Here is a 56,980-nt window from a genome sequence, read left to right as displayed (position 1 = left end):
ACTCCTTTGACCCCCTCGCTCTTCGCTTGGGGGAGGGTCACATGGGTCAAATCTCAGTGGAAATTATGCGCCTACACGGGTCACTTCTCAGTGGAAATCAACACCAAGGCGTCTGAAAGTGCCTTCAGTGCATCCAGTTTCTCTTTTGGAACCTTGCTCCAGTCTCGATGGACGTAAATCATTTCTTACCAATTAGTGTTTCAACTATCATGCGCGTTTCTTCTTCACGTGCGCGCAGCTCTTCCGGCGTCAATGGTTCAACGTCGGCAAGCTCCACGTTCCCCAGTTGCCTCAAGAAGCGACTGTAGAGTTTGTCGCGCTCCTCGTAGAGGAACCCAAGATGGCGAAGCTCTGCATTGATCTTCTCGAACTCTTTCGCAAGCGCGGGCGAAAGCTCTTCCTGCGCAGCCAGAGTATTTCGACGATCGATCTTGATCTGTGTTGGCTTATCGAGCGTCGAGGGTAGCCCAAAGATGTCGGTGAGGACCCCACTAAATCCGAGGCCTCGAGGATCGATGATCGGTTCGGCAAGGGTCACAGCGGAATAATCACGTACTGCCATGACCTTCAGGGCAGCGATGGTGTTAACATTGGAACGGACAAAGGTGGCGAAAGCGTCCAGAAAGTCCTCAGGCCGATCTGCTGTGCCATAGCCGCGCGAAACGGTCGTCACCCGATCGGGATGTTCAGAGATCGGGATAAAGTTCGGCGTGCCATCCTCCGATGTCCAATCAAGAATCGGGCCTAGTGACGGTCGCTCAGCCGCCCATTCCGCAAGGGCGCTGGCATCGCCGGAGATGAAACGCTGCAGGCTTTCTTCTGGAGTTTCACCTGCAGCCTTCTCAAATCGGGCCCGCGCCTCTGGCGACAAGCGCCGCAGCCTGCGACGGAGGCGAACGACGATTTGCTCACGCACCCGCTCTTTATGGACCGCATCACCGCGTTGGCTGAGTTCTTCGAACAGCTTTGTAAGGGTGAAGCTTGGGTCCGCAGCCACCGGCCGCATGTCGGTGAGGTTTTGTAAATGAGCGTAAAGGTCCACCGCGTCGAAGATGCGAAAGCTCTCCTTGTCGATCTCAGGACATAGCCGGGTAGCGCGGCCAAGCATCTGTTCGTAAAGGATACGGCTGTTGACGCGTCGCATGAACACGAGATTGCTGATGCGAGGGACGTCGATACCAGTCGTCAGGAGGTCTACGGTCACCGCCACCTTGGGCAGCGGATCGTTGCGGAACGAGCGGATCAACTTTCCGACCTTGTCTACCTTCCCTGTGATCTTCTGCACGGTTGCATCAGGCAGCGCTCCAAATGCTGAACGGAATGCGACCCGCAGCTCGTTCACGAGGATACGCGGTTTCAGCGGCGGAGCTGAAGGCGGAAGAGATGATCAAGATGCCGATCCGCCTGACGACAGAAGCGGATTGGGAAAAGACCATCGGGGCGGCACTGGATTGCCGGGCGGCGCTGGAAGAAGCCGCAAAGGCCGAACAGGCAGAGACCGGCGAATATATCCGGCCCATCATTCTGTTTCAGGCGCAAAGCGCGTCAAAGGATGATCCCACGCGGCTGACATGGGACAAGATCAAAGCGCATTTGACCGGCAGGAACATTCCAGCCGAACAGATTGCGGTGCATACCGGGCCTGAGAAGGATCTGGACAAGATCAGCGATATTCGCAGCCCATCCTGCCCTGTGCGCTACATCATCACCGTCTCAAAGCTCAAGGAAGGTTGGGACTGCCCCTTTGCCTATGTCCTTTGCTCGGTTGCCGAACAGGTTTCGGCTACAGCGGTTGAACAAATCCTTGGCCGTGTTCTGCGCATGCCCCGCGCGAAGCGCAAACAACGGGATGCGCTGAATCAGTCTTACGCCTTTATCCTGTCCAAAGACTTCAACGCGACAGCTACTCAGTTGAAGGACGGGCTGGTAGAGGGCGCGGGCTTCAATCGCATGGAAGTTGCGCAACTGGTCGCGGCACAGGGCAGCATGGGTTTTGCGGATATGGCCGCCCCATTTGTATCGGACCCTATCCCCCTTGATGCCGCCCCGGTCGCCGTGGTGAGCGCGGCGCTTCAAAAGCTGCCGCCCTCGGTGCAGGCAAAAGTCAGCTTCGATCCGGCTGCGCGGACGCTGACCTTCAAGGGTGCGATGAACAAGGAAACGCGGAACCTGATGCATTTGGCCTTGGCGTCGGTGCCCAAGGTGGAACGGGTCATCAACCGGCTTTACGCGAAGAGCAACCATTTCCAGACTTCTGCGGCAGACGAGGACGACAAGCCTGCCTTCATGGTGCCCATGCTTGGCTTCCGTAAGCAGGGCGAGTTGCAGCTTTTCAGCGAAGAGCACTTTCTGGACCTGCCTTGGCGGCTGGATCAGTGCGACCCTGCGGCGATTGTCGGACGGTTCAAGCTGCCGGATTCCGCCAAGACCGGGCAGATTGACGTGACGACCGACGGCAAGGTGGTCATCGACTTTGCCAAACGCTTGCAGGGCGAACTTTCCGCCGTCATCCAAGAGCCTGCATTCGACACGGTGGCCCGGCTGTCCAACTGGATTGACCTTGGCCTTGTCCATCGTGACATAACGAAGCCAAGTGCCGTCCTGTTCATCGTCAAGGCCATCGAAGCCCTGATGGCGGCAGGCTTCGACCTGGCCGTGCTGGCGCGCAACAAATACGATCTGCGCAAGGCGATTGGGGCCTTGATAGACGACCTGCGCGGCGAACGGGAAACCGGGCAATACAACGCCCTGTTCTCAGTGAATGCAGAGCAGTTCGCCATGAATGCCGATCTGGCGATCCTGTTTGACGAACAAAGCTATGCGCCGAACAAACCCTACGCCGGGGCAACAAAGTTCAGCAAACACTACACGCCACTTGTAGGCGATCTTGAACCGAACGGGGAAGAATTTGACTGTGCTGTCTATCTCGATCAGCACCCGAAGGTGCGTTACTGGATCAGGAACTTGGAACGGAAGGCGGGTTCATTCTGGCTGCAACTGCCGCACCAGAAGTTTTATCCTGACTTCGTGGCCCTGCTGACAGATGGCCGGATACTCGCCGTCGAATACAAGGGCGCGCATCTTTACGACAGCGAAGGCGACAAGCGCCGGATAGGCGAGGTCTGGCAGGCTGCCAGTGAAGGCCGGTGTCTGTTCTGCATGCCGACCGCGCGGAACTTCTCTGTAATAGACGCGACGATTGGCTGAGTGCCGGACGGCAAGACTGCGCGAGGTTTTCGACTTCGCGCAGATTTCTTGTGCGTTGCGGCCGGGTCACAGGTGCAAAGCGCGTTCGAGTGCTTCCACATTGCTTCCACGGGTTTTTGGAACGCAGGAAGCCCCGCTGGTTGGCGGGGCGCATGTTATTGATAACATTCATATATTCTGGTTGCGGGGGCTGGATCTAATCTTCACTTGTTGCCCGAGCAAGTAAAGATGGTTGCGGGGACCGGCATCGATCACAACTTGCAATCGACGCCGGTAAAGATGGTTGCGGGAGGCTGCAACCACCATTACTTGCGACCTACTAATAGCCATTTTCCTATCAACGCCAAATCCAACGCTAGGAGAATGGTTGCTAAAAATAGCAGCTTTCATTCCGTCCTATTCCGAACAGCAGCGTGAGTATCGGTTACACTACAACTCAACCGCCACGTTCTCCCGGCGAAAAATCCGGCACTGCGCGCCGAACGCGGTCAGCGTAGGTTCGTTTGTCATCTATCACCTCTGACCGACCTGGAACGGGACGCAGGACATCGCCATGCAACTGCGCCCTCAGTTCCAGCCAACGCGCCTTGAGAACCTGCCAGTTGTGATCGTCGTATGTGCCACTGACGACAACAGGGTGAACCCGAATGCGGGGCGGGAGACCATCACCATGATCCCTCCATTTCCGCCATTCGCGAAGCCAAAGACTGTTCTTGCGATCCACACGCCCAATCTGCTGCTCGACAATGCCGGGATTCCACTCCGCGTGCAGTAGAATCACTGTGCGACAGGCCTCATGCAGATTCAGGCCCTCACGCCCGACGCGGGATTGCGCGAGGAGCACCATCGGCCAACTGGACGACCGGTTGAATGCAGATTGCAGCATACGCCGCGTTTGCGGTGCGGTTGCGCCTGACATCATCCTGGCGAAGTTGCCCTCGCGCCCGGAATAGTCGTTCAGCCAGGCATCCAGCCGGGCTTTCTGCGTATCGTTGTTCTCTGCTTCATCATCCCCGGCAAGCTCCAGGAGCAGTTTTTCGAACAGCCCGAGCATTTCCCGCCCCGTCCAGGAAGCGCCCGCAACTTCCCGCCTGCCACCAAGTGCCTCGAGCAAAGCCCCTAATTGAAGGTCTTGTTTGCCGTCCTCATGGCGCAGAATCTCTGACAGAAATGCAGCAGTTCCTCCCTCCAGCGCAAGGTCTTCCAACTCCCGATGAAGCCGTGCGAGTTCAGCCCGGCGCTCGCTCGCCCACTCCTGATAGCGGGTTTTCAACATCACATCGATTTCGTCGACCCCACCCGCCACCGCAAGATCAGGATCCCTCATCGCCGCAATGACAGCTGCTATATTGCTTTCCCCGATCCCGCTGGCAGGCCAGTGCTGTCCGTCTCGCAAACGACGCAGCATCTCACGCGCGTCCAGCAGTCTGGTCAGCACATTCATCGGCATCAGGAACCTGCCGAAGACGAGCACTTTCTCGCCGGCCCGTGTATAGGCCTCGATTTGTCTCACAGCCGCCAGGATCGCGGGGTGGCTATAGATGTCGTTGCTCTCAGCGGTGAAAGCTTCCGTCCAAAACCCCGCCGGACCAACGAGGTTTGCATCTGTCATGCCTGAAGGGCTGTCTTCCTCATCCTCTCCAAAGCCGAACCCATACCCCTGGGCAACGGCGAGCCTGACCCGTTTCACACGCGGATCATCCTGAGGGAGTAACGACAGCGCCTCAGCCGCACAAAAGCGGCGCAACCAGTCACGGGTAAAACCCTCTGCCTCCGGTGAAACCGGGATATCGATGACCTCACGATAATCACCATGACTGTCTTTGAAGACGCAGAATTCGGGGTCACTGCGTTTGTCCCGGCGCAGGACATATGGTCGCAATGCTGCATAGAACTGCCGGGCGGAGGTCTCGAATTCCCCGGTCAGCGTCTCGTCCAGTTCTTCGGTTTGAATCCGACGAACAACATCCACATAGCCGGTGATCCATTCCGTCAGCTCTGCGAGCGCAGTAATATCCTGATCGTCATCGCGACCATTGAGCCGCTCCAGCGTGTCGATCCACTGGCTGGAGTCCAGCTCGACCGGGGTTGCGGTCATGCCCAGACGAAAAGGATCATCCGCTTCCCAGCTTACCGGGCCGAGAATGCGCGAAAGGCTTGAATCTGCGCCGCGCGCCTTGTGGGCTTCGTCAACGACTATGAGATCAAACTGACCCAGGCCATAGCCGATCAGCGGCAGGATCCTGTTCTTGTAATCGTCCGCCGAAAGCCATTTCTGATCGCCGTTAATGGCATCGCGCGGCAGTTCGTGGTCCAGAATCGTTTGGGCAATGTGCCGCGCCGCACGGCGACTGGCATATACATAGCCCACCTCACCCGAATGGAAATTTTCGCGCATGAAGTTGCGCCGTCGGCCGTCAATCAGGCGGGCGACGTTGGGTAAGAGTTCCCGGCGCCAGCCTCCAGCGGGGCCTTCTCCACGATTGGGAAACTGCATGTTCGCGAAGGAATGAGAGATCATTATGATCTCTTCGGCGGCCCAGCCGTTCTCCGGCAACTCACGCTGCTTGCGGCGATCCGAAAGCCACTCCTTATGGCTGTGTAACCGTCTTGCGCTCCCCTCCGCATCGGTATCGTGCAAGAAACCGGAGATGAAACCATCATAGCTGCGCAGCGGCAGCAATGTCTTGTCGTCGGCGTTGAACCGTTTCAGTTCCTGTTGCCATTGTGCCCCAAGGCCCGCAGGCAGAACAATGGCGCTGCGTCCGCCCGCCTCCCGCACCGCTGCGATCAGCGCCGCCGCAATGCGGGTCTTGCCCATACCCACCTCATCAGCCAGCAGGGCCGAGCGTTGGCCCGCCCGGATACGGCACGCTAGTTCTGTGACACTCGCCTTCTGGCCATGATCTAGCAGGGTATCATCAGACGTCCCTGCGATACGATCCAGAATGCTCGCGGCCTCGTTCCAGTCCACCATCACGCGGCCTCCCGTTCCCAGAGCGATGGGTAAGCGCTGAGCTCCCACGCGACGGACACCGCCAAAAGCGCATCTCTCAATAGGTCTGGCGAAACCCCTTCCGGGCGCATACGCGGATCTCCCAGAGCAGGCAGTGGATTTGCCCTGGCGTTCCGGAAGAACTCGAGCATCGTTCTTTCGCGAGACGCGATAGCGCAAAGGTTCTGTTGCAACTCCCGACACCACCTTTGCCAATCCCGCGGGTCCAACCTTGCCTGTGTCTCACAAAGACGCACCAGAAGTTCCATCATCCTGCGAATGGGATAGGCAGCTGGCGGAGCTTCGGTGGTATCTGAGGCGTCGGTGAGCGGCTCTTCGCCTTCCTCACCCTCATCTTCGCTGTCAGCATCACCTGGCTCGGGAAATGAGCCAAGGCTGGCAAGGATATCTTCGACCGACATATCGGAGGGGCGAGCGACAACAAGTGCTTCGGAAGAAATGACAGGCAGCCGCCAGCCGCCCTCCGCGAGTGTCACAATCGCTGGAGCCGGTGCAGGCCATGGACAAGGTGTCTGGGCCTGAGCCGCATCGACACCAATCACCATCACCGATTTGTCTTCGGGGGCCGAGAGCACCCCGTCTTGCCATATAAGCCACGCAACTGGCGGCTGGGTTTCTGGCTCATCGGGGCGCACAAAGCCTTCCCCTTGCTGCAGGGCCTCGGGCGTCACCACATCAGTGAACTGGATCGGCAAAACAGCGGCGATACCGTTCCGCGTGTCTCTGCGTCGCGGCCATTTCAGTCCTTCCGGCAGATCGACGATCACACCTGCCTCAAGGTTTCCCCCGGCGCTTGCGGCACGCTCAAACCCGTTCATGCTCAGATTGCCGGATCCAAGATAAGCCCGTCCCGAGGCCTCGGCCTCGCCCGACGCCAGCACCACAAATTTTGCATGCAGGCACCCATCAGTTCCATGCAAGACAGAGCGCGGAGGGCGCAAGTTCCAGCCTGCGTCAATCAAGGCACCGGCCCGGGCAGCAAGCCCCTGACAGGAGGACGGGTTAAGAAACAGGTCGAGAGCCGCTGTTTTCGTCAGGGATTTCTCCTGCACCAATGCGCGGCGCAGTCGCTCTGGCAGGCCAGCAGCACCATCGCCGTCGCTCTCGAAATAGCCAGACCCGAGGATGAGACGGTCGGCCTTCTTTTTGGTACCCAGGCGCTCGATCACCTGAGGAAACAGCGCCTGATTGCGGCTGTCGATGAAGCGGGGACGCGCGGATGACCTAGGCAAGGCTGTGATCGCGGCCTCCAGCAGGGCGTCTGGCCGGTGCCCGTCAAAACTGCGTTCGATCAGGGCGCAATCTGCCCGCTCGCGCAGCCATCCAAACATCTCATGCGCAGCGCGGATATCGGCAATGTCCTGTGCGTCAGGCACAGCAGAGTCCAGATCGATCAACCAGAACAGGTCGATGCTGCGAGTAAGCGGATCCTGTGTCCAGTTCCCCGTGCTGACAGCGAGACGAATGACATAGCCATCTCCGCCGCGCTTGCGAAAACCCAGAAGCGCCACCTTGGCATGGAGAAGGTTGTAGCCGCGTCCCACGAGGCGCATCCACATCCAGGCAAGTCCCGGAACGTCCGAGATCGCATTCACTGTTGGATGGATGAAGGCGGCCAGCACCGGGCGCGCCATCTCGCCTGTGAATGTTCGGCGGATCTGCCCCAGGACCTGCCGCGTCGCGGTGAAGCCGCACATAAGGCCAAAGTCGCCATAACAATCTTCGGGCGGCATGAAGAGGGAGTAGAGCGTCGTGTTCTGCATCAGACGGCCTCCGATCCCGCGTCACGGCTGCCCGGGTTCACCTTTCCGGACAGCTCCGTCACCAGACAATGAAGATTGTGCAGCCGGAAAAGCTGCGGCGCGAAGGCCTCGTCCTGAGGGGGCCGATTCTCGTCCTGGGTCTCCGAGCTGCCCCGCAACTCGCCCGCAGCCGGCCCGAGAACAATGTGGCCTTCGCGCTGACAAATCACGGTAGAATCGCGCTCGGCCAGCCTCTGAATCAGCTGCTGATCGGACAGATTTCGGATTTCCGCGATAAATCTGCGGCTAGTCTCCTCATTGCCCTGATTGACAAGCGCGCCTTTTGCCGAGGCCAGATCTCGCAATTGTTTCAGCGGCTCGGTGGCGACTTCGGCTGCGTCCGCTTCTGACAGGCGCACAGGCTGATTATCGTCGCGAAGCTTCAGCAGATGCTGTTCCAACTGGTCCAACACCGACAACGCAGCATCGCGCAGATCCATAAAAGCCGCTCCTGCGCGCAAATCCGACCAATGATCCGGCGCCAGCCCCGCCAATGCGGTTTCCTGGTCCAAATGCGCGGAGCTGGGGCCAGTGCCGAGGCGCGCCAGGGCCCGGCGCCGGGTCGAGCCGGGATCATTTCCGTCGAGCAATCGGGCAAGGATCAGTTTACGCACCGCTTCCGGGACAGCCCCAACAGGGGAAAGCACTGCCAGGGCCTCCTTCAGGCCATGTGGCTGTCTGCCATGCGCCCAGGCACCAAGCAAACGGCGCGGTTCTTTCATCGCATTTAGCTCCAACAGCTCTCTGCCAGCGCTATGTATGCGGAACGCGCCGTAGCGGCTGCCCTGCACGAATCCCAGTGCGACCAGAGGTTGCACCATCGCCATGCGGATCGGCTGAACCACATAAGTTCCGCGACGCCTGAGATTGTGGAAACTGCTATCCTTCAAGCCCTGCATCTTCCTCGCCCCTCGCACGCGGCGATCCTGCGGGCCCGCGATGACTTCAAGCATGACGCGCGCTTCGACCGCGTTGCCGACAGGTAGTGCCGGCACACCAAGTTCCTCGGCGATAGAGATCGCCAGAACCGACCAAAGGATGGGCATGGGAAACCACATGCCGCCGATTCCGGGGACCGCCCGATCATTGAAATGACGAACCGCCGCCGCAAGCCCGAGGTTCTGCTGGCGCCGTTGCGAAACCACGGTATCGGGCGCAAGTATTCCCCAGGGCATCAGTTAACTCTGGCCTGTGCGAAAGCTCCCGCTGACGCGCCCTCATCTGCCAGTTCCAGCCAACCGTGATCGACCCAGAACACCGCCACGCCCTGCAGCGGATGCTGCGGGTATAGTCCGGCCAACAGTCCGGCATAGCTGGAAAGCTGTGGCCAATAGGGGCCGAACCCGACACCGCCGCCGCCGGATTTATGGTCGATCAGCATCGCGCCTGCCGGGCCGATGGCGAGAAGGTCGAGGGCACCGGGGATCTCTGCACCCTCGGGCGTGTGGCCAAGCACCGGAATCTCGGCGCGCAGATCCGTATAGCCCTGATCGACAAGCCAGGCTTTCAGCGCCGTGGCGCGCTCGGCCACTAGCGCAAGAGTGGCGTCGTCAAGCCCGGTCGCGAGAGCCAAAGCCGGGGCCAGATCGGGCCGGGTCAGGTATGTGCGCAGCGCCAGATGCAGTGCTGTGCCGCGGTAGGCATCGTTCAGTGCCTTTGGCCAGGGTGCTCCGATGTTGATACGGCGGGACACGGGCGGCACCCCCGCACTACGGGTTTGCGAGGGCTGCAGCCGCCAGGGCGTCAGCGGTGTCACGGGCAACGGCGCAGCGGCACCAAGGCGCAGCGCCGGGGCCGCCCCACCGCCAACATATTCGGTAAATCCCGCCTGTTCAGGCAGCTGCGTGATGACCGCCGGGCAAACCACGCCATTGATGCGCAGGCTGCCCGCCCCGATCTGCGGCGCGCAAGTATCGGACAGGATATGAAACAGGTTCGTAGCCTCGGGCGCGTCTTCTTCGCGGTCCTTCAGAAAACCCGGCCATTCCAGCACCAGCCGGTCACGGGCACGGGTCAGGGCGACATAGAGAAGGTTTTTCGCATTGGCTTCAAAATCGGCGCGACGGTCTTCGATGAAACGGCGGGTCGCCTCGGGCGCGGCAAAGCCGGGCGTGTGGATCAGGCTCGCGGACCCCAGCACCACCGCCATATCGTCGATGCGGTCCAAGGCATCGAAACGGGTCGCAGTGGCCCCCGCACGTTCCTCGATACCATAGTCGAACTCTGCGACGACAGTGATCGGCCATTCCCGCCCTTTGGAGGCATGCCAAGTGACGATCTCCACGGCCTCGGCGCTGTTGGCGGAAGGATCGGGATGACGGTCGAAATCGCGCTCGCCTCCACGGGCGTCGAGCCAGCCGAGAAAGACCTTGGCAGTCTCGCCGTGGAACCCCGAGGCGGATTTGAGATCGCGATGCGCGGCTTCGAACTCACCCGCCTCAGCCTCTAGCCGCATAAGATCGGCGCGGGATTGGGCGGCGTCAGGCTGACGTTCGGCCCAGAGGCGCAGGCCGGCGGCATCCAACACCAGATCAAGGGCCGCACCCACCGGCAGGCGGGCCAAAAGGTTCGACAGAGCGGCGAGCCGCATCAGCACCGGGTCATCCACCAGCCGCCCTTCCATTTGGGCGGATAGCGTCTCCTGCAAGGACAGCGGGTCCGGGCCAAGCGTGCGCAAGAGCAGCCCGGCATGGATATCCGCCGGATTGGCGGCAAAGGCCAGCGCGGCGCGGGCGGCAACAATCACCGGACTTTTCGCCCAGCCATCCTCGGCGATCCGCACCGGAACGCCGCGCGCGCGCAGTTCCTCGGCATAGCGGGCGGCGGTGGTGTGGCGACAGACCAACAGCGCGATATCCGAGGGCCGAGCCGGTCGGGCGGCCTTCGTGTGGCGGTCGGTGATAGTCTCAGTATCAGTCAGGATACGGGCGATGCGCTCGGCGATGTGTTCTGGGGGCTGCGAATACTTTTGTGAGCGCCGTCCCTGCGTAGCGTTCAGCACCTCGATCGCGGGACCTGCGACCGGATCACGGGTCGGTGCCAGTGGGTTATAGCCCGCGCCAAAGAGGCCCGCCCCCATCGCATTGACGAATTGCATGACGGCCGGCGTCGAGCGCCAGTTGCGGTCGAGTGGCTGGGTCGCATCGGGGTTAGCCGCCGCAAGCGCCTGCGACAGGCGCGGATCGGCCCCCTGAAAGCCCATGATCGACTGTTTCACATCGCCCACAAGCAGGGTGCGCGGTGCGTGCTGGCCAAGCTGCCACAGCAGCGCGAATTGCACCGGGTTGGTGTCCTGGAATTCGTCAATGATGACGCAGTCGATCTCGTCCAGCACCGCCTGACGCACGGCGGGGTCGGTGCGCAAGAGCCGCTCGGCCCCCGTGATCATATCGGCGAAGTCGATCAGGCCGAGCGCCTTTTTGCGGGCCTCATAGGCCGCCATCACCTCTTGCGCGCAGGCGATCAGGCAGGACAGGTGCAGCTTGGCATCCTCAAGCGGGCCGGGATGCGAGGGCAGGACATCCGCCGCCGCCATGATGGCCGTGGCGAGGTCGTCATACCCGTCGGGCGTTTTCGTGCGGCTGTTTGAGGTGAAAAGCCCGCGCAAGTTCTGCCAGATACCCCAGTCAAGGGCCAAAAGCCCCGGATCACGCGCCACCCGCCGGAAAAGCGCGAGGTTCTTTTCCAGCGTTTCCTTCGGACCTTTGGCCGCAACGGTAGCCATGCCGCCCTCGGGGAAGGCAGTGATCATGGCTTGAACGGCGGTCTCGAGTGAGGCGCCAGCCGCCGCAGGGTCCTCCAGCACCGGGCCATAAACCGCATCCAGCCGCGCCAGCGCCGGGGCGATCAGGCCGGGGTCACGCCCCTTGTCGCCAAGGCTGCGCAGAAGGTCGATTATCGACAGCACCCGGCCGCGCAACGAATCTTCGACCGTCTCGCCCTTCACGAAGTTCGGGGCATAGCCAAACCGCTCGGGTTCGGCCTTGATCGGGTCCAGCGCCTTGGCATGGGCCAGCGCCTGCCGGATCAAGAGATCACGCTCGGCATCGCCCAAATGACGCGGCTGCGGCGAGGCGCCCGCCGCCAGTGCATGTTCGGTCAGAAGGCGCAGGCCCAAGCCGTGGATGGTCGAGACATAGGCGCGTTCCACCGCCATCGCCTCGGCCACCAGCCCATCGGCCAAAAGGCCGGCGCGGATCCTCTCGCGAAGCTCGCCCGCCGCAGCCTCGGTGAAGGTCACGGCAAAAATGCGCTCGGGCCGGACGATGCCACGTTTCACCCAGTCCGAGAGCTGGGTCTTGATGCGGTGGGTCTTGCCGGCGCCGGCGCCTGCAGGGACGATGACCAGACCATGATCTGCGTTGGGGGCCATGGTCATTCCTCCTCGACCGGGCGGATGAAGGCGGTGACAAGGGCGGAGCCATCGGTCAGCGCATATGGGGTGAAGCCGGCTTCTTTCTTGAAGAAGGCCGCATCCTCAGAGGTGTTCAGCACGACCCGTCCTGCACCAAGTTCGGCCAAGCGCTCCGCCAGCTTGGCTACCGCCCCGGCATTCACCGCATCGCCCATGTCGCGGGCGGGCGAGCCCTCGGGCAAGACCAAACCCGAAGTCAGCAGCCCGCCATCATTCATCAGGTGATAGGCGACCGCCACCTTGCGGCCGATCAGCGGGTCCATGCCGTCACCCTCGCGCCGCATGGGCCGCGCTATCATATCGGCGTAAAGCCCTGCCTGCAGATCCCAGCCCGCCTCCATCCGCTGCCGTCGGCCCTTGGTGCCGCTTTTCTTGTGATCGATGATCAAGAGCGCACCATCAGGCAGTTCAAGGATCGCGTCGGCCTTGCCATGCAGATTGATGCCATGCGCCTCACCGGCCAGCCAGATTTCATTGCCGATGATCCTCGCTTTCAGCGCAAGCAGATGGTCGCGCCAGCGCAGGGCCGCCGCCATGATCTCACGCTCCAGCCCGCGACGCTCCATCTCCCATGAGGGGCTGCGCAGATAACCCGCGTGCCGGGTCAGCGCCCGGCCATAGGCCTCGGGGATGGCAGTTGCCAGCGCCTCCGGTTCGGGGATCGGTTGGTCTTTGAGAAAGACATTTTCAAAGACATCATGGGCGATATTGCCCTTGGCCATCACGTCGAGTTCCTCGGCAGACCAGGACATATCCTCGGCCCCGACCTCGGCCAGAAGCCAGGCGAGAGGGCTGACCAGCAGCGTCTCGAGCCGCGAAGGCGATTGCGGTTTGGCGGTGCCGTCAACGCGCCGCCGCAGGGACAGAAGGTCATGCCCCGGGAAATCGAGAGCCTCGGGCAAGTTCGCAGGTTCCGGCACCGGAATCAGTGTGTGATATGCGACCGGCCAGTCCGCCGGGTTCAGCCGCGACAGATCGATGATCAGATCGCTGGCATCCTCGACGCCCGCCACCGCCCGCGCGACGAGCGACAGCCCCGCCGAGGGTTGCAAGCGCCCGCCTGCCAGATCGCGCCAGGGGATCAGGAATGTGACGCTTTCGGATACGGCCTGAAGCTGCTGGTCAAAGATCTGAAGGCCCTGCGCCAACCCTTCGGCCCTGCCACGGAGTTGAAGGCCGGTGGCATCGCGGATCGCCGCAATCTCGCTGTCGAGAAACAGCGGATTGGCGCGCGGACGGGTAGGATAGAGCCCGTCGGTGAAATCGCTGACGATCAAATGGCGGCACGGGCGCCAGGGCGTCTCGAAGGCAGACCAAAGGCTGGCGCCTTCAAGATTGCGGTCGGGGTCCGCAACCGTGGGCGGCATGACCTGAATGCCACGCAGGATCGCCTCCCAATCGGGGCTTCCCTCGCCGGGCGGCACGGTCAGCCGCGCGCGCACCTGATCGCCCTGCCCGATCCGCTCGCAGATCCGGTCCAGCAGGAAGCGCAGTTGCTGCAGGCTGCCGGCCGAAGCGCGGATATCGTCCCACAGTTCCTTATGCGCGGGCGTGCCAGTGAGGATGGTCCCTCGGAAATCGCCATTCATCAGACCTTCTGCGAGATCGCGCCCGGTCTGGACGGACCAGGGCATCAGGGGAGAAAGCGCGAGGCTCGCCAGAACCATAGCCGGGGTCGGCGGGCGTTTCGCGAGGGCCAGATGCAGCGCGGTCTCGCCAATGACATCTCGCTCGGGTAATTGGCCCGGAAGACCCGAGAGCGGCACTCCCTGGGCTGAGAAAGCGCGCGCGATCTGGCGCAGATCATCGCCCGACAGCACGGCGATTTCACGGGCCGAAACGCCGGACTCAATCAGCGCCCGGGCTTTGGCGGCGGCGAAATCGGCGCAGGCGGCGGGATCGCGCAGACCATAGAACGCGAGGCTGTCATCCAGAACCCCGGCCTCGATATCCTGCGCTGAAACACCGCCTTGCAACGCGTGCAGGCGGCTGCCGATTGCGGCCCGGGGCGTATAGGCGCTTGCGGGAACAGTGCCGAACTCGTCCCGCAACCGGGCAAAAAGCGCCTGCAGCGCCGCAGGAGCTAGAGGATCCAGCGAACCTTCAACCACCGGCAACGAGCCCAGGAACGACCCATGCGGCAGGGCCAGCACATGGGAAATCGGTGCCAGCCCCTCTGGCAGCGCATCCCCCAACCTTTGCCACAACGCGACCAGCGCCAAGAGATGCCGCTTTGCGCGGCTGTCTGGCAGGTGATCGACGTTCGGCACCTTCAGATCCGGCGTGGCCAGCACAAGATCCGTCAGCGCGGCGGTCACCGCCGAGATCGTCTCGACAGGCGCATTGGCAAGACTTTCGGCCCAGACCGGGTCAGGCGCTTCGGCAATGGCACGCCCCGGCGCCCATTCGGCAGAAATGGGGGCAAGGGACAATTCGGCAAGACCGGTATCGGTCAGGCGGTATTGCAGGCCGGAGCGCGGATCAGTGACGAGGAAGGGGTAGTGCATGAATGGCCTGCAATCTGCGGATCAGGAAAACTGTAACGAGGATGAGGGCTTGGGCATCGAGGTCTACTTCTTGCTTCCGGCCGAGCGCGTAGCCGAACCTGCACCGCCAACACGGTCGACCAAGCTAAAGGTTCTCGACATAAGTCACGTAGAAGCCACGGACCATCCGGTGCTCCTGCATCCGTTCTCCCAGCGAGAAACCGTTCATCTTGCGAGGCGTTGGCTGGAAAATATCCAATCCGCGATCCAGAACCATCTTCCAGCCAGTATCCGTCGTGATGTCGCGTGCATGGAGAGTGCCGCTCCCATCGAAGGCCCATGTGAAATCGACGCCCGTGCCTGTGCAGGCTTCAGCAATCCCGTCCAGGCACTCTCGCTGCTCCTGAATGTTCCCATCGTCCGGAGCCGTGACAAGATGCACAGCGATCTGATCTTCAGGCTGTTTGCGCCTGATCAGCATCTCGATCAGTTCCATTACGTTGCGCGCCTGATGGAACTTCCGGATATAGGGGTCTGTGATGATGATCCGCGTCGCGCCATCCGTCCAAGGACCAAAGATCTTGTCGAAACTGATGCCCTTGCGGTTTTCTGTGAAAACGACATGTCCGGGAGTTGGGGGGGAGTGCGGGGCAGCGGTAACGGTAGGCGCTGCGGAAGCAGCCGCCGTTGAGACCGGCTCTGCCGGTACCGACCCAATCTCTTGTTGATTCACACCGTCACTTCCATCGTCGGTTGATCGACGGTGGTAGAACTGGGGGAACTCCTCTTCCTCGAGCGTGGTTACGGCGCGTTTTGCGCCATCAGAGGCGATGTAATGGAAATCTGCTGCCTCAAAGGTGCTGTCGATCCGCAGGAGCTGGTCCTTCACCCGCTTGCGGCATTCAATCGCAAACCGCAGCAGCTCTTCAACTTCGGCTTCTGTCTCGCCTCCATTCGGGAAGATCAGCTTCAGCAGGCCTGACATGGTCTTGTTGATCGCGGCGCGGTCCCGGATATGGGTCTGAACCGGAATGGTGAAATAGCGATCTGGCCGGTGCGAGAAGTCCTCCGCACGCAGATGGCGCAGGATTTCGGCGAGATAGTCGACAATGAACCCATAGCCAGATGTGAACATCTCACCCCGGATGATGTCGACCTCCCATCCAGGCAGATAGGCGTGCAATCGATCGATAAAGGCGCTGTCGTGGAACTGCGGCGGCAGAGCTTCGAACAGGTCCGTATTTTTCAGCATCCAAGGCACGTTATGGTCCGTGTTGCCGACGAAGGCGAAGCTGGCCTCGGCGCCCATCGGATTTACACCACGAGAGAACTGCTTGTTTGCCATGTAGTTCTTCATGATATCGACAAGCGCCTTGTTCGCCGTCTTCTCGCGGCCGGCAAATTCGTCAAAGGCCACGACATCCCAAAAGCCGACCAATCCGATCCGCCCATTGGAATTGTTCACGAAAAGCTTGGGAACCGTGATTTCACCGCCCGAGATCAGCTGACCATGTGGTGAAAACTCGGAATAGATATGAGATTTTCCCGTCCCCTTGGGGCCAAGCTCGATGAGGTTGTAGTTACGCTCAACAAATGGCACCAGGCGCAACAGTTGCAAAAGCTTTGACCTGCGCCCGAACAGTGACGGGTCAAAGCCGATGCTCTGCATTAGCAGATCGATCCATTCCTCCGTGGTGAACTTGTCACGCGTCTCGCGATAGCCGTCATAGTCCACGCGGGCGATCTGGATCGGCTTCAACGTGTCGATGATCCAGGGAGATATCCTGCTGTCTTCCGAGAATTCGTACTGCACATCGGCGATGCACCAAATACCCGTAACCAGCAGTTTCGGATGTGCCTTGACCGTGGCACTGTCGATGGCAACCCGCTTGATTCCGAGGTTTTCGAAAACCGCTTCATAGGCATCAGTCTTTTCATTCAGCGCCACGCTAACCTGATCGATGACCTTGTAGCGGCCTCGCTCCTTGATCGTCGACTGAACCAGCCCCGCTTCGGAACGATGGACGTAGTGCTTGCGCAGGATGTCCTTGACCGTTTCAATGCCTGTCGCAATCGAGGCTTCGTCATCGGTCGCGCAATACTGGCCGAGAAGGTATTCGAGCACATAAGTGGGGACAATGGCGTTCCCCTTCACGGCCTTCACCAGGTCCTTACGGACCACGAAACCGGCAAAATGCTCATTGATCTTGTCATCAAGGGTCGACATCGGCACCTCAGAAATCGAAATCTGTACTGATCCCGCGTTTCAGCAGCAGCGGCTGCGAAGCGTGATCTTCGAAATGGCTGGTCTTGCCGATGCGCGTTCGCAGCTTCAGGAAGACTGTCTGATTGTTATAGGCGTCTGCCGCCTTGGACAGCAGGAAGCTCCGCGACAGCTCGCGCTCGCGCGGGTTCTCAGACGTGAAATCGAATTCCAACTCGGCTTCGTCTGAGATGAGTGTTTTATCGTCGGCAAAGATGGCTGCATGCACCTGCCGGGGCTGCTGCTTGTCGGTCACTGGCTCCGCCTGATAGAAGGTGACCTGGATCTGGCCCGTGGTGATCTGAGCACGGGGTGGCGGAATGATCTGCACCGAAACCTGTCCGACATCCTCCTTGCGCTGCTTGCCGACACGCAGGACCGGCAGGACGATCTCCTGCAGGCTCGCCCCGCCATGGACAAAGCGGCTGCCCGATCCTTTGACGCGCAGGCGGTTGATCGAGTTCGGGATCAGAATGTCCTGCTCACCTTCCAGCCCAAGCTGTGCAGCAGAGAACTTCTTCATGCCGCCACTGCTGTTAAGGCTCCGGCCGATCACGAAGCGCCGGTTTCGTGTAACGATCTCGCCCTCCGGCTCGCTCAGCGCGAAGCCGCTTTCTTCCAGAGCCTTGTGCTGCCACAGGAAGCCGTGATCGGCGGTGATCAGGATGTTCGAGAAATTGGCCGAAGTCAGCTTCCGCACCAGCTTCACCAGATCCTCGATGGCAGCCTCTGCCGCAGCTGGGACATTTTCCTCCGTGGCGAGCTTGTCGCCAATCGCGTCGATCTGGTTGTGATACAGATAGAGGACATCATGATCCCGGAAGAGGTCTTTGCCCTCCGATGATCCCAGATTCATGAAATCCTTAGCCGCGAGAACCTTTACCCGGTCTCCAGCCCGGCCCGCAGCAAGCGCCTTTTCACGCGCAGCGGCCCCCATGGTGCTTTCACCGTCCAGCAGCACCAGATCATTGTCGTCGCGGATCGCCAGTTGTCGGTGCGGCAACAGCGCCGCCATACCAAGCTGCGTGTAGCTCGGCAAAACCCCGATCATCGGCTTCAGTTCAGCATCGAACCGATTGAGCTTGCGTATCTCGCGCAGTGCCTCTTCGGCCACCTCATAGCGCAGCGCATCCGAGATAATGACAACGACCTTCTGATCCTTGCGCCGGTATTCAGCAGCCTGCCCCCGGTAAAAATCCACCTGACGTGGAAAGCCCGGGACCGCCCAGTCCGTGAGGCGAGCCACCTGATCCTGCCAGGCATCGTTCAACTTGAGCACGAAATTCGTGGTGTAGCGGTTCTCAACCGCCTCATAGAGCGCCGACAGCAGCCCCGACTGACCGCTTTTCTGCATGTGATAGATGAACTTGCGATAGAGCTGGTCCAGTCGAAACCAGCTTGCGGAATAGCGCTTCACACCATCGGACAGGCTGGTCATCGTCAGATCAGCCTCGGCCAGCGCCTGCTGAAACTCGGTCGCATAGCCAATGGCCTGATAGACATCCGCGTAACGGCTATACCAATGGCTCTGGCGGCGATCGCGCACCCATTTCAGAACATCTGTCGCGGGCAGGCTCTGCTGGGCCAGCCCCTCAACGATGGCGACGACGATCCGCCGATCCACTTCCTCGAAATGATCATGCGGCATCAGGGTGCGGAAATCGCGGGAGGCCAGATCGTCCCTGATCTTCAGCACGTCCTGATAATCGCCCGACAGCTTCTCGAACGCTTCACCCCACCGGCGCGAGGCGCTCCAGCGGCGGAACATCAGAGCGGCATCGGTATTCAGGGGCGCAGCCTCCCCCATGGCCCGCGCCCAGGTGCTGGAAAACAGCGTGATGGCGAAATCCTGAAAATCCGGGGTATCCGTCCTATAGCCGTAGCGCGCCGAAACCTCTTTCCAGAAAAACTCCGCCAGCCCAACCCGGTCGATGAGCCGCAGTGAATCATCCTGTCCATCAGCCAGTTCAGCCAGCAACGCCTCGATCACCGTATCGAGATCGCCATCCGCACCGGCGCAGACCGCCAGCATCTTGCGGCGAACATCGTTGGCGCTCTGCGACGGGCGCTCGCGCTCGATGGCGCGCAGGGCTTCCAGCCGCTTGCCGGAACGGTAGAATTCGGCGTGATCGCGCACGGCGGCTTCATATTTCGCCGAAATGCCCAAATCCGCCACCCAGATAGCCGCCTGATCGGCGCGAAAGACGGCGCTCGCCAGTTGCACATCCAGCAGCCAGTTCTCGGGCATCGGCGGCTCGGGGCCATCCTTGTAGAGCAGGAACCGCGCCTTCGGCTGCTGCCGCAGCACGCGGTATTTCAGGCCGAACTCGTTGTTGGCGATCTCCAGCTTGGTCACGCCGGGCAGATCAACCGCATCGAATGCCGTGCGCAGATCGCGGGCGGCGTCATACCAGAAAACGATGCGATGGCCCTGATCCTCATAGAGCCGCATCAGGCCGGCGGTGATGCGGTCAGTCATCCGCAGCCTCCAGCCCCTTGATCGGCTTCAGCGCACCGGCGAACAGCGGATAGTTGCGCTTCACACCGTCATCGAGATCGATGGCGATCTTCTGCTGCGCCATCGGATAGACGACATCGCGTTCCCATTCGGTCAGCTCGGCGATCTGCTTGATGACCGTGGCCGTTTCCTTCTGCGCCTTTGTTTGCTGGGCGGGTGTAGCGGCAGGATCGTCGGCCAGCTTCTCCAGCCGGGCGCGCTCCACCTCCAGCTTATGGATGAATTCGCGCACATACTGATTCAGCACGACGGAGACGGTGTCGGGCCGGTAGCGGTGCATATAGATCAGTGCATTGAAGCTGCCCTTGGGGCTGGAGAACATCCAGTAGATCGGGCGCTTCTTGTAGCGGCGCACGTGATAATCGAAGAAATCCTTCGTGAACCAACGGCGCAGATCCTTGCCAAGTGCCGTCTCAACGAAGGCGAGGTTTTCGCGGAACTTCGCCTCGCCAAAGGTGATGCGCAGGAAGTCACGGGCGCGCGTGACGATGTCATCGGCGAACCAGTCGGCATCCAGCACCGGGATGACATTGTCGCGGTCTGGCGCGAAGCTGGGTTCCGGCACACGGGCCAGATACTCCTCCATCCCTTCGCCCTGATTGGCGAGGATCAGGCCGGGCGCGTCGAGACTGTAGCGCCCGAACATGCAGCCCACGGCATAGTGGAGGAATTCGGCCACAGTATCCTCACGCAGCCGCGCCTCACGCTCCTCTTCCGTGCCCTTCACGCCATAGCGATAGGCCGGGTTGCACGTGAGGGTGATTTCCTCAATCGGCACCTCGGGGGTCAGCTCGTCCTGCAGACCATAGGCGTCGATGAAGATGCGGTTGTTCTCCTCCTCCAGCCGCTGCATCTCATCGGTCATGCCTTGCCAATGGGCGCGAAGCCGGGCGAAAGAGCCGGCCAGCGTCTGATCCCGATGCTCGGGCGAGAGGAGCGGCAGAGTGGTGAAATCCCAAGAGGTTTCGTAGGCATCCCAGTCGGATTTACTAAGATCGATGCAGGCTTCGGTGACACTCTTAAGCGCATCACCGTTAGCCTTTATCTTGGCTGGCAATATCGGGAGCGACTTAAGGTTCCCGACTTGAAAGTTGAGGGTCGGATTGAGTGCTCGCAAAATATTGTAGCAGAGATTGCTACAAAGAAATCCGGTAACCAACTTGGGCGTATCTACAAACAGTGAAGAGCCGCTTACATCAAAAACAAATCCGGGATACGTGTAACGCGCTGCAAAGCTCGAACTCGAAATGAAGGTCCAAGTAACGCCTTCAAGAAAATAATGACTTTTCCCGTCATGGCGATGGCCCGAGAAAGTGGCCATCAGACTGTTGCCGAATTCGTCATATCTCAGGACATACTCACAATTGCCGAACCACTTTCGAAATTCTCCACCTTTGTTATACGGAAACCATTTATCTCCGCTCGCAAGTGCGGCGTCTCTGGACTGGTGACGCGACCCAAATTCTTGAGCGTTGACTTCCGACCAAAGACGCACAACTTCTTCATTCTTTCCAGTTGACAGGCCGTGTTTGACCTCAGCGCTCTCCTTAAGGGTTTCCGCCTCTTCGAAGATCTTAAAATATCTTTCGCTTAGCCAATATGCGATTGGGCTACCCGGTATTTTCTCGAAATCTTCCGCCGAGGCGCGGTGAAACCAGCCGCAGTTCGGATTTTGAATTGCTTCTTTAAGCTGCGCTTCTTTTTCAGCCTCGGAACTTCCATCTACAAGGCGGATGAATGTGCCTTCGTGATCCAAGCTATGAGCATTCTCGATCACGAATGCAGTGGTGGAAACCACCGCTCCACCGATGCTGTCAAAAGCCCGCTCTCCCAAATGTGCCATGGACAAGATCATGGCATCCGACAGCAACTTCACGCGTAGTTTTTCATAGGACGACAGGAACATCCAAGACTGCATGTTTATCATCGCCATCAGGCCGCGCTTAGCGCAAAGCCCAAGCGCTCGCTCCATGAACACAGCGAAAAGATCGGACTTGCTTTCTGGATAGCTGGCCTTGACGAAATCGCCCAGTTTTCCGTTCATACCTTTGCCGCCCATATAGGGTGGGTTGGCGACGGCGACGTGATACTTCGGCCCCAGCGCCTCGGCCATGCGCAGCACGGCCACAACGCGTTCCTGCACCTCCTTCAGCAGCAAATCGGCCCCGAAATCACGCGCCTCCACCACGCGCAGCGCCTCGGCCGGATCGCGCAGCTTAGGCACGATCAGAGAGCCAAAGTTCTTGGCCCGCTCGAACTGCCCCAGCGTCTCGCGCAATTCATCGGTGAACAGATCCTTGCCCACCACGGCGGCCACGTCTTGCATCTCGGCAGGCGTGAAGCGCACATCCTGCAACACGACGATGTCGGGCTTTTCCTCCATCCGCAGGAATCGCCGCCGCCCCAGCCTTGCCGCCGCCTTCATCGACATGGCAAAGGCTGCCAGCGCGCCGGCGCGGTCGTCAATCTCGATTCCGGTCAGGTTATGCTTCAGGATCAGGCCGGGAATCTCGGCCGCATCATGGCCTTCCTCGGCATAGATTTCATAGAGCAGGTCGAAGGCATAGGTCAGCATATGGCCCGAGCCACAGGCCGGATCGCAGATGCGGATATCCTCGGGCCGGGTGATGCGCAGGAAATCCGTCTCCGGCTCTTCCGGCGCGATGTAATAATCCATCTTCGCCGCCAGCTTCGATTGCGGGCGGTTCAGCAGCCACAGCCGCCCCAGCGAGTTTTCCACCAGGTAGCGGACGATCCAGTGCGGGGTGAACAGCTGTGTTGCGGCGGGGATATTCTCCGCAGTGATCTTCTGGTTCTTCTTCAGGCCAGCAAAGACCTGATCCTTCTTTTCGCTGATGTAGAACTGGTAAAGCCAGCCGATGATCTCGACATCCTGGCAGGCATCTTCGGTCATCACCTCCCGCAGGCGGGCAAGGATGCTGTCCGGCGACAGAAGATCGTCGGGCATCAGCAGTTCGGTATAATCCTCGGCCCGGTCGAGCATGTCGGCACGCTCGAACATATAGGGCATGGCGCCATGCCATTCGTTGCAGGCATGGATCAGTAGCAGCCGATAGGCCTCGGCCTGCCCATCATGGGCGGGGCGTGTACCGTTCAGATATTCGGCAATCTCAGGCCGGGCGCGATCCGGCAGGTTGCCTGCCATCGCCTCGGCCAGAATCTCGGGCCGGGTAGCACCATCGGCAGGCGATACGACGCGCGGGTTGGTCAGGCCCGTCACATCCATGAAGCGCAGCGCGGTGAAACGGTTGAACCAGGTGTAAGCGGCCTGTTCGATCACATGGGCACGGTTGCTTTTGGCGGCCGCTTCCAGCCTGGCAATTGCCTTGGGATGTTCGCGGCGGGCCGCTGCGCTCTCGGCCAGCACCATGTCCAGCCGGGCGGTGACCTGATCGATCAGCAGGTTGCGCGCGTTTTGCGCAAATTTCTTCAGGGCGTTGGTATCCATCAGACAATCACTTTCTTGCCCGCGCCGATCTCGGCCAGCAGGGTCTTTTTCATCTCGTCGAGGTAGCGGGTCACATCGTCTGCATCTTCGAGATAGGCTTTCCCGATAGAGACGGTGATCGACTGGGCGTTGACATATTGGGGCTTTGCCGGCTTCGGCGGCACATATGGCTTGGCCTGGGCTTCGGCCACGCCGCCCGCAGGTTCGGGTTGAGGCGTGGGAGTTGGCGCCGGTGCAGGCGTCAGTTCGGCGATCCGCGTCAGCGTGTCGGCCAGAAGGTTGGAACGCACTTCTGTCGCCCGATGGCGCAAGGCCGGGATCAGAGTTTGCGAGGCCACGCTGGCTTTCTGCGCGGCAAGCTCATCGCGAATTCGCGTCTGCTGCTCTGGCGGTAGCGCACGGAATTCCGAGGTCTGGGTGGTTTTCTCGGCCACCTCTTCAATCGCCGCTATGACGGCGTTGCGCTCTGCCAGAACAGTTTGTTCGATACGCTCCTTCAGGGCGTAGAAATCCGCTTTCAGTTCCTGAACCGCGGTGCCCTTGAAGCACTGCGGATCGGCCAGCGCCTGACGCAGCGCATCGGCGGCAGAATCTTCGGCAAAGGTAACGTTCTGGTCCTGCGCCGTCAGGAAAGCGCGCACCTCGTCGTAGATGCCCTTCTGCGGTCCGGACATGAAGTTGCGGACCTTGTCGAGGATATCCTCCTTGGCATCCAGCAGCTGATCTTCCTGCCCAACCGGGCCGGTAATGAACCAGGTCGCCGACTGGTCGCACATGCTGTCGAGCATGGTTCGCAGGGGGTCGAGGGCGGCGGCGAAGGGGTAACCTGCTATTGCCCGGCTCTCTTTCTCAAGATCACTGGCCATTTTGCGTAGTTGCGTCTGCCACTCCGCACCCAAGCTGCGCGCGTCATTCCCCGAAGCGGGCAGGTCGAACAGTGCTTGGAACAGTTCGCGCGATTTGCGGATCTGGGCCGCGGTAAACTCGATCTGCGGAGAGAGCAGAATATTGCCAAGGGCATGGCTGTTGCGCAGCCCCTGCACCAGCAAATCCCCTTCCAGCAAAGCACTGTCGGCCCGTGCCTCAAGCTTGCCGCGCGCAACAAGGCTTGCAGTCAGGCACAGCACCGCAATGGACGGCCAGCCATAAGGTTTGGCGCCGAACTTCTCGACAAGTGCCTTGACGGAGACCCGCGTCCCAAGACGCATCTGGGCCTGAGCGTGATTCAACACGTCCTGCTCGGCTTCGGTCAAACCGCTGCCTTCGCCGCCGAAAAGCCCGCCATCGACGCGTCCGGCACGCCCAAGATCGGCTTCGGTGTAGGTGGCGCCGCGCAGCACAGGCAGGCTGGTATAGACCTTGTCGACCAGGACCTGGAAACCTTTGACCAGCCGTTCCTGCGGATCTTCGCCGCCGATCTCCAGCTCGGCACCGCGCACGAAAAGGCGAGCATCCGCGATCAGGCCGCGCAGCCGCTGCACCAGTTCCTTTTCACGCCGTGTATTCTGGTCACGCTTTTCCGCAATGATACGATCACGACCGGGTTGGGCATCCCCGCTGGTGACCTGACGCGCAAATTTCACGGTCTGGAGCCAGAGGACGAGATCGCGCGTGAAGCGCACATCACGTCCCAGCAGGACAACCATCTCATCGCTTGCCATGCTGTTCGAGCGAACCACATCCGGCGCGTCGGAATCGTCGCTGAAGGGTGAGATGATATTGACGGAAAGCTCATGTTCCCGGTTCAGGCTGTGGCCGTCAAGCTTGCGGGTGAAAGCGTAATCGACACCCGTGCCAGCATGCTTGATCTTGCTGTGACGGAGGATCGCTCCAAACGCCAGTTCATCGAGCTGCCGTTCTATCTCGGCAGGGTCGACGGCAATCGCCTTGATCTCGGCCTCGACGTCCTTTTCTTCATTGGTGAGGAATTCATAGACCTCGCCGTTGCGCTGGATCAGCGTCTGACGCTCCAGAAGCGACAAAGCCTCCTCGATATTGCGGCGCTGCTCGGTCTGGTCCGCCTCGAACCGGGACAACAGGAGGATCGATATGTTGCGGGCAGTCGGTTTGAATTCCTTGACGTATTTGACAAGGAACAACACCTTCAGCACCCGCACGGCAAAATCATCGCCAAGGTTCTTTTCAGCCAGTTGGATTGACTGCTGAACCGATGACTTCAGGGCGGTGCGAATCCCCTCGAACATCAGGTCAAAGGTCGCCAGCTCCCCAACCGGCGTGTCGGCCAGCTTTTTGGCCACCTCCTGAAACACCCCCAGCATAGAGCGTTCGCCGACCGAGCTGTGCTTACCCTCAAACGCGTTATGCTGCGAGAGGCCCATGATCGCGCGCTGGAACAGGTCATACTGGTAGTTCGGGAACGGGTAGCTCGCGACGAACTGGTCTTTTCCGGAGAAGTTCCTGAACTTGAAGGAATTATCGCCGAAATCGAACAGGGTGCGCAGGTTGTTCTCCTCAGCATCGTAAAGATTGCCAAGGGTGATCTGACCGGCCTCGGTCTTAGCCAGAAGGCGGCGCTGGATGACTTCGGCCACATCCTGGGAATTCAGAGGCATCCGGTTGGCGAAGCGTGCCTGGATTTTCGAAAAGTCATTTTCTTGCTGCGCGGTCAGATCCCCGATAACCGAACCCATGTCCTGCTGGGCAGTGACAACAATCCAGGCCTGCCCCTTGCACTTAGTGTTCAGGCTTTCGGCAATGGTTTGCAGGTTCGTCATGAGCTTGACGTTGTCAGCGATATACTGCCCCACCTCATCGACGAAGAAATTCAGCCGGAACTTCGGTCCCTGCGCATCGATCCATGACTTCACCATATTGGCAAAATCTTCGATCGAGACCTTCGTATCCTTGCGATACTGACCAAGAATATCCTTGACCTCATCGCCCGTGACCTCGGCAAAGGCGGCGGCAATGTGCTTGCCTTCCATCAGAGCCTGTTCGCGCCCGCGCTCCCAAGGCTTTCCGGAAGACTGCGCAAAGGCCGCTTTGAAGGCATCGAGCTTGCCGCGGCTGTCGAGATCACGCTCGAACTGCGCGATATGCGGGAGCTTGCCATAATAGCCGCACATCTCGTCAAAGACCTTCTGGAAGACGGCCAGAAGTGCATCGACATCCGTCTTCGAGATCACATCCGCCTTCTGGTCTATATTGAACAAGACCGACCGGGACGGGATCGACACTGCCTTGCGCAAGGCCCCCGCCAGCATCGGGTTGCCCGCGAGCTTGCGCTCAAATATCTCGATGGCGTGCTGCCCCTCGACCTCGTCGTTCTCCAGCAGAAGAGCGAGCATCTTCAGCAGGTGAGACTTACCTGATCCGAAGAAGCCCGAAATCCACACGCCGTTCGCGGTATCGTAATTGTTGTAGGCGTCGAGGAATTGCTCCAGTCGGGCGCCGATCTCGTTGGTGATGACATATTCATCAAGCTCGGTCAGGAGGCTGGCCTTGTCGTCAGCCTTGATCACCCCATCGATCGAACGGTCGACCGGCTTGGCAAAGATATCACGCAGAAAAGTAGCCATCGGTCAGACCTCGTAATTCATGATATTGAACGCGCGGTAGTATTTGTCGTCATGGAGCAAGCCGAACAATTCCAGCGATGCTCCTGTCGCCAGCGCGTGTGTGTATTTTCCCGGAAAGAACATGACCGTCGGGCGATCTTTCGCGGTGCTTTGCAGGTTGTTGAGTACGTTGTGCGACCTCAGGTAAGGGTAAACCTCACCTACGCCTGACAGGAAGATCACGTCGTGCGGGACTTCTTCGATGCGCCGCGCAATCTCTGGAATGAGGTGCGCCTGCGGGTCCAGAACGCCCTGCAACAGCTCCTTGAGCTCCGCCTTTTCCGTTTCGACTTCAACCTCAAGGATTTGCTCGAAGATACCCCGGTCTTCGAGGATCCTGATCGAAAGGTCATAGAGATCGATATCAAGTACGCGCACACCGGCGTGGCTCAGCCGGGCGATCAGATCCTCACGATCCTCGCCCAGGCTCAGTCCGTCTTCGGCATCAAAAGCGCAGATGAAAAAGGGAACCTCGTTTCCCAGCCCTTGCTTTTGCAAGAACCGATCGCTGGAAACTACCCTGAATAGGTGCTCGGCGCGGGCGCGCCGATCAGTTTTCGTGCCCACCATTACCCCCCATTTCCGGGAAAGACCTGCAAGTCCGCCGGATTACTCTCCTCAATCAGCCGCTTCATGCGCCCCGATAACCAAATCGGCTGAATTCTACCCTCGACGCTTATCAAACCAACTTCACGCAATATCCGAAACAAGACCTGACGCAATTTTGCGCAGGTTGAAGCTGAAAGAGCGGCGAGGCCGGGATCGCTTTCAGCCTTCTCCGCGAGAAAGCGGTCAAAAACCTCATGGCCCAGGTCGAGCCGCCATGATTGGTAGCGTTCGCTGATCACCTCGACGGCGAATTCGTGGACAAAACGATAGGTCCGGCAGACCGCCAGCCACATCATCGCCTGCTGCTCGGCGCGGTCAGCCTCTACCGACAGGTAATGACGTTCGGCATCGGAGAGATGGCCTATCCGGTCGTACACTTCACGAAGCGCGCGGGTTTGCGAGGCCAGTTTGGGTAAGGATGACGCGCCCTGGGCCAGCAACCGCTCACGAGCAGATGCCCAGTTCTCACCGGGTTGATAAGCTTGAGCAATCACGATGCTCTCATTGAGCATCAGCCCGCCCACACTGAAGGACATGCGGTATTTCGATACGGTAGCCATCATCGAGGCGCCGCCCCGCTTGCTACGTCAGCCTCATCGAATTCCTGCTGCGCACGCTCAAGGGCGGCCGCAACCTCGTCTTCGTCAGCGGCAACGATATGCTGGGTCCGGGGATCACGCAGCCTAGCCCCATCAAGGAGTCCTAGCCGCTTGAGCACATAGAACAGCATGGCGTAGCGAACTGTCAGCACAGCGCGCCCGTCCGCCATGTTGTAATCCTTTGCGACCACCGCCTGCTGACCGACCGACAGATCAGGATGCGGCACAAGGGTGATATCGTAGGTTTCCTGCCACAGCCGGTCCTGTGCCGCAGCAGCACCTGGCTCGCCGAACTCGCCGAATCCAAGGACACGCGAGAGCAGGAAATCCTTGAAGCGCTCCGTCTCATGGCACCAGGCCCGCACATGCCAGCGCAGGCCATCAAAGCCGAAGGCATGCGGGGTAATCCGCCGCCATGCCGGATCGGGCCGATCGCGGTTCATGGATTGGTAGTGAAGATCCAGCGATCTTTCCTCCCGCACTGCCGCCAGAACTGAACGCAGAACTTCAGTATCGACCTTACGGCGCAAAGTCAGAGCGATATCCATGTCAGGCGGGGCAGCGAGCCAGTTCGCCCCCGCGTCGGCGAAACCTTCCGCCATCGATCGGAGCCGCATGAGATAGGCGTCCGGGTCAGGGTCTAGAAACACCGGCTGAAATTCCGGGCCGGCTACGTAGCGGCGAGCGCTTTTGTCATAGACCGCATTCTGCGGCGCACGCTCCTGATAATGGGTCAAGTCCTTTGACGCCTGCGGAACGGAGACGCCAAACGTATCGATCAGGTCAGAGCGATTGACACCCCCCTCCCAGAACAGGCGGAATTCGATGAACTCCAACCGCCTCTCGACACCCCATTTCAGCATTGCTCGTCCCGCCGCACTTGAAAGGATAAAAAGTATATGGGACACCTTGCGATGTCCGTATACTTTCTATTCTAACAAACCTCAAACTGTCAAGCCCGAGGAAGGCCGGATGCGCACCGTGTCACCGTGCACAAACACGGCGGGGCAAAAGCGCTATCGAAGTCGGTCAGCCTGGAGGTGGGCAGGGCCACGACATCTTCGATGCCGACACGGTCGATGTCGATTGCAGCCAATGCTACGGCGTGATCGTACAGTGCCGTCAAACCCTATTTTCGCCGGGCCAGCCCTGTCAGCGATCGTGCCAGGCTCAACAACCGCCGAGACGCCGGATTGTCGTTTTGCGCGGACCAGACCATGCTGAACGGCAGCACCTCATCCGCAAGTTCCCGGTAGGTAATCCCTGGAAACTGGGCCACGGTTGTTGCTTCGCTCGTCAGAGTGAGGCCGCGACCGAGAGCGACCAGCGATAGGATATTGTCGCGGCCGACCTGCTGAGACTGAATATCGAGGTGGCGGCCGAGACCCGCAAGGTGAGCAACCAAATAGTCGTGGATCTCCTGACCCGGCGCAACGTCACTCACAATGAACCGCTCGGAGACCAAATCGCCCCATCCAAGTTCCGGCTTGCCCGTCAAAGGGTGGTTATCGGGCAGCACCACGAAAACCTTCTCGCACCATAAATGCTCCGCCTCACAGCCATCCCATGCCGCGGTTCCCGTGATGAATGCGACGTCCAGACAAAGTTTCCGGACAGCCGCGATGTGCTCGGGCGGATTGCCGTCAATAAGGTCGACCTGCACGTTCGGGTGGCGCGTGCCGAAGGCACGCAACAGATCGAACAGAAATCCTGACGCAAGGGACGAAAATATCCCGACCTTGATCAGCCCTTGCTCTGCCCGGCCAACCGCCGCCACCTTGGTCACCCCAATGTCGATCTGGCGGAGAGCATGGCGAGCGTTGCGCAGGAATTCCCGCCCGGCAACGGTCAACCGCACCCCGCCAGCATGACGCATGAAAAGCGACGCCCCGAGTTCATCTTCGAGATCACGGATTCGTCGGCTGATGGAGGATTCCTGCACAGAAAGCGCGGCAGCAGCCTTGCGAAAACTCCCATAGTCGACGGCGGCAACAAAATATCGCAACTGGTTCAGCCGGACCGCAGATGTACCGGGTTTCCCCTCAACGACGTTTGTGAGGCTATCATCAGGCGAGGTCTGATTGTTCCCGATCACAGCCATGGTGCATCATCCGAAACAGCGTTCGGCTTCTGACGGGCACCCCGCCATCATCAACGCGAAAATCGATCTGTGTGCGTTCATCAGCTCTCCGCACATCCTCAAACTAAACGACGTTCAGTTACCGAATGCTGCTTCTTGACTTCCGTCCCGTCAACGAAAAAAGTAAATGTCGTTTAGTTTTCACGACAAGTTGCAACAGGCACCGGAATGGCCCGTCCCCGGAAAGAGCAAGAACTTGATATTGCTCGTCGTGCGATCGACGAAACGATCCGGCTGCTGTCAGAGCGTGGCGACCTCGACGTACCGTTGACTGCGGTCGCGCATGCCATCGGTTGCACAGCACCAGCGCTTTACGGCCATTTCCGCAACAAAAGCGCCTTGCTGCGCGCCGTTCGGGAAGAAGGGTTCAACCGCCTATACAGGGAAAAGCTGGCCATCTTCGAACAGATGCGCGGCAATCCATTCGGCTATTTGCGTGATGGCAGCTATGCCTATGTCCGCTTTGCCCTGGAAAACCCCACGCTATATCGGCTGATGTTCACACCGCCGCCGAAGCTCGGGGTCAGCGATGACCCGTGGTCGAGCGAAACCGGGAGCCAGATATTCAATCTGTTTCTGACGGGGCTTCGCTGCTCTCAGGAGGAAGGTTTTTTGCGCGGCATGGATCTGAGTCGCTACAGCTTCATGTTCTGGTCAACGGTACATGGTGCGGTAAGCCTCACCCTTCAGAACCGGGAAATGGATCAGCCCGCCAAATGGGACGCGACACGAAAGGCCGTCGATACGTTGATGGAAATCATCGCCGCGACGCGCAATGGCACGCGCGGCACCTCATGAGCGAGATCTTCGGGCGCTGGCAAAGCCCCGATCTGTCGCAATGAACCGCTCCAGCATCGGCACAATCAGCCTGACAGGATCGGCAGCGGGCTGGCCGGTTTCGCGAGCCAGCACTTCGGCATAGGCGGCAAGATCGCGGTGCAGCGGCCCCGGCAGTTCCACCGCCACCTTCACGGGTTTGTCTTCGATGAGAGGCCCGAGCTTCAGCTTCGTCATGGTCAGTTCCTATAAGGTTCGAGTACGAGATCGCGGGTAACGATGACCCTGACCGGGTAGCCCGGCCGGATCGTCAGGGTCGGCGCGACCTGCAACTGGCGCTGGACGATCTGTTGCCCTGCCTGATTGATGGTATCCTGCGCTCCGTCGCGGATGGCCCGGATCAGACGATCCTCGTCGTCGGTCGCCAGTTCCGTGCCGATGCCGAGCAGCGTGGACAGCCCCGCCGCCTTCATGAGATCCCACCAGTGGTAATCAACGCCATCTTCCAGCCCGGCATAGCCGGAAGCGTCCGCACCGGGCTGGCGCTCCAGCACGATAGAGCGGCCGTTGGGCAGGATCAGGCGGTTCCAGACCAGCAGCACGCGGCGCTGACCGAACTGCACACCGGCGTCATACTGACCGATGATGCGCGTTCCCTGCGGGATTAGCAGCAGGCTGCCGGTCGGGCTGTCATAGACATTTTCCGTGACCTGCGCGGTGATCTGGCCGGGAAGGTCCGAGCGGATGCCGGTAATCATCGCCGCCGGGATTACGGCCCCTGCCTGAAGGATGTAGGGCGAGGCTGGCGCCATGATCCGATCCATGGCAACGGTCTGCCGTTCCACCGGCCCATTCAGAAATGCCGTGTGGCGGTCCTGTGTTGCGGGCTGGCCACCAAGGTCAAGGCCAGCAAGGCCCGGCATATTGGAGCCAGGCGTCGTCGCCACTCTTGGCCCGGACTGGAAGAACACTGTACTGAGACGCGCAGCTTCTTCTTCGGCAAGCCGGCGCTCTTCGGCAGGATCGCGGGCAGGCGTCGCCATGGCGGGCGGCGTGACGGGCTGACCCCGGTTCTGGGCATCCAGGATCGGGCCACCGAGATCGCCCGGCAATGCCGGCCCCAGGACCGGCCCGGTATAATCCTTCGGCAGACCCGCCAGTCCATCTGCCGTGGCGCGATTCTCGGTCGAATAGAGTTCTTCACCGTTTCCGCTCATGTCGCGCGTCTGGAGCGCATAGATCAGCGCCCCGCCGATGCCGAGGAGCGCAACAGCCCCGGCACCGGCCAGCATCTTGCGCGACAGGCGCGTGACGCGCGGCGGCTCGGCACGCAGACGCATCGGCGTTGGGTTGGTGGTGGCCTCTTCACTCATGACGGTTGCTCCCCGGTTTTGGCGGGCTGGGCAGCTTGCCTTTGCTCGATGCGAACGATCCTGACCGTCTGCTGCTGCTTGCCGCTACCAAGACGCAACTCAGCCGCGCCGAACAGGCGATCCACAATCAGGATGTTCTGGTGAACACGGGAATTGACGATCTGGGTCTCGCCCTTGGAACCGATGACGAAGATCGGCGGCATCTCTCCCTGCACGATGCCGCGCGGGAAAACGACATAGACACGGCGGCCATCGTCGAAGACGGAAATCGGCCGCCATGGCGGCGTATCTCCGGTCAGGCCGTAACGATAGTTGCGTGCCGCCTCGACCGGGATGATGGGTGCTGCGGGAACGGTCTGGCGCTGACCGGCAGGCAGCGCCGGATAAGACCAAGATACGGACGGCATATAGAGCGCCTCGCGGGCGCGCAGCTCGATCATATAGGTGCGTCGATCGGTCGTCACCACGAGATTGGTTGAGATGTCGGATCGGGATGGTTTGACGAGAATATGGACCCGGCGCGACGTACCGCTCCCGCTCTCGGTATCGCCAATGATCCAGCGGGCGGTGTCTCCCGCCGCGATCGGTCCCGCGCCGGTCAGGCTTTCGCCCGGCTCCAGCGCGATATTGGTGATCTGTCCTGGTGCTGCATAGACCTGATAGAGCGCGCCTTCCGACCAGGGATAGATCTGGATGGCGTTATAGTAACCCTCGCGGCGCGGTTCGACGCGGGCGGCGGCATTGGCGTTCTCGACCCGGCCTGCCGGTGTTCCCGCTGCGGTCCCACCACGCGCAACCGTCCAGGCTGGCGGCGTGTGAAGCGGTCGGGGCCGATCATCCGTAACGGTGGCCTGCACGGTCGGTAGAGCCGGAACATTGGCATCATAGCTGAACTGCGGCGTCTTGTTGGTGGCGCAGCCTGCCAGCATGGTGGCCGAGAGCATCAAAGCCGCGAGGGCGGGCTTACGGAAAACCGGCAAGGCGGAATTGCGGGGAAACGCGATGGTCATTGGCTCATCTCCCGCGACCATGAAATTGCATTGACGTAGATGCCGAGCGGATTGGTGCGCAGACGCTCGGCATCGCGCGGCGTCTGGATCACGATGGTCAGGATCGCGGTCCAGCGCTCGGTCCTGGAAAGCTGCCCGTTCTCATAGTGACGCTCGGTCCAGGCGACGCGGAAGCTGTCGTTCGAGGCGCGTATGACGCTGGAAACCTCGACTGCGATCTGCTGGCGGCCGACACGGGTGAACGGATCGTTGGCGCGGGCATAGTCGTTGAGCGCGGCCGCTCCCCTATCAGTGGCGAACTCATAGGCGCGCAGCCAGTTCTGGCGCACGATGATGGCATCCGCCGGGATCGAGCGCGTCTGCTCGATGAAACGGCCAAGATGGAAGGCGATCTGCGGATCGGTCGGACGGTAATCGGCGGTGGCTGCGGCGACGGTCTGGGCTTGGCCGAGATTATCGACCTGCACCACCCAGGGCACGACGGTCCCTCGCGCCGATTGCAGAACCAGCGCGGCAGCGAAGCCCGCCGAGAGGATCAGCGAGCCGAAGGCCATATAGCGCCAGTTCTTGGCCTGCACGCGAGCCGAGCCGATGCGCTCGTCCCAGACTTGTGCGGCTTTCTGGTAAGGCGTCTCGGGTTCGGGCGATTTGCCGTAATGGGTCGCTGGACGTCTGAAGATGTTCATGAGCGGTCACTTTCGGAAATGTTGACGGAAGAGCCGCCGCCGTGGCTGTCACCGGAGCGGACGGCATGGGCGGCCATGGTCGTGCCGTGATTGAGCGCCTGGCGGCGGTGCATCTGCTGCGCCCATGCAGGCGGTCCGCCCGCCGGTGCGGAGGCGGGTGCGGCACCGGCCACGCTCGCACCACCAATGGTTCCCTGCGAGGACGATCCACCGGTGACGCCGAGCCCGGCGCGCGCGCCATCGGAGAAGCTGGATTTGGCGCTTTCCGCTGCTTTCGATGCCGTCCGCTTCAGGGGCGATGCTGCGGCTGAGCCTGCCGCGCGGGCAACACCGCCGAGGCCGGAGGCAACACCGGCAGCCCCTGACTGGCCGAGCGATCCGACACTATAGGCGGCGCTCGCCGCACCTGCGGCAGCAGCACCGCCACGGACGGCAGCAGCTCCACCCGACAGCGCCGCTGCCCCTCCCTTCGCGGCCATGCCTGCGGCAGCGCCGCCAGCAAGCATCATGCCGCCAGCGGCGAGACCGGTTCCAACTGCTGCACCTGCGCCAAGCTGCGGGCCGCCAGAAACCAGACCGGAAGCGATGCCGGGACCGAAGATGCCGAGGCCGAGAAGGGAAAGTGCGGCCAGCACGATCGCCATGGCGTCGTCGATGGTCGGCGTCACGCCGCCGAAACCGGCCGTAAACTGCGAGAACAATGTCGAGCCGATGCCGATGATGACGGCGAGCACCAGCACCTTGATGCCGGAGGAGACGACATTGCCAAGAACGCGCTCGGCCATGAAGGCGGTCTTGCCGAAGAGGCCGAAGGGAATGAGGACAAAGCCCGCCAGCGTGGTCAGCTTGAACTCGATCAGCGTGACGAAGAGCTGCACGGCGAGAATGAAGAAGGCCAGCAGTACCAGCGCCCAGGCGAACATCAGGCAAGCGATCTGGATGAAGTTCTCGAAAAACGACCAATAACCCATCATGTCCGAGATGGATTCGAGCAGCGGGCGACCGGCATCGAGGCCAGTCTGCGCCACCTTGCCGGGCCGCAGCAGATCAGCGGCGGAAAAGCTGGTGCCCGAACCTTTCAGGCCAAGACCGGCGAAGCTGTCGAAGATGATCTGGGCGAGATTGTTCCAGTTGCCGATCAGGTATGCGAAGACCCCGACGAAGAGCGTCTTCTTGACCAGCCGGGCGATGATGTCGTCATCCGCACCCCAGGACCAGAAGAGTGCGGCCAGCGTCACGTCGATGACGATTAGCGTGGTGGCGATGAAGGCGACCTCGCCGCCAAGCAGGCCGAAGCCGCTGTCGATGTAACTGGTGAAAACACCCAGAAAGTTGTCGATGACGCCGGTGCCGCCCATGGTTCACTGTCCCCCGTTCTGATGCGGGGCGGCGGGCACCGGCGTCCGGCCGAGGAACCGGTCGCGGCTCTCGGCCCAGGTGGCGAGGCAGCCGGGATCGTTCACGGCGGCCTCGCCTAACTGCTGGCAGTGGCGCAGGCTCTGGCGCAGCGGATCGGCAGGCGCCTGAAGCGCCGGCGCCGCGCGGGGCTGTGCTGGTTCGTCCTCGCGTGTCATTTCGATCACCGTCGCGGTGATGGCGATGGCCACGAATATGATCGCGCCCAGCCGGGCCAGCATCTTGCCGTCCATGTCGCGCCCCTCTTGTCCGGTCAGTTGTTGCCGTTGCCGAACATCCGGGCATTGCCGGGCTGATAGCCCGATCCCGGCGTCAGAAAGCGCTCGCGCTGGATGCGGCCTTGTTCGGCGGCGGTGGCACGCTCGGCTTCGATCAGGGCTTCGGAGCGACCATTGGCGGACATCAGCGCGATCAGGTCGGAAAGCTGCTGCGACTGGAGCGCGAGAAGCTGATTGCCCGCCTGTGTCGCCTGTAACGCGCCGGTGGCGTTCTGGCTCTGCCCGACAAGGGCGGACATTTCAGCGCGGTTGGTGTCGATATTTCCGACGACACCAGCCTGCACGCGCATGGCGTCCTGCAAACCGCCGACCGTATTCTGCCAGCGGGACCGCGCATCGGCGACGAGCTGGGCGTCGGTCGCGGACAGCGAAACCTTGCCGTATTTCTGTTGGAACATTTGATCGACGTTCTGCACGTCGAAGGCAATGTTCTGCGCCTGGGCCAGAAGCTGCTGCGTGCGCTGGACATTCTGCTGCAAAGTCTGGAGCGAGGAATATGGCAGACTGGCGAGATTCTTCGCCTGATTGATGAGCATCTGCGCTTCATTCTGAAGCGAGGTGATCTGGTGGTTGATCTGCTCCAGCGTACGTGCGGCAGTCAGAAGGTTCTGCGCATAGTTGGTCGGATCATAGACGATGCGGCCGAAGCCAAAAGCGTGAGCGGGGCTTGCCAGCATGGGCGACAGTGCAACAGGCATGGCGAGCGTCAGCGCCAGCACGGATGCACTGACATATCGGGAAACGGGGATACGGATCATGGCAGGGTCTCCTTTTCTTGGCTGTCATCTGGATGGATTTGGTCTGGCGCGACCGGCCGAGCGGGCTCTGTCCGTTCGACAAGATTTGTGAGGTTCGGGATCAGATCGACGGCCCATTCGACGCCGCGATGGCGCAGCCAGGCCGCGAGAAAACCGTCCTGCCCATGCTCGGCGACGAGTTCGGCGATACGGGTCTGATCGGATTTGGATGATGCGGCGCAGAGCGCGAGGCCGACTTCGCTGAGGCCAAGCTCGAACAGGCGATTGCCGCGCCGCGATTGGCAGTAATAGTCCCGCTTTGGCGTGGCCCGCGCGAGTATCTCGATTTGCCGGTCATTGAGGCCGAAGCGGCGGTAGATTGCCGTGATCTGCGGCTCGATGGCGCGTTCATTCGGGAGAAGCAGCCGCGTCGGGCAGCTTTCGATGATGGCGGGCGCGATATTGCTGCCGTCAATGTCCGAGAGCGATTGCGTGGCGAAGATGACGGAAGCGTTCTTCTTCCTGAGTGTCTTCAGCCATTCGCGCAGCTGGTTGGCGAACCCCTCGTCATCGAGCGCCAGCCAGCCTTCGTCGATGATGAGCAGGGTTGGCCGACCGTCGAGCCGGTCGCCGATCCGATGAAACAGATAGGACAGGACGGCAGGCGCAGCCCCAGTGCCGACCAGCCCCTCGATCTCGAAGGCCTGTACATCGGCTGATCCGAGATGTTCGGCCTCGGCGTCGAGCAACCGGCCATAGGCGCCGCCAATGCAGTAAGGGCGCAACGCCTGTTTCAGATCGTTGGATTGCAGCAGCACGGCAAGGCCGGTGATGGTCCGTTCCCCCGCCGGGGCGGATGCCAGCGATGTCAGCGCCGTCCAGATGTGCTCCTTCACCTCCGGCGTGATGATCATGCCTTCACGCATCAGGATCGCGGCGATCCAGTCAGCGGCCCATGACCGTTCATAGGCATCATCGATCCGCGCCAGCGGTTGCAGGGAAACGGAAACCTCCGATCCCTCGGTCAATCCACCGCCGAGATCATGCCAGTCGCCACCCATGGCGAGCGCGGATGCCCGGATCGATCCCCCGAAATCGAAAGCGAAAATCTGGCTGCGATCATAGCGGCGAAATTGCAGCGCCATCAGCGCCAGCAGCACGGACTTGCCCGCGCCGGTCGGGCCGACGACGAGGGTATGGCCCACGTCGCCGACATGAAGGGAAAGCCGGAACGGAGTCGAACCTTCGGTCTTGCCGTACAGCAAGGGGGGCGCTCCGAGATGTTCGTTCCGTTCCGGCCCCGCCCACACGGCCGATAGAGGGATCATGTGGGCGAGGTTGAGCGTCGAGATCGGCGGCTGCCGGACATTGGCGTAGGCATGTCCGGGGATCGAGCCTAGCCAGGCATCGACGGCATTGACAGTTTCCGGCATGGCCGTGAAGTCACGGCCCTGAATGATCTTCTCGACCAGACGCAGCTTCTCGTCGGCGATACGGGGGTCGGCGTCCCAGACGGTGACGGTTGCTGTGACATAGGCCATGCCGGCGACGTCAGCGCCCAGTTCCTGCAAGGCCATGTCGGCATCGAGCGCCTTGTTGGACGCATCGGTGTCCACCAGCGCCGATTGCTCGTTGGTCATCACCTCCTTGAGGATCGCGGCGATGGATTTTCTCTTGGCGAACCATTGACGGCGGATTTTGGTGAGGAGTTTCGTCGCGTCCGTCTTGTCCATCAGGATGGCGCGGGTGGACCAGCGATACGGGAACGCGAGCCGGTTCATCTCGTCGAGCAGGCCGGGCGTGGTCGCTGTCGGAAAGCCGATAATGGTCAGGACGCGCAGATGCTTGTCACCAAGGCGCGGTTCCAACCCGCCAGTCAGCGGCTGATCGGCCAGCAGCGCATCGAGGTGCATGGGCACTTCGGGCACGCGAACACGATGGCGGTTCGTGGAAATCGTGGAATGGAGATAGGTCAGCGTGCCCGCGTCATCGATCCAGTGGCATTCGGGCATGAAGCCGTCGAGCAGCGCCAGCACGCGGTCGGTGCGGTCGATGAAGCCGCGCATCAGCTCCCATGGATTGACGCCGGATTGCTCACGGCCCTCGTAGAGCCAGGTCTCGGCGCGAGCCGCATCTTCGGCGGGTGGCAGCCAGAGGAAGGTCAGGAAGTAGCCTGACACGAAATGCGTGCCCGCTTCCTCGAAGGCAGCTTTGCGCTCGGCATCGAGAAGAGCGGAGGCCGGATCAGGAAATTGGCTGCCGGGATAGGTCGCGGCTTCGCTTCGTTGTGCCTCAACAAAGATCGACCAGCCGGAGCCGAGGCGGCGCACGGCGTTGTTGATACGCCCGGCGACCGCGACCAGTTCGGCGGCAACAGCGGAATCCAGATCCGGCCCGCGAAACTTCGCAGTCCTCTGGAAACTGCCGTCCTTGTTCAGCACGACGCCCGAGCCAACCAGCGCGGCCCAGGGCAGGAAATCCGCGAGGCGGGTAGCGGTACGGCGATATTCGGTGAGGTTCATCATGGCCGCGCCCTCACACTGACAGATGACCGGGTATGCGCAGGTGCCTGCGGCCCACCTCGACAAAAAGCGGATCGCGTTTGGCAGCCCATACCGCGAGGAAATGACCGACCGCCCAGATGGCGATGCCAACCAGCCAGAGACGAAGGCCGAGGCCGACGGCGCCGGCCAGCGTGCCGTTGACGATGGCAATCGAACGCGGTGCGCCGCCGAGCAGGATATGCTCGGTCAGCGCCCGGTGAACCGGGATGGAGAAGCCCGGCACCGCGTCGAGCTGTTCGAGGCCACCCGCCATCAGATGAGCGCCCCGCCGCCGAACGAGAAGAACGACAGGAAGAAGCTCGACGCGGCGAAGGCGATGGACAGGCCGAAGACGATCTGGATCAGGCGGCGGAAGCCGCCGGAGGTATCACCGAAGGCCAGCGCCAGGCCGGTGGCGATGATGACGATGACGGCGATGATCTTGGCGACAGGACCCTCGATCGACTGGAGGATCGACTGAAGCGGGGCCTCCCAGGGCATGGAGGAGCCGGAGGCGTGTGCGGCAGGCGCCAGCATCAGACTGATGGAAACAGTGGCAGCGGCGGTTGCCATGATGCGGCAGCCGCGTGAAATCGTGCGGATCATGAAGGGTTTCCTTTCGGGGTGGTTGCCAAAGTGATGGGATGCGTGATGGCGTAATCGCCGTCCGGCCCCAGCCCATCGACGCGGGCGAGTTCGACCAGCCGGCGGGAAGAGCCGCGTCCGGCAAGAACGGCGACGAGGTCGATTGTCTCGGCAATCAGGGCGCGCGGGACGGTGATGACGGCTTCCTGGATGAGCTGTTCGAGGCGTCGCAGCGCGCCAATGCCGGAACCGGCATGGATGGTGCCGATCCCGCCCGGATGGCCGGTGCCCCAGGCTTTAAGGAGGTCGAGAGCTTCGGACCCGCGCACCTCGCCGACCGGGATGCGATCCGGGCGCAGGCGTAGCGACGAACGCACCAGATCGGAGAGCGTCGCCACGCCATCTTTGGTGCGCATCGCGACCAGATTGGGCGCGGCGCATTGCAGTTCGCGCGTGTCTTCAATGATCACGACGCGGTCCGAAGTCTTGGCGACTTCTGCCAGCAGCGCGTTGGTCAGCGTGGTTTTTCCGGTCGAGGTGCCGCCCGCGACAAGGATATTGGCGCGCGTGGCGACGTTCAGGCGCAGCACCTCGGCCTGAGCACTGGTCATGATCCCGGCGTTTACATAGTCGTCGAGCGTGAACACCGCGACGGCAGGCTTGCGGATGGCAAAGGTCGGCGCCGTGACGACAGGCGGCAGCAACCCTTCGAAGCGCTCTCCGGTCTCGGGCAGTTCAGCCGACACACGCGGATTGCGGGCATGAACCTCGGCGCCGACATGATGGGCGACCAGCCTGACGATCCGCTCGCCATCGGCAGCCGACAGCCTCTCCCCCGTATCGGCCAGCCCTTCGGAGAGCCGATCCACCCAGATGCGGCCATCGGGATTCAGCATCACCTCGACCACAGCTGGATCTTCCAGAAACCGGGCAATCGATGTACCGAGCGCGGTGCGCAGCATCCGCGCACCACGCGCAATCGTCTCGGGTTTCTGATGTGATGCGGTCATGGCGGCCCCGTTCATGGCGGGACGCGCAAAAGACGGACCCCGGATTGGGGTCGATTAAAAGAACCTGATTTAGGGCCGTTTCAACAGATGTTTACGCGTGTGCGGGCATCGGCGGCGCAGGGCGGTAAATAGGATGGATCGAAAGTTCAGAGCTGGTTTCCATCCGCTTCGGACTGGCCTTGTGACGAAAGATCGTGAAGCGAATCGATATCCCGCGACAACTCTTTCAGGAATCTGTCGCCGGAAGCCAGGCGCTTGCCCAGCGTCTGCATGAAGCCTTCGAAGCGCTCGTTGCCCTTGATGCGTGCCGACTGTTTCGCGCTATCTGACAGCGGCGGCGTCATGGTGAGCCAGAATTGTACGAACAGCGAAAGCGTCTCGCCGAGGATGGCGACATCTTCGTCCAGCATATCGAACTGGCGGCCAAGCTTATCCAGGCGTCGCGACATTGCGGCTTCCAGCCGTTGGGTCGTGTCACCGGACAGGAAGGATGCTACCGCAGCCTCGATCACTGCGGATTTTGAAACATTGCGACGCAGCGCCAGACCCTCGACCTGCTTCAGCAGATCCGGGGAGAAGTAGACATTCATGCGGGTGCGACTCGTCATGCCTGTCTTCCTTCTCAAAGCTCGATGCCGTCATTTGGGTCGAGTGACGCCTGCCGCGCGACCATGCGCATCCGCTGACGCATGGCACGGGCTTTGGCGGCATCGACGTCGGGCTCATCATCGAGAAAATCGAACTCCTGCGATGGCGGCGGTGGTGGCGGGATGATTTCCTCATGTTCGGGAAGCTCCGGCTCAAGACGGATACCGGCATTGGCAGGATCGTCGTCGGACCTGTTCGACGCGGGTCCGTGGCCGGCCGCGGCCGCAACAACACGGCTCGTCCAGTCGTCTGGTGCCGATGTTTCCATCTTCACCGACTGCTTGTGCAGATCGGGCGGCGGCAGCACCCGTTCCTGAAGCCGCGCATCGGCATAGTAGCGCGCCTTGGCGGCGCGGATGGGCGGCACACCCGCTACCATGACGATCTCGTCGGTTGGCGGAAGCTGCATGATCTCGCCCGGTGTCAGGAGCGGCCGCGCTGTTTCCTGCCGCGAAACCATGAGATGCCCGAGCCAGGGCGCGAGGCGATGGCCCGCATAGTTGGTGGAATCGCGCATTTCCGTGGCCGTGCCGAGCGCATCACTGATCCGCTTGGCGGTGCGTTCATCGTTTGCGGCAAAGGCGACACGCACATGGCAGTTGTCGAGAATGGCGTTGTTCTGTCCATAGGCCCGCTCGATCTGGTTGAGCGACTGCGCGATCAGGAACGCTTTGAGGCCGTAGCCGGCCATGAAGGCGAGCGCCGATTCAAAGAAATCAAGCCGCCCGAGCGCGGGGAACTCGTCCAGCATCAACAGGAGACGATGGCGTTTTCCGGTGGTTTCCAGTTCCTCGGTCAGCCGCCGCCCGACCTGATTGAGGATCAGACGGATCAGCGGCTTGGTCCGGTTGATGTCCGAGGGCGGTACGACGAGGTAGAGGTTGACCGGTTCTTTTGCTCCGACCAGATCAGCAATGCGCCAGTCGCAGCGGGCCGTCACGCGGGCCACGACCGGATCTCGGTAGAGACCGAGAAAGGACATCGCCGTGGACAGCACGCCGGAGCGTTCGTTCTCGGATTTGTTCAACAGCTCGCGTGCCGATGAGGCGATGACGGGATGCACACCGGCTTCGCCCAGATGCGGCGTGTCCATCATGGCGCGCAAGGTCGCCTCGACCGGACGGCGCGGATCGGACAGAAAGCTCGCGACCCCCGCCAGCGTCTTGTCCTTCTCGGCATAGAGAACATGCAGGATGGCGCCGACCAGTAGCGAATGGCTGGTCTTTTCCCAATGGTTGCGCTTGTCGAGACTGCCCTCGGGATCGACCAGAATATCCGCGATGTTCTGGACATCGCGGACTTCCCACTCCCCCTGACGGACTTCCAGCAGCGGGTTGTAAGCTGCGGAATGCACATTGGTCGGATCGAACAGCAGGACGCGGCCGTGATGGGACCGGAAGCCGGCCGTCAGATTCCAGTTCTCACCCTTGATGTCGTGCACGATGCAACTTCCCGGCCAGGTCAGCAGCGTCGGCACAACGAGACCGACGCCTTTGCCTGATCGGGTGGGCGCGAAACAAAGGACATGCTCGGGGCCGTCGTGCCGGAGATAGTCCTTGCTGTGCCTGCCAAGGACCACGCCATCGGGACCGAGCAGTCCGGCAGCATGGATTTCCTTGTCCTCGGCCCATCTGGCCGATCCGTAGGTGGCGACGTTGCGCGCCTCGCGCGCCCGGATGATCGACATGAAAAAAGCGGCGGCGATAGCGAACAACGCCCCGGACGTGGCGATGAACGCGCCTTCGGTGAAAATACCGGGCGCATAGGCGTCATAGGAAAACCACCACCAGAAGAAGGCCGGAGGATAATAGACCGGCCATCCCGCAACATCGAACCACGGATTGCCGAGCTGGGGCTGAAAGCCAAGGCGGAAGGCCACCCATTGCGTCGAAGTCCAGACCATCACCAGGACAATGGTGAATACAACAATGATCTGGCCCCAGAGTATTCGGCCACCACGCATACAGGCTCCAATCGGCAAGAGAGTCGGAGCCGATCAAAGAATAGACGTTTTCGAAAGCGGCAACAGGAAAAGCAGGGGTGCCGTGTTGCCGGATACTATCGGCGGCACATCGGACAGGCCCTTTCAGATGCCGATGTCGACAGAACAATTTGCGAGGTGCCAGATCGGCAAAGGCTCAAATCCCGAGCCCTCGTGTTCGCCCCATTTGCCACGATACCGATCCACCCTGCACGATGCCCGCAACCTCGCGGCCGAGCTGGCGGTCGATCACTGGCCGCCATGGGACAAGAGTGAACTCGTGGCTCTTTTCGACAATGGCGAACTTGCCGCTCGATAGATGTGCGATCCCGGTGAACTTGCCGCTGATATTTTCGCCATCGGCAGCCGCCCGGAACGGCAAGCCTTTGCTGCTGGCCATTTCCGCACCGACGCGGGCCACTTCCCTTTCTCGCAGATTGGCGAGCAGGTTGCGCCGATAGAGGATGCGTCCATTCTGCTGCCGCGTGGCATCGCCCTGTGCGATATGGTGTTCACGCCGCTGGTCCATAGCCTCGCGCACCTGCTGGCCGAACCCTGCCGGGGTAAGGTCCGAGGCGTCCGGTGTGACCAATCGCCGGTCCAGCCAGGTCGCGCCATCGGCGCCGATCTGTTTTTCCAGATCGAAGGTCGAGACGACACGGATGCTGGCCTGCCGGTTGCGACCGGCATCATAGGCGGTGGCGCGGCTCTCGAAGTCTTCGGGGATGCGCCACTGGTCGGCGTCGATCCGCTCGGCAATCCCGGCCCGGCGTAGCGACTCCAATCGCCGGACATGGGCATCGACATAGCCCTCATAATCGCCACCCGGCACACGTCCCTCGAACTTCGCCTGTTCGAGGTGGCGGCTCGGTCGGTAGATACCATTTTCCGAGATCGCAGCGATGGTGCGATCAGAGGGACGTTGCGCTGTATCGGCGGGACCGACTTCCACGATGCTGCCGATCCGGGCATCTTCAACGCGGGCCGGATCAATGCCGGGAAGATGGTGTGTTCGCCCGTCGATGCCGTCCACCACGAGCGTCAGGTTCTCGCCCATCTCGTCGGTGAGATATTTGTCCACGACGCGGCCGGTGATGGGCGCCGCGGGTGCGGCATCGTGAAGCTGGAAGGTCATCGGATCACGTTCCTGCCCATCGGCCTTCAGCGCCTTGTGCATGTTGCGGATGATGTCACCGCGCTCACCGAGTTCACGCAGCGCCGGTTCCATCTTCGCGCCAAGCTCCCAGACGCCGGGTGCATGTTCCCTAGCCAGCCCCATCTTTTCCAGCTTGGCGAGACGGCGCAGGCGAAGTGTGCGGTTGAACTGGCGGCGTGCATCTGCCGGTTCGTGGCGCAGATCGAGGAACCTTTCGTCGGCTTCCTCGGTCATGGCGCGGTCGATGCGCGTGAAGCGGTCCTGATCGATTTCGGCAGACAGCTTGCGGCTCTGCTCGATCTCGGTCACGGGGCCGAGTTCCAGCGTGGTCAGTTCGCTCGCCCGCTCACGAATACCATTGGCGAGATAGTCACCATTGATAACCAGGTTCTCGCCCAGATCGTCCTTCCCCCGAACAATGACATGGACATGGGGATGGCCGGTATTGTGGTGATTGACAGCCACCCAATCGAGTTTCGTGCCAAGGTCGGCCTCGATGCGGCTCATCAGATCGCGGGTGTGGTCGGTGAGATCGGAAAGATCGGCGGCATCCTCGGGCGAGACGATGAAGCGGAACTGGTGGCGATCATCCTTGCCGCGATCAAGGAAGGCATCTCCATCAGCGCGGTCCTCGGTCGCCGAATAGAGCTGGCCACGTTGGCCATCACGCGATGTTCCGTCGCGCTGGATGTAGCGCAGATGGGCAGCACCTTTGCCATTCCTCCCCGCGCTCTGAACGTATCGGGTTTTGACGACGACGCGACGCACTCCGGCTGCGCTGTGACGCCACCCGCCCGACAGGGTTCGGGCGCGGACATAGGCCGCGCCACGGCCACGCTTGACGCCCGGACCTTTGCCAGCGCGCGATGCCTTCCCGCTCTTTCCGGCCGAACCCGATGAGGACGACGAGGACGTCCGTGATGCGAATGACGATGATCTACTAGGGCTGTTGCTAAGCTGACGCGCCAGCTTCTTCGCCTGCGTCAGAAAGCTCTTGGCTTTGCCCGCTTTCGGCACGTCGAATTTGATCCGGCCCGGCCTGGGGCGAAAGCGATTCTCGTCGTCGGCGCTCATGAGCCCATTCCCTGCCGTTTAGACACGGAAACGGCAGATATTAGGCTATAGTGCCGGTCAAAACCCAACAAAGCCAAGGCTTTGCGCCATATCGCGGCACGCGAGACCCAAAAGCAGGGTGCCGTGCGCCGCGCCCCAAAACAGTGTGCAGACAAGGGCTTGCCCAGAAACTGCCCCGACAGGGTGCCGGTTTCCTTTATCTTGCCCTCCGCCTTTCCTTCCCTTTTTGCCCTTCCTGCCGGGAATGCTGCCAGGCGCACCCAAGCCTGACTGCACACCGGAAATGGACCGAACGAGCGCGTAAACGCCATGCTCATGGCTTGTCGCCATCGCTCGCAAGGGCCACGAATATGCCGCTGTCCTGCGGCTCCTGAACGGCGGGATCGCGCAGAGAAGCGGTTGCGTGGATGTCGCTCGATGGCTGATTAACCGCCGCTGAAATGCCGCCGGATTGCGCAACGAAGAGCGGGGCTTCGCGCCAATCCGGTGGCGGCGGCGGCACGATCGTCGGCACATCAGGCGCAGTCGCCCTGCCGAGAACAGGTGCGAGCGTGGCGACATAGGCGCGTGTTTCTGCGGGCAAAGTGCGACCTGTCGCCAGATGCTCGTCATAGCGACCGGGACCGGCATTGTAGGCGGCAAGCATGGCCGCGACATTGCCATAGCGGTCCCACATCTCCCGCAGATACGCCGTACCTGCGAGGATGTTGTCACGCGGATCGTAAGGATCGCGCCCGAGGCCATGGCGGCTGCGCAGGCCCGCCCAGGTATCGGGCATGACCTGCATCAGTCCCATCGCGCCCGCCGATGAAATGGCGCGCACATCGCCCGCGCTTTCCACACCCAGCACGGCCCGAATCCAGTGCTCTGGAATGCTGAAACGCTGTGACGCCTCTGCAATGAAAGCAGCATGGGGATGCGCGGTAACAGGCGCGGGTTGCGGCGTGACCTGCGCCATGGCCGGCATCGAGCCGCTGCCAGCCGACAGAAGGGCCGTGAAGATAAGAAGGGCGCGGGATCGCATGATCTCAGTCCCGATCTTCGCGGGGCCGCGGGCGGCTCCAGTGCAGCGACCATGACGAGCCTGCATCGTCGTCGCGAAACAGATTGGCGCGGATCGGCTGCGGTAAGGCGGGATCGTCGAGCAGCACCGAGAGATATTCGCCAGCCTTTTCGCCGGTGCGTTTCCATGCAGCACCGACCTCCGGCCCGTCATGTTCAATGAAATGGACGCGATAGTCCGGCGCATTCTCCGCATCGGAATGTTCGGCGGGCACGATAACGAGATCGCGCTTCATGGTGAGCGTGACGAGCTGACCGGCGAAGCCGGATGCGTCACGCGCAAATTGACCGATCTGTGGCATGGTATGTCTCCTGTGTTTGTGGATTTGGCGTGGGTTCAATGCGTGGCCGCCCGCCATTCGTAGCGGCCATCGCCTTCCTCATCGGTCCAGAGCGGGAGCGCCCGGCCGATGACGGAACTGGCGGGAACAGGTCCGAAGTAACGGCCGTCGAGGCTGTCCCGGACGTCCCAATTCATGAGGAAGAGTTCACCGTCGCCGATGATGCGGCAGCTCTGCCAGACCGGCAGATCGCGGCCCATGCGGTCGCGCTCCAGCGCGTCCCCCATTTCGACATGATCGACGGTAATGGTCGCACCGTTGCGGCAGACGCGCTGTCCCGGCAGGCCGAGGACACGCTTCAGCAGCGGCACGCCGCGTCCGATATAGCCGCGCTCGACCATGAACCGCTCCAGCGGTTCGGGCGGCATGATGACGACGAGTTCTGGAATTTCGAGCGTATCGGCGGGAGCAACCGTGTAGAAGCCGATGGGCGCGCTGGCAGTCGCGTTCCAGATCAGCCGGGTTGGCAGATCGGCAACCGCCGTGGCGACAAGCGTGCCGACGGCCAGCATGGACACGGCGAGGATATGACGGCGGCTCATGTCCAGATCCTCCGGCGGTTGAGCCACGCGGCATGGCGTTCCGGGGTGTAGGGGTTGGGTTCCTGACCGGCACTCAAGCGGTTGTGGACGTGCCGCCAATGGTCCGGCGCAACATCCGCCGGATCGATGCCAAGCGCGTCCACGGCATCAATCAGGGCCAGCACCCGCTGGACTTGTCGCCAGCCATCAATACGCAGCAGGATCTCGCAGCCAGGACGAACGAAGGGCACGGTCTGGTACGGTTCGCCGCGACCAACGGCGCGCAGGATGTCGAGCCGCGAGACGATGGTGCCGTAATCGTTGGAGGCCCAGCGGACGAAGGCAAAGATGCTTTCGGGCGCAAAACCGATCAGACTGCAGCGGCGGTCGATGATCTGCTCAAAGCTCTTGTGACCGAACCTGATCCAGCGCTCGACCTTCTTCTTCTGGAAGGTCAGTTCGACCAATGTGGTGAACGGAGCTGGTCCGCCCGGCCGCGGATGTTCATGCACTGCACACGCGGTCTTGCCGGTCATGGCTGATCTCCTTCGGTGGGTGGAAACTCGCGGACCAGCAGCTCGCGCAACATCACGGCGACCGTGACGCCGCGCCGGAAGGCAGCGACCTTGATGCGCCCGCGTAGCTCGGGCGTGATGTCGATGGTCAGGCGGGCGGTAAACGCCTCGGCAGCCATCTTTCCTGTTACCGGCGCATCGGCGGCCCTGACCCAGCTATCGGGATTGCCCGGACGCGATGCGAAGCCGGATTTGGCGGGTGGACGTGTCATCGCACAATCCTCCCGAGCCCGAGGCTATCGATCTCGGCCACCAGCGCTGTGACCTCCAGTGCAGCCCGTTCGCCGCCATCGGTCTCTGAGACCAGTCGCCCGGTTTGTGCGGCTTCAGCGAAGGCGACGCGCTGGCCAATGGTCGTGGCCAGCAAGGGTGGATCGTGGTCCGCTAGTGTTTGGGCCGTTTCGCGGGCGATGATGGTGCGCGCACCGCATCGGTTCAGCAGAAAACGGGCGGCAAGCTCGGGACGATAGATGCGTGCTTCGCTCAGAAGCGCCAGCATCTCGGCCGAGGCCCAGCCGTCGAAGGGCGATGGCTGCACCGGGATCAGCGCCAGATCGGCTGCAAGCAACGCAGAGCGCATCAGACCAGCGACACGGGGCGGACCATCAATGACGACATGATCCGCGTCACGCGCCAGTTCCGGCGCCTCCCTGTGCAGGGTATCGCGGGTAAGTCCGATGACGGTGAACAGCCTTGGCAGCCCTTCATCGCTGCGCCGCTCCGACCAGTCGAGTGCGGAGCCTTGCGGGTCGGCATCGATCAGGATGACGCGCTTGCCTTCCGCGGCCCAGGCTCCGGCGAGATGCAGCGCCAGCGTCGTCTTGCCCACGCCGCCTTTCTGATTGAGGAGCGCGACAATCATCGCCGTCCTCCCGGTTTGCCGAGAGGAAGTTCAGGCGTGCTTGTTGACGCGGGCGCTCCTTGCTTTGGGGGCGTCAGCTTGCCTTTATGGGCACCCGATCTGAGGGCCGCACCAGCCTTCGCGATGAGCTTTTCCACATCGCGCTGCCGCTCTTCAAAGTTAGATTCTGTGTTAGACTCTAAGTTAAGGGCGCGATTTTCGCTTTTGTTACCGAAGGATAGGAGGTGTTTGGGTTCCCGATAGCACGAGCCTCCGGTTCCTGATGGCACGATAGTCCGGGTTCCCGATAGCACGAGACTATCCACAGGTTTTCCACAGGCCGGGACAGGCTCGAAAGCGAGCAGCATCCGGCCGCCGGTTTCGACCTCGGCGAACAGGGTGTAGCCGGGCAGTGGCTGGCGGCGGATAATGTCGCGCAGCTCGAAGGCGAAGCGCTTGAACGGCGACAGACTGCCCGATTTCTGGTGCAGGTGACGGAAGTCGAACCGCCAACCGTTTTTCTGTCGCCCACCATGCTTGCGCACCAGGCGATAGAGCCAGCGATCCAACCCGCCGGTCAGATTGAAATAGGCCCGGTCGATGGTGAGGATCAGGGCGTCATCCAGAACCGCACTGTAGAACCAGTCGGGCACGATCATCTCGATGCCGTCCGGACGGCCATTGGCATCGGTCCGCTCGTGCCATTCGTTGATCCACGAAAAGCGATGTCGCCGTCCATTCGCGCGCTGGCGGATCGAGGTTGCAACCGTGGTCGATTGCAGCCGGTCCAGCGCCGCCTTCAGGCGCTGATAGTCCCTCAGGGAGGTTCCGCGCCCTGTGAATGTCAGGATTTCATAGGGCGTTGCCGCCATCAGGCGCGACGTGCGCAGACCGGCGTCCCGCGCTTCCACGATCTGGCTGGCCGCCCAGATCAGTATATCGGCGTCCCAGATCGTCGCCATACCGTGATCGGGAACAGCTTCGACACGGATCGAGACGTTGCCCAAGGCAAAGTCAATCGGGCGGATACGGTGCGATTTGGAAAGGGAAAAGAAAGGATAGGCCATGAGATCCTGCGCGTCTCGTGGTGCGAATTCCCCGGGAAGCGCCCGAAACAGATCGAGTTGCCCGCGTTCCGAGGCGGATGGGTGCTGCGCTGCCATCAGGGGCTGACCGCCGTGTTCAGCGCGTGATGCGCTTGGGCGAGGTGAATGCGGTCGGCGGCATAGGTTTCGCCGGGAGAACTTGTCCGCGTGGGTCCGACGTGGAGGTAACCGATCCGCGCGCAACCCAGGCTGCGAGATCCTCGACCGAATAGACAACGCGGCCGCCGAGCTTGTGATAGGCAGGTCCCGTTCCGTAGGTTCTGTGCTTTTCCAGCGTGCGCGCGGACAGACTGAGGAAATCGGCGGCTTCCTTGGTGCGCAGATAGCGTGGCGGCAAGGCGGCGAGATCAGGTCGCATGGGGTGGCCTCCGTGGTTGTGCAGGATGCCGCTGACGATCAACGGCATGACATGCGCACGGTGGCGAAGGCGCGGCGGCATGGGGGATGAGGAAGATCGAAGGGGTAGAATCCTCACCCTCGATCAGACGTCAGTGTCAGGGTTTGCGACGATGGCGCAAAAGGTCCTGATAACCGCCGTCGATCAGCGCGGCGGCAGATCGGACAAGGGCGATGACAGAGGCGCGCAAAGCCGATGTCTTCCACGGCTCAGCGCGAACGCGCGCCTCTCCGTAGATGGCGATGGCAATCTCACGATAGGTCGCGTGGTTGGCGTTTCCGTCGGCAGCTTGCATCATCAGGCGAAACCGCCGGCGCTGATACGGCGTCATCCTGGGGTCGCGGCGCGCGGGTTTCCCGGCCAGCATGTGCCAGAGCCTGAGAATGGCTTCGAGCCGATCCGGCAGATTTTCGTCAAGTGGCAGAATGATCGCCGGCTGCGAATTGGCATCGGTGTCGGCGAGGATCAGATATTGAACGCCGTCTCTGGCGTCGCAGACACCATATGTCCCCTCTGGTCCGCAGATGGCATCAGCAAGATCTACCGATAAGGCGGACGGAGAAGGCGGAAGAAAATCGGGCGCTGCCCCGAGCATCAGCATGTCCGGATTGGCAACAGGCGACCAGATGACCGGTTGGTCGAGCGCGGAAAAGCCGGGGTCTGCCGGGAAATCGCAACCCCCAGCGATGTTGGACATCATCCGCAAAGGGAAGATGCCCGGCGCCTTGCGCTACAAGATCATCGAAACTGGCCTGGTAGGAGGCGTTACGCCGCAGGCATTCCCAGGCGACACCCTCAACGGGCAGCGCATCGTAGAATTCATACTGGTTCTGGTCTCGCCAGCGGGATGTATCCGGCTTCATTGCTCCGCTCCTGGTTGAAACTGCACAGGTGGAGCGTGAAAGAATTGCGGCGCCTCTACCGAGATGGAAGCCGGGACAAAGACATGGGGTGATGCTCTGAAGGCATCACTGGTGCGACGGCGGCGAGGTCAGGTCCGATCTATCGGATTACGCAGCAGCTGACGATAGCCGCTCTGTGTCATCCAGCGCGCCCGTGCCAGATGGCTGTCATGGACCTGCCGGGCGCGTTCAGGTTCCCGAACAGGGTCAATTCCGAACAGCACATTGACGGCTTCGGTCCATTCCGCCCCATTACCGGCGGCATCGAGCAGCCGCATATAGAGCTTGATATGCGCGCGATCATATTTGGTCAGCTCGTCGCTAACAGGTGCAATATCGTCGAAGGGAGGAACCGGAGATGTCATGTCGCGGGTCGCCACAGAGCATAGGCCGCCGCAGCGGATTGATGATGTCGCCGGCGCCGGTCAGGCGTCACGGATCTGTCGGTATCTCTTCTCGTCTTGGTCATGAACCAGCAATACTCCTTGCCCGCGATCCGTGGACAGGAGAACAATCCCTGCTGCTTCAAGCGCCCGGCGCACCTGATCCCGCGTTGTCTCATACACCTCGAGCCGGTTCTCGGACTCAAGGCGTTTCAGGGCAGTCAGCGATATTCGGGCCTTGTCAGCGAGCGTCTCCTGCGTCCAACCCAGCAACGCGCGTGCGGCCCGCGACTGTCGAGCGGTGATCATGCATGATCACCTCCCATCGCGACCGGCGCGCATTCCAGAACTACGGCTATTTTAGTCGCCTTCGCCCGATACGCCATACGAAATCGTCGAATCTGGCCAGGGCGTTATCTGCACGGCTGAGCATGCAGCCCGACTGATTCGCCTGTATGCCGCAATTGCAGCACTTGTGCTGGCCGTAGCGCCGACCAGCACAAGATGATCCCCAAACGCTCCAAGAGGAATGATCGTGATATGTTTGGAGATCATTTTCTTTGCGTTCTGCGCTGGATATGATACCCATCCAGATCAGTGCAGCAAAAATGATCTGTAAAGGCGTCACATGAAGGCGGAAGAAGAAACACTGAGGCTGATCGGCGACCATTTTCGCCGCGCGCGTCTTGCAGCGGGGTTGACCCAGGAGCAAGTCGCTGATCTCGCCGGTATATCGCGGCCGCGCTACCGCGACATCGAGACGGGGGCGGCGGCTGCGCGCACCACGACATTGATCAACATTGCCAGGGCGCTTGGGCTGGAAATGATGCTGGTCCCGCAGGCGATGGTGCCCGCCATCGAGGCGCTTCTGCGCCCCGAGGCCGAGGATGATCATCCGGCCTTCAGCCCGCAACCGGAGAGCGACGATGACAGCCGTCCGTACCGCTGAGACCATCACCGCGCTGGACGTGTTCCTGAACAGTGCGAAGGTTGGCACGATCGTCAGGACGCCGGGTGATTTCAACGCCTTCAGCCTTGATCCAGCCTATCGCGCGACCGGCGGCATTCCGGTTCTGAGCCTGTCGCTGCGCGCGGCATCAGGGGGCCTGCGCAAGGATCCGCGACCTGTCGCAGGCAGCCTGCCGCCCTTCTTTGCCAACCTGCTGCCCGAAGACCGGCTGCGCGAGGCGATGGAAAAACACCATGCGGGCAATGTGCGGCCGGGGAATGATTTCGATCTCCTGGCCACCCTTGGTGCGGATTTGCCGGGGGCCGTTCGGGTGCTGCCCAGTGACGGCCAACCCGGCATCGGGGTGGCGCCACCCCAAGGACGGCCCAAGGCTCGCTTCTCGCTGGCAGGCGTGCAGATGAAGCTCTCGGTGATGAAGAACACCGGCAAAGGCGGCGGGCTGACCTTGCCGCTCGGGGATGACGAGGGCCAATATATTGCGAAATTCCCCTCGACCGCCTTTCCGGGCGTGTCCGAGAACGAGTTCGCGAACCTCGCGCTTGCCGAAGCCATCGGTATGAATGTGCCTGAGCGGGAACTGGTCAGCCGAGACCAGTTCGAGGGCATTCCCGAAGAGTTTGAAACACTTGCCGAGGGGCTGGTCCTGCTCGTGCGGCGTTTTGATCGCGGGGCAGACGGGGAGCGCATCCATATCGAGGATTTCGCGCAGGTTTTCGGCCTGTACCCGGCGCGCAAATATGATGGCGCCGCCTCCCACGACATCGCCTCTGTGCTGAATGTGGCAATCTCGCCGTTCGCCGCGCTGGAGTTTGTCCGGCGGCTGACCTTCTCGGTGGTCATGGGCAATGGCGACATGCACCTCAAGAACTGGTCACTGATCTATTCGGGCGACGGCGACACGCCCGCTCTTGCACCGATCTACGACATGCTTTCGACCATTCCCTATATTCCGGCAGATGGGCTGGCGCTGTCTCTGGGCGGCGAGCGGGCCTTCAAGGGCCTGGCCCCGGCCCGCTGGAAGACGTTTGCCAATCGGGCAAGGCTTCCCGAGCCTGCCGTGCTCAAGGCCGTTGTCGAGACGGTGAAACGCATCGATGCGAAATGGTGGACACTGCCGGAACGCGAGGTGGTCCCCCCGCCCGTGCTGGAACGGATCGACGCCCATGTGAAAACCATGATCCCGATCCTGACCGGCTGAGCAGTTCCAGCCCGGTCAGGTCACCGGGCCTGGCGGCTTTCCCGCGGGCACGGGAAAGGCCCCGACCTTGCGGTCGGAGCCTTTGTTCCGCGCCTCAGTCGCCGCGGCGACCGTTGGGGCGGGACCAGATGAGGGAGAAGGTTTCGCCGTCTTCTTCGTCGAAGAGGTTGGCGTAGATCGGAGCGTTGAAGCTTGGATCGTCCAGCTTGAGGCCCAGATAGTCGCGGCCCTCGTTGGAGCGCTTGGACCAGGCGGCGCCGATTTCAGCGCGACCGACCAGAACGCGGTGGCTGGGGGCATTCTCGCCGGTGGCGCGCAGGTCGGGGATGATGCGCACGCCCTTGGCCTGGACGCTGAGGGTGACGATTTCGCCGGTGAATTCGTTCGAGCCGGTCTTCTTGAAGGTGCCGATGGTTGCCATTTTAAGTCTCCGCTTTCCGTTTCCGAGCCCGCACCATTGCGGCCTCTATGGCGATCGACCGGCCGGAGACGAACGCTGGCGCACCCCAAAGGGGCTGGACAGCACAGGAGGAACTTTCTTGTTCCGCGCGGAATGGCGGCTTTGCCGGCAGGGGAAGAAAGTTGTGACGACGCTGTTGCGCTAAAGCGGTCGAAGCGCATCGCGCTGTTCTTCGGCCAGATCAGGCCATTGAAGAGGCCGTTTGGAGCGGTCGAGACACGGGGGTGAACGGGGACGGTGGCAACCTCGAGGCTCCATCAGGATGACCAGACCGGCGCACCGGCTTGTCTGGTCCCCCGCGTTTCAGGTCGTGCACATCCTTTTCTCCGGCCTGTGCTATCGGCATTGCCCCAACCGGTTTTCGGTCAGTCCTCGAATGCTGGCACTGACCGTCCTGCGCTCCTATGGACCGTGCCTGTGCCTCACGCTGCCCTGGGATCCACACGCTATCTACCCACCCGCCTCCTGACGAAGACGGCAGATGATCCGTATCCGCTTCTGGTCCTGCCTCTACGGGTCACTCCAGTTCAGGTGCGTGCAAGGTTCCCGTCCGCAGGGCCGGTTGCCGCCATGCCTGCAACGCGCAGGAACGCCGTCACGCCCACCGCGACCGCACCGACTACCGAAAAGATGATCTGCCACGTCTCGGACGGCATCATGTGTTTGACGATCCCGAGCGTAGCGTAAAACCCTGCCACGCCCGCCGGGGCAACGAAGGTCAAAGCGATCAGCAGCCGTGCCCAGATCGGACGAACCAGCATGAGCAGGCCCTGACCGACCGCCACTGTCAGACCCGCAGCGATAAGACCGATGAGGATGCCGCCAAGCCAGTCAGCGCCCGTGCCATAGGCCCATATGCCTGCGTTCAGGCCGATAAAGAACGGCAGGGCAAAAACGGCGAGATTGAACAGCAGCCAGCACATGGTCCCGATGGCTGCAATGGAAACAATAATTCCGAGAACGATCATGGTGGTGACTCCGTGCAAAAGGTCGGACGGCTGCGCCTTCCACCACCACCACCACCATGGCGCAATCACAGCATAGCAGCATTCCTCTCACCGCGCGAGAAGCGATGGCTTTCGAGGCCAGGCCTGTCCGAAAACTAGCAGGTTGAATGAGAAACCTTATGCGTCTGGTAGACCAGTATCGGCTCTACCTCTACGGTGGTTATATTGTTGGGTGGAAGGCTGCGGGTTAAAGTCTATGGCAGAAATCGATTGGTCAGATCGAGCATTTTACGACGATGGCGAATGGGTAAGCTGGTCAGACATCGATGAGCAGCTTCGTCACAAGGAGTGGGGAGCGAAGTATCCAAACGCCATCCGATCAATGATCCCGTATTTTGAGGACCTGATCTCACTCGCTGAGAGCTACCATCTGGAGACTGGCCTGCATTTGTCCGTGTATGGCGATATCGGCGAATTGTTCGGGGCCATCACCTACGGCATTAAGTTGAACAAGACCTACGCGCAGGGTTCGGACGGCAGGCTCGAAAACGATCATGTCGAAATCAAAACCATCACACCTTTCAAGACCAAGGACGTAGTGATGGTGGATACATCGAGGCATTTCAACAAGTTGCTCGTGGTCAAAATAAATGCAGAGTTCCAGGTCTCCGGGCGAATGGTCAGCCGCAAGCAATTGCCAAAGCGCTCAGGCCGTTACCTCCGGATTCGCTGGGAGGACCTGGCGCTCTTGCAGTAGTGCGCAATGGCGTTATGCCGAACCGGCAGCGCTCACGCGCTGCCGGTTCCGAAGCGATAGACCGGGATGCCCATCTTCCGAGCCTTATCGGCCAGGTTGTCCTGAATGCCAGTGCCGGGGAAGATGATGACCCCGATCGGCATCGTGGAGAGCATCTGGTCGTTGCGCTTGAACGGTGCTGCCTTGGCATGTTTCGCCCAGTCGGGTTTGAACGCGACCTGTGCGACCTTGCGGCTATTGGCCCAGGTTGCCGCGATACGTTCCGCGCCCTTGGGCGATCCACCGTGCATCAGCACCATGTCCGGGTGCTTGGCGTGAATCTGATCGAGCTTGGCCCAGATCGTCCGGTGATCGGTGGTGTCACCGCCCGAGAAGGCGATCTTCGGTCCGGCGGGCAGCAGCACCTCGTTGTCGGCCCGGCGTTTTGCGGCGATGAAGTCGCGGCTGTCGATCATGGCCGAGGTCATCTGGCGATGGTTGACCCGTGAGCCGGAGCGTTGCGACCAGGGCGTACCGGTGGTGCGCAGATAGATGTCGGCGGCGGCATCGCGGAAGGTTTCCATGCTGTCGCGGCGCTCGATCAGACTTTGGCCCGCGCCGATCAGGGTTTCGAGCTGGACGGATTTGACCTCGCTGCCATCCTGTTCGCGCTGAAGGCGCTTCTGTGCCTGCTCGTTATCGTCGAGTTTGGTCTCGATCCGCTCGACGGCGCGGTGGAAGGTGTTGACGGTGGACCAGAGGATCTCGTCGAGGTCGAAATCGAGGCTGGTGTCGGCCATGGTGGAAATTAGGGCGTCGAAGATCTCGGAGACTGCGCCTTGGATAACGTGATCTTCGGGTGTGATCCGGGGATCGGCCTCATCTTCGGAGGGACGGTAGCCGTAGAGTTCGAGTTCTTCGATGGCATGGCCGGTCGGGGACGTGCTGTGATCGGGTTCGAAATCGTCGTGCGCGTACATGGGATGCTTCCGTCAGTTGGACCGCGGCCGTCGCGGCCTTCATGGCGACGAAAGCCCACGGACGCTCCGGCCTGGCAGTCCGAGCCTCTGGCGAGGGCCTTGATGGCAAAGCCCGGCTGATTTGTTTCGCGCTGTAAAGGCGGGGGAGACGGGGTCCCCACGCGACCTGTCGCGTGGGGTGGCGGG

General features: G+C 61.3%; 47 protein-coding genes and 1 pseudogene. 5 read left to right on the top strand and 43 right to left on the bottom strand.

The features are described 5' to 3' along the window. Positions 1-178: 178 nt before the first annotated feature. Entirely contained in the window at positions 179-1,285 is a 1,107-nt protein-coding gene (locus IE126_RS20155) for a helicase-related protein (protein WP_229825719.1), read from the bottom strand. A 308-nt stretch (positions 1,286-1,593) separates the two neighbouring features. On the opposite strand from IE126_RS20155, the gene IE126_RS20150 reads away from it, so the two are divergent. Then, a complete protein-coding gene (locus tag IE126_RS20150) occupies positions 1,594-3,207 on the top strand; it encodes a hypothetical protein (protein ID WP_189381962.1) in 1,614 nt (537 codons plus the stop codon). A 436-nt stretch (positions 3,208-3,643) separates the two neighbouring features. On the opposite strand, the gene IE126_RS20145 is transcribed toward IE126_RS20150, so the two are convergent. The 13 genes from IE126_RS20145 to IE126_RS20085 form a co-directional block, all read right to left on the bottom strand. Then, entirely contained in the window at positions 3,644-6,184 is a 2,541-nt protein-coding gene (locus IE126_RS20145) for a DEAD/DEAH box helicase family protein (RefSeq protein WP_066700602.1), read from the bottom strand. After that, the gene (locus IE126_RS20140; RefSeq protein ID WP_066700603.1) at positions 6,184-7,986 is read right to left on the bottom strand and encodes a phospholipase D-like domain-containing protein; all 1,803 of its coding nucleotides are present in this window, start codon (positions 7,984-7,986) and stop codon (positions 6,184-6,186) included. Before IE126_RS20140 ends, IE126_RS20145 begins: the two co-directional genes overlap by 1 nt. Further along, positions 7,986-9,200 (bottom strand): hypothetical protein, encoded by a 1,215-nt coding sequence (locus IE126_RS20135; protein WP_066700604.1) that lies wholly within the window; start codon positions 9,198-9,200, stop codon positions 7,986-7,988. The genes IE126_RS20140 and IE126_RS20135 overlap by 1 nt, the downstream gene beginning before the upstream one ends. Then, positions 9,200-12,397: a UvrD-helicase domain-containing protein gene (locus IE126_RS20130; protein ID WP_229825718.1), complete on the bottom strand. Its 3,198-nt coding sequence runs from the start codon at positions 12,395-12,397 to the stop codon at positions 9,200-9,202. The genes IE126_RS20135 and IE126_RS20130 overlap by 1 nt, the downstream gene beginning before the upstream one ends. A 2-nt stretch (positions 12,398-12,399) precedes the next feature. Further along, on the bottom strand, positions 12,400-14,946 hold the full coding sequence (locus IE126_RS20125) for a PD-(D/E)XK nuclease family protein (protein ID WP_066700606.1): 2,547 nt from the start codon (positions 14,944-14,946) through the stop codon (positions 12,400-12,402). Between the two features lie 124 nt (positions 14,947-15,070). Next, positions 15,071-17,152 (bottom strand): BREX system Lon protease-like protein BrxL, encoded by a 2,082-nt coding sequence (brxL, locus tag IE126_RS20120; protein ID WP_066700626.1) that lies wholly within the window; start codon positions 17,150-17,152, stop codon positions 15,071-15,073. Positions 17,153-17,159: 7 nt separating this feature from the next. Further along, complete coding sequence (pglZ, locus tag IE126_RS20115; protein ID WP_066700607.1) at positions 17,160-19,667, bottom strand: BREX-1 system phosphatase PglZ type A; 2,508 nt, start codon at positions 19,665-19,667, stop codon at positions 17,160-17,162. Continuing rightward, on the bottom strand, positions 19,660-23,175 hold the full coding sequence (gene pglX, locus IE126_RS20110) for a BREX-1 system adenine-specific DNA-methyltransferase PglX (RefSeq protein ID WP_066700608.1): 3,516 nt from the start codon (positions 23,173-23,175) through the stop codon (positions 19,660-19,662). The genes pglZ and pglX overlap by 8 nt, the downstream gene beginning before the upstream one ends. Continuing rightward, positions 23,175-26,714, bottom strand: coding sequence for a BREX system P-loop protein BrxC (gene brxC / locus IE126_RS20105; protein WP_066700609.1), 3,540 nt, complete (start codon positions 26,712-26,714; stop codon positions 23,175-23,177). The genes pglX and brxC overlap by 1 nt, the downstream gene beginning before the upstream one ends. A gap of 3 nt (positions 26,715-26,717) precedes the next feature. Continuing rightward, complete coding sequence (locus IE126_RS20100) at positions 26,718-27,323, bottom strand: DUF1788 domain-containing protein (RefSeq protein ID WP_066700610.1); 606 nt, start codon at positions 27,321-27,323, stop codon at positions 26,718-26,720. Next, the gene (locus IE126_RS20095) at positions 27,323-27,925 is read right to left on the bottom strand and encodes a DUF1819 family protein (RefSeq protein WP_066700611.1); all 603 of its coding nucleotides are present in this window, start codon (positions 27,923-27,925) and stop codon (positions 27,323-27,325) included. Before IE126_RS20095 ends, IE126_RS20100 begins: the two co-directional genes overlap by 1 nt. Then, complete coding sequence (locus IE126_RS20090) at positions 27,922-28,797, bottom strand: WYL domain-containing protein (RefSeq protein WP_456071387.1); 876 nt, start codon at positions 28,795-28,797, stop codon at positions 27,922-27,924. Before IE126_RS20090 ends, IE126_RS20095 begins: the two co-directional genes overlap by 4 nt. 293 nt (positions 28,798-29,090) lie before the next feature. Next, the gene (locus IE126_RS20085) at positions 29,091-30,062 is read right to left on the bottom strand and encodes a LysR family transcriptional regulator (RefSeq protein ID WP_066700613.1); all 972 of its coding nucleotides are present in this window, start codon (positions 30,060-30,062) and stop codon (positions 29,091-29,093) included. Positions 30,063-30,269: 207 nt separating this feature from the next. On the opposite strand from IE126_RS20085, the gene IE126_RS20080 reads away from it, so the two are divergent. Then, a complete protein-coding gene (locus tag IE126_RS20080) occupies positions 30,270-30,899 on the top strand; it encodes a TetR/AcrR family transcriptional regulator (protein WP_015740173.1) in 630 nt (209 codons plus the stop codon). Here IE126_RS20080 and IE126_RS20075 read toward each other — a convergent pair. The 26 genes and pseudogenes from IE126_RS20075 to IE126_RS19955 all read right to left on the bottom strand — a co-directional run bounded on the left by IE126_RS20075 (position 30,894) and on the right by IE126_RS19955 (position 51,812). Further along, complete coding sequence (locus tag IE126_RS20075; RefSeq protein ID WP_015740172.1) at positions 30,894-31,115, bottom strand: DUF2274 domain-containing protein; 222 nt, start codon at positions 31,113-31,115, stop codon at positions 30,894-30,896. The two genes, IE126_RS20080 and IE126_RS20075, sit on opposite strands and share 6 nt — an antisense overlap. Before the next feature lie 2 nt (positions 31,116-31,117). After that, on the bottom strand, positions 31,118-32,251 hold the full coding sequence (locus IE126_RS20070; RefSeq protein ID WP_015740171.1) for a TrbI/VirB10 family protein: 1,134 nt from the start codon (positions 32,249-32,251) through the stop codon (positions 31,118-31,120). Further along, on the bottom strand, positions 32,248-33,261 hold the full coding sequence (gene trbG / locus IE126_RS20065; RefSeq protein WP_015740170.1) for a P-type conjugative transfer protein TrbG: 1,014 nt from the start codon (positions 33,259-33,261) through the stop codon (positions 32,248-32,250). The genes IE126_RS20070 and trbG overlap by 4 nt, the downstream gene beginning before the upstream one ends. Further along, entirely contained in the window at positions 33,258-33,947 is a 690-nt protein-coding gene (gene trbF / locus IE126_RS20060; protein ID WP_015740169.1) for a conjugal transfer protein TrbF, read from the bottom strand. The genes trbG and trbF overlap by 4 nt, the downstream gene beginning before the upstream one ends. After that, complete coding sequence (gene trbL / locus IE126_RS20055) at positions 33,944-35,305, bottom strand: P-type conjugative transfer protein TrbL (protein WP_015740168.1); 1,362 nt, start codon at positions 35,303-35,305, stop codon at positions 33,944-33,946. The genes trbF and trbL overlap by 4 nt, the downstream gene beginning before the upstream one ends. Before the next feature lie 3 nt (positions 35,306-35,308). Next, positions 35,309-35,596, bottom strand: a complete 288-nt coding sequence (gene trbK-alt / locus IE126_RS20050; RefSeq protein WP_015740167.1) for a putative entry exclusion protein TrbK-alt — start codon at positions 35,594-35,596, stop codon at positions 35,309-35,311. Between the two features lie 20 nt (positions 35,597-35,616). After that, the gene (gene trbJ / locus IE126_RS20045; RefSeq protein ID WP_009450535.1) at positions 35,617-36,399 is read right to left on the bottom strand and encodes a P-type conjugative transfer protein TrbJ; all 783 of its coding nucleotides are present in this window, start codon (positions 36,397-36,399) and stop codon (positions 35,617-35,619) included. Beyond that, complete coding sequence (gene trbE, locus IE126_RS20040; RefSeq protein ID WP_015740166.1) at positions 36,396-38,903, bottom strand: conjugal transfer protein TrbE; 2,508 nt, start codon at positions 38,901-38,903, stop codon at positions 36,396-36,398. Before trbE ends, trbJ begins: the two co-directional genes overlap by 4 nt. A 10-nt stretch (positions 38,904-38,913) precedes the next feature. Continuing rightward, entirely contained in the window at positions 38,914-39,195 is a 282-nt protein-coding gene (locus tag IE126_RS20035; protein WP_015740165.1) for a VirB3 family type IV secretion system protein, read from the bottom strand. Next, complete coding sequence (locus tag IE126_RS20030; RefSeq protein WP_009450539.1) at positions 39,195-39,527, bottom strand: TrbC/VirB2 family protein; 333 nt, start codon at positions 39,525-39,527, stop codon at positions 39,195-39,197. The genes IE126_RS20035 and IE126_RS20030 overlap by 1 nt, the downstream gene beginning before the upstream one ends. Continuing rightward, the gene (trbB, locus tag IE126_RS20025; protein WP_425319666.1) at positions 39,524-40,468 is read right to left on the bottom strand and encodes a P-type conjugative transfer ATPase TrbB; all 945 of its coding nucleotides are present in this window, start codon (positions 40,466-40,468) and stop codon (positions 39,524-39,526) included. The genes IE126_RS20030 and trbB overlap by 4 nt, the downstream gene beginning before the upstream one ends. 194 nt (positions 40,469-40,662) lie before the next feature. Further along, positions 40,663-41,124, bottom strand: coding sequence for a ribbon-helix-helix domain-containing protein (locus IE126_RS20020; RefSeq protein WP_066700614.1), 462 nt, complete (start codon positions 41,122-41,124; stop codon positions 40,663-40,665). A gap of 14 nt (positions 41,125-41,138) precedes the next feature. Beyond that, positions 41,139-43,127, bottom strand: a complete 1,989-nt coding sequence (locus IE126_RS20015) for a conjugal transfer protein TraG (RefSeq protein ID WP_015740162.1) — start codon at positions 43,125-43,127, stop codon at positions 41,139-41,141. A 175-nt stretch (positions 43,128-43,302) separates the two neighbouring features. Further along, the gene (locus IE126_RS26045; protein WP_268245829.1) at positions 43,303-44,535 is read right to left on the bottom strand and encodes a DUF3363 domain-containing protein; all 1,233 of its coding nucleotides are present in this window, start codon (positions 44,533-44,535) and stop codon (positions 43,303-43,305) included. A 1,153-nt stretch (positions 44,536-45,688) separates the two neighbouring features. After that, positions 45,689-46,399, bottom strand: coding sequence for a lytic transglycosylase domain-containing protein (locus IE126_RS20005; RefSeq protein ID WP_066700616.1), 711 nt, complete (start codon positions 46,397-46,399; stop codon positions 45,689-45,691). Positions 46,400-46,403: 4 nt separating this feature from the next. After that, a complete protein-coding gene (locus IE126_RS20000; protein WP_010336155.1) occupies positions 46,404-46,739 on the bottom strand; it encodes a DUF736 domain-containing protein in 336 nt (111 codons plus the stop codon). A 35-nt stretch (positions 46,740-46,774) separates the two neighbouring features. Further along, the gene (locus IE126_RS19995; RefSeq protein WP_066700617.1) at positions 46,775-47,320 is read right to left on the bottom strand and encodes a S26 family signal peptidase; all 546 of its coding nucleotides are present in this window, start codon (positions 47,318-47,320) and stop codon (positions 46,775-46,777) included. Further along, on the bottom strand, positions 47,317-47,835 hold the full coding sequence (locus IE126_RS19990) for a DUF2840 domain-containing protein (RefSeq protein WP_015740154.1): 519 nt from the start codon (positions 47,833-47,835) through the stop codon (positions 47,317-47,319). Before IE126_RS19990 ends, IE126_RS19995 begins: the two co-directional genes overlap by 4 nt. Continuing rightward, positions 47,832-48,086: a hypothetical protein gene (locus tag IE126_RS19985; protein WP_066700618.1), complete on the bottom strand. Its 255-nt coding sequence runs from the start codon at positions 48,084-48,086 to the stop codon at positions 47,832-47,834. Before IE126_RS19985 ends, IE126_RS19990 begins: the two co-directional genes overlap by 4 nt. Next, positions 48,083-48,736, bottom strand: coding sequence for a ParA family partition ATPase (gene parA, locus IE126_RS19980; protein WP_066700619.1), 654 nt, complete (start codon positions 48,734-48,736; stop codon positions 48,083-48,085). The genes IE126_RS19985 and parA overlap by 4 nt, the downstream gene beginning before the upstream one ends. Continuing rightward, positions 48,733-49,782 carry a replication initiator protein A gene (locus IE126_RS19975; protein ID WP_066700620.1) on the bottom strand — a complete coding sequence of 350 codons (1,050 nt, stop codon included), beginning with the start codon at positions 49,780-49,782 and terminating at the stop codon, positions 48,733-48,735. Before IE126_RS19975 ends, parA begins: the two co-directional genes overlap by 4 nt. A gap of 115 nt (positions 49,783-49,897) precedes the next feature. Then, entirely contained in the window at positions 49,898-50,179 is a 282-nt protein-coding gene (locus IE126_RS19970) for a helix-turn-helix transcriptional regulator (RefSeq protein WP_035746363.1), read from the bottom strand. Between the two features lie 136 nt (positions 50,180-50,315). Beyond that, positions 50,316-50,915 (bottom strand): DUF2285 domain-containing protein, encoded by a 600-nt coding sequence (locus IE126_RS19965; RefSeq protein ID WP_229825714.1) that lies wholly within the window; start codon positions 50,913-50,915, stop codon positions 50,316-50,318. Positions 50,916-50,943: 28 nt separating this feature from the next. Beyond that, a pseudogene (locus IE126_RS26405) lies at positions 50,944-51,081 on the bottom strand (transcriptional regulator domain-containing protein); the annotation flags it as partial. 128 nt (positions 51,082-51,209) lie between these two features. Continuing rightward, a complete protein-coding gene (locus tag IE126_RS19960) occupies positions 51,210-51,485 on the bottom strand; it encodes a DNA -binding domain-containing protein (RefSeq protein ID WP_066700621.1) in 276 nt (91 codons plus the stop codon). A gap of 60 nt (positions 51,486-51,545) precedes the next feature. Then, on the bottom strand, positions 51,546-51,812 hold the full coding sequence (locus IE126_RS19955) for a helix-turn-helix domain-containing protein (protein ID WP_035746341.1): 267 nt from the start codon (positions 51,810-51,812) through the stop codon (positions 51,546-51,548). Positions 51,813-52,131: 319 nt separating this feature from the next. On the opposite strand from IE126_RS19955, the gene IE126_RS19950 reads away from it, so the two are divergent. After that, on the top strand, positions 52,132-52,452 hold the full coding sequence (locus tag IE126_RS19950) for a helix-turn-helix domain-containing protein (protein WP_009450556.1): 321 nt from the start codon (positions 52,132-52,134) through the stop codon (positions 52,450-52,452). Further along, positions 52,430-53,671: a type II toxin-antitoxin system HipA family toxin gene (locus IE126_RS19945; RefSeq protein WP_009450557.1), complete on the top strand. Its 1,242-nt coding sequence runs from the start codon at positions 52,430-52,432 to the stop codon at positions 53,669-53,671. Before IE126_RS19950 ends, IE126_RS19945 begins: the two co-directional genes overlap by 23 nt. A gap of 94 nt (positions 53,672-53,765) precedes the next feature. Here IE126_RS19945 and IE126_RS19940 read toward each other — a convergent pair whose 3' ends face one another. Together IE126_RS19940 and IE126_RS19935 are read right to left on the bottom strand one after the other, a co-directional pair. Then, positions 53,766-54,092, bottom strand: a complete 327-nt coding sequence (locus IE126_RS19940; protein ID WP_009450558.1) for a DUF736 domain-containing protein — start codon at positions 54,090-54,092, stop codon at positions 53,766-53,768. Between the two features lie 566 nt (positions 54,093-54,658). Then, positions 54,659-55,099, bottom strand: a complete 441-nt coding sequence (locus IE126_RS19935) for a hypothetical protein (RefSeq protein ID WP_015740144.1) — start codon at positions 55,097-55,099, stop codon at positions 54,659-54,661. Between the two features lie 235 nt (positions 55,100-55,334). Between IE126_RS19935 and IE126_RS19930 the strand changes: the two genes are divergently transcribed. Continuing rightward, the gene (locus IE126_RS19930) at positions 55,335-55,835 is read left to right on the top strand and encodes a hypothetical protein (RefSeq protein WP_015740143.1); all 501 of its coding nucleotides are present in this window, start codon (positions 55,335-55,337) and stop codon (positions 55,833-55,835) included. A 32-nt stretch (positions 55,836-55,867) separates the two neighbouring features. On the opposite strand, the gene IE126_RS19925 is transcribed toward IE126_RS19930, so the two are convergent. Continuing rightward, a complete protein-coding gene (locus IE126_RS19925) occupies positions 55,868-56,794 on the bottom strand; it encodes a DUF2493 domain-containing protein (RefSeq protein WP_015740138.1) in 927 nt (308 codons plus the stop codon). Between the last annotated feature and the right edge of the window lie 186 nt (positions 56,795-56,980).

Source organism: Gemmobacter nanjingensis, from assembly GCF_014652195.1.
Lineage (GTDB): Bacteria > Pseudomonadota > Alphaproteobacteria > Rhodobacterales > Rhodobacteraceae > Gemmobacter > Gemmobacter caeni.
This window is presented reverse-complemented; position numbering and strand designations above follow the sequence as displayed.

Bases quoted from the DNA above. Each gene is read 5' to 3' on its own strand.
- IE126_RS20145 (WP_066700602.1), bottom strand. From the start codon at position 6,184: ATGGTGGACTGGAACGAGGCCGCGAGCATTCTGGATCGTATCGCAGGG.
- IE126_RS20140 (WP_066700603.1), bottom strand. From the start codon at position 7,986: ATGCAGAACACGACGCTCTACTCCCTCTTCATGCCGCCCGAAGATTGT.
- IE126_RS20135 (WP_066700604.1), bottom strand. From the start codon at position 9,200: ATGCCCTGGGGAATACTTGCGCCCGATACCGTGGTTTCGCAACGGCGC.
- IE126_RS20130 (WP_229825718.1), bottom strand. From the start codon at position 12,397: ATGGCCCCCAACGCAGATCATGGTCTGGTCATCGTCCCTGCAGGCGCC.
- IE126_RS20125 (WP_066700606.1), bottom strand. From the start codon at position 14,946: ATGCACTACCCCTTCCTCGTCACTGATCCGCGCTCCGGCCTGCAATAC.
- brxL (WP_066700626.1), bottom strand. From the start codon at position 17,152: ATGTCGACCCTTGATGACAAGATCAATGAGCATTTTGCCGGTTTCGTG.
- pglZ (WP_066700607.1), bottom strand. From the start codon at position 19,667: ATGACTGACCGCATCACCGCCGGCCTGATGCGGCTCTATGAGGATCAG.
- pglX (WP_066700608.1), bottom strand. From the start codon at position 23,175: ATGGATACCAACGCCCTGAAGAAATTTGCGCAAAACGCGCGCAACCTG.
- brxC (WP_066700609.1), bottom strand. From the start codon at position 26,714: ATGGCTACTTTTCTGCGTGATATCTTTGCCAAGCCGGTCGACCGTTCG.
- IE126_RS20100 (WP_066700610.1), bottom strand. From the start codon at position 27,323: ATGGTGGGCACGAAAACTGATCGGCGCGCCCGCGCCGAGCACCTATTC.
- IE126_RS20095 (WP_066700611.1), bottom strand. From the start codon at position 27,925: ATGATGGCTACCGTATCGAAATACCGCATGTCCTTCAGTGTGGGCGGG.
- IE126_RS20085 (WP_066700613.1), bottom strand. From the start codon at position 30,062: ATGGCTGTGATCGGGAACAATCAGACCTCGCCTGATGATAGCCTCACA.
- IE126_RS20080 (WP_015740173.1), top strand. From the start codon at position 30,270: ATGGCCCGTCCCCGGAAAGAGCAAGAACTTGATATTGCTCGTCGTGCG.
- IE126_RS20075 (WP_015740172.1), bottom strand. From the start codon at position 31,115: ATGACGAAGCTGAAGCTCGGGCCTCTCATCGAAGACAAACCCGTGAAG.
- IE126_RS20070 (WP_015740171.1), bottom strand. From the start codon at position 32,251: ATGAGTGAAGAGGCCACCACCAACCCAACGCCGATGCGTCTGCGTGCC.
- trbG (WP_015740170.1), bottom strand. From the start codon at position 33,261: ATGACCATCGCGTTTCCCCGCAATTCCGCCTTGCCGGTTTTCCGTAAG.
- trbF (WP_015740169.1), bottom strand. From the start codon at position 33,947: ATGAACATCTTCAGACGTCCAGCGACCCATTACGGCAAATCGCCCGAA.
- trbL (WP_015740168.1), bottom strand. From the start codon at position 35,305: ATGGGCGGCACCGGCGTCATCGACAACTTTCTGGGTGTTTTCACCAGT.
- trbK-alt (WP_015740167.1), bottom strand. From the start codon at position 35,596: ATGGACGGCAAGATGCTGGCCCGGCTGGGCGCGATCATATTCGTGGCC.
- trbJ (WP_009450535.1), bottom strand. From the start codon at position 36,399: ATGATCCGTATCCCCGTTTCCCGATATGTCAGTGCATCCGTGCTGGCG.
- trbE (WP_015740166.1), bottom strand. From the start codon at position 38,903: ATGATGAACCTCACCGAATATCGCCGTACCGCTACCCGCCTCGCGGAT.
- IE126_RS20035 (WP_015740165.1), bottom strand. From the start codon at position 39,195: ATGGCGGGTGGCCTCGAACAGCTCGACGCGGTGCCGGGCTTCTCCATC.
- IE126_RS20030 (WP_009450539.1), bottom strand. From the start codon at position 39,527: ATGATCCGCACGATTTCACGCGGCTGCCGCATCATGGCAACCGCCGCT.
- trbB (WP_425319666.1), bottom strand. From the start codon at position 40,468: ATGCTGCGCACCGCGCTCGGTACATCGATTGCCCGGTTTCTGGAAGAT.
- IE126_RS20020 (WP_066700614.1), bottom strand. From the start codon at position 41,124: ATGACGAGTCGCACCCGCATGAATGTCTACTTCTCCCCGGATCTGCTG.
- IE126_RS20015 (WP_015740162.1), bottom strand. From the start codon at position 43,127: ATGCGTGGTGGCCGAATACTCTGGGGCCAGATCATTGTTGTATTCACC.
- IE126_RS26045 (WP_268245829.1), bottom strand. From the start codon at position 44,535: ATGACCGAGGAAGCCGACGAAAGGTTCCTCGATCTGCGCCACGAACCG.
- IE126_RS20005 (WP_066700616.1), bottom strand. From the start codon at position 46,399: ATGCGATCCCGCGCCCTTCTTATCTTCACGGCCCTTCTGTCGGCTGGC.
- IE126_RS20000 (WP_010336155.1), bottom strand. From the start codon at position 46,739: ATGCCACAGATCGGTCAATTTGCGCGTGACGCATCCGGCTTCGCCGGT.
- IE126_RS19995 (WP_066700617.1), bottom strand. From the start codon at position 47,320: ATGAGCCGCCGTCATATCCTCGCCGTGTCCATGCTGGCCGTCGGCACG.
- IE126_RS19990 (WP_015740154.1), bottom strand. From the start codon at position 47,835: ATGACCGGCAAGACCGCGTGTGCAGTGCATGAACATCCGCGGCCGGGC.
- IE126_RS19985 (WP_066700618.1), bottom strand. From the start codon at position 48,086: ATGACACGTCCACCCGCCAAATCCGGCTTCGCATCGCGTCCGGGCAAT.
- parA (WP_066700619.1), bottom strand. From the start codon at position 48,736: ATGATTGTCGCGCTCCTCAATCAGAAAGGCGGCGTGGGCAAGACGACG.
- IE126_RS19975 (WP_066700620.1), bottom strand. From the start codon at position 49,782: ATGGCCTATCCTTTCTTTTCCCTTTCCAAATCGCACCGTATCCGCCCG.
- IE126_RS19970 (WP_035746363.1), bottom strand. From the start codon at position 50,179: ATGCGACCTGATCTCGCCGCCTTGCCGCCACGCTATCTGCGCACCAAG.
- IE126_RS19965 (WP_229825714.1), bottom strand. From the start codon at position 50,915: ATGTCCAACATCGCTGGGGGTTGCGATTTCCCGGCAGACCCCGGCTTT.
- IE126_RS19960 (WP_066700621.1), bottom strand. From the start codon at position 51,485: ATGACATCTCCGGTTCCTCCCTTCGACGATATTGCACCTGTTAGCGAC.
- IE126_RS19955 (WP_035746341.1), bottom strand. From the start codon at position 51,812: ATGATCACCGCTCGACAGTCGCGGGCCGCACGCGCGTTGCTGGGTTGG.
- IE126_RS19950 (WP_009450556.1), top strand. From the start codon at position 52,132: ATGAAGGCGGAAGAAGAAACACTGAGGCTGATCGGCGACCATTTTCGC.
- IE126_RS19945 (WP_009450557.1), top strand. From the start codon at position 52,430: ATGACAGCCGTCCGTACCGCTGAGACCATCACCGCGCTGGACGTGTTC.
- IE126_RS19940 (WP_009450558.1), bottom strand. From the start codon at position 54,092: ATGGCAACCATCGGCACCTTCAAGAAGACCGGCTCGAACGAATTCACC.
- IE126_RS19935 (WP_015740144.1), bottom strand. From the start codon at position 55,099: ATGATCGTTCTCGGAATTATTGTTTCCATTGCAGCCATCGGGACCATG.
- IE126_RS19930 (WP_015740143.1), top strand. From the start codon at position 55,335: ATGGCAGAAATCGATTGGTCAGATCGAGCATTTTACGACGATGGCGAA.
- IE126_RS19925 (WP_015740138.1), bottom strand. From the start codon at position 56,794: ATGTACGCGCACGACGATTTCGAACCCGATCACAGCACGTCCCCGACC.